52 protein-coding genes and 1 pseudogene (2 of these 53 running past the window's edge) are annotated in these 56,221 nt (G+C 69.0%); 10 read left to right on the top strand and 43 right to left on the bottom strand.

The window, feature by feature from the left end:
* Positions 1-484: the 5' portion of a 16S rRNA (adenine(1518)-N(6)/adenine(1519)-N(6))-dimethyltransferase RsmA gene (gene rsmA, locus RQG82_RS14405; RefSeq protein ID WP_311259737.1), read on the bottom strand. Its footprint begins 386 nt before the window's first position; 484 of the gene's 870 nt are visible here — the first part of the coding sequence; it begins with the start codon at positions 482-484; the stop codon falls past the left edge of the window.
* Positions 485-539: 55 nt separating this feature from the next.
* On the opposite strand from rsmA, the gene RQG82_RS14400 reads away from it, so the two are divergent.
* The gene (locus RQG82_RS14400) at positions 540-1,799 is read left to right on the top strand and encodes an MFS transporter (protein ID WP_311259736.1); all 1,260 of its coding nucleotides are present in this window, start codon (positions 540-542) and stop codon (positions 1,797-1,799) included.
* On the opposite strand, the gene RQG82_RS14395 is transcribed toward RQG82_RS14400, so the two are convergent.
* From RQG82_RS14395 to rsmI, 11 genes are all read right to left on the bottom strand, one after another.
* Positions 1,778-2,650, bottom strand: a complete 873-nt coding sequence (locus tag RQG82_RS14395) for a TatD family hydrolase (protein ID WP_311259735.1) — start codon at positions 2,648-2,650, stop codon at positions 1,778-1,780. The two genes, RQG82_RS14400 and RQG82_RS14395, sit on opposite strands and share 22 nt — an antisense overlap.
* 2 nt (positions 2,651-2,652) lie before the next feature.
* Complete coding sequence (gene metG / locus RQG82_RS14390; RefSeq protein WP_311259734.1) at positions 2,653-4,245, bottom strand: methionine--tRNA ligase; 1,593 nt, start codon at positions 4,243-4,245, stop codon at positions 2,653-2,655.
* Between the two features lie 38 nt (positions 4,246-4,283).
* Positions 4,284-5,825, bottom strand: a complete 1,542-nt coding sequence (locus tag RQG82_RS14385; RefSeq protein ID WP_311259733.1) for a molybdopterin-dependent oxidoreductase — start codon at positions 5,823-5,825, stop codon at positions 4,284-4,286.
* Positions 5,826-5,868: 43 nt separating this feature from the next.
* Positions 5,869-7,038 (bottom strand): family 1 glycosylhydrolase, encoded by a 1,170-nt coding sequence (locus RQG82_RS14380; RefSeq protein WP_311259732.1) that lies wholly within the window; start codon positions 7,036-7,038, stop codon positions 5,869-5,871.
* A 32-nt stretch (positions 7,039-7,070) separates the two neighbouring features.
* Positions 7,071-8,789 carry an ABC transporter ATP-binding protein gene (locus RQG82_RS14375; RefSeq protein ID WP_311259731.1) on the bottom strand — a complete coding sequence of 573 codons (1,719 nt, stop codon included), beginning with the start codon at positions 8,787-8,789 and terminating at the stop codon, positions 7,071-7,073.
* A 5-nt stretch (positions 8,790-8,794) separates the two neighbouring features.
* Positions 8,795-9,709, bottom strand: a complete 915-nt coding sequence (locus RQG82_RS14370; protein WP_311259730.1) for an ABC transporter permease — start codon at positions 9,707-9,709, stop codon at positions 8,795-8,797.
* Positions 9,706-10,686 carry an ABC transporter permease gene (locus RQG82_RS14365; RefSeq protein WP_311259729.1) on the bottom strand — a complete coding sequence of 327 codons (981 nt, stop codon included), beginning with the start codon at positions 10,684-10,686 and terminating at the stop codon, positions 9,706-9,708. Before RQG82_RS14365 ends, RQG82_RS14370 begins: the two co-directional genes overlap by 4 nt.
* Complete coding sequence (locus tag RQG82_RS14360) at positions 10,683-12,353, bottom strand: ABC transporter substrate-binding protein (RefSeq protein WP_311259728.1); 1,671 nt, start codon at positions 12,351-12,353, stop codon at positions 10,683-10,685. The genes RQG82_RS14365 and RQG82_RS14360 overlap by 4 nt, the downstream gene beginning before the upstream one ends.
* A gap of 178 nt (positions 12,354-12,531) precedes the next feature.
* Entirely contained in the window at positions 12,532-13,638 is a 1,107-nt protein-coding gene (locus RQG82_RS14355; protein ID WP_311259727.1) for a LacI family DNA-binding transcriptional regulator, read from the bottom strand.
* On the bottom strand, positions 13,635-14,297 hold the full coding sequence (locus RQG82_RS14350; protein ID WP_311259726.1) for a class I SAM-dependent methyltransferase: 663 nt from the start codon (positions 14,295-14,297) through the stop codon (positions 13,635-13,637). The genes RQG82_RS14355 and RQG82_RS14350 overlap by 4 nt, the downstream gene beginning before the upstream one ends.
* Positions 14,297-15,115, bottom strand: a complete 819-nt coding sequence (gene rsmI, locus RQG82_RS14345) for a 16S rRNA (cytidine(1402)-2'-O)-methyltransferase (RefSeq protein WP_311259725.1) — start codon at positions 15,113-15,115, stop codon at positions 14,297-14,299. Before rsmI ends, RQG82_RS14350 begins: the two co-directional genes overlap by 1 nt.
* 48 nt (positions 15,116-15,163) lie before the next feature.
* Here rsmI and RQG82_RS14340 point away from each other — a divergent pair, with 48 nt between their 5' ends.
* Complete coding sequence (locus tag RQG82_RS14340; protein ID WP_311259724.1) at positions 15,164-16,717, top strand: phospholipid carrier-dependent glycosyltransferase; 1,554 nt, start codon at positions 15,164-15,166, stop codon at positions 16,715-16,717.
* A gap of 4 nt (positions 16,718-16,721) precedes the next feature.
* Here RQG82_RS14340 and RQG82_RS14335 read toward each other — a convergent pair whose 3' ends face one another.
* From RQG82_RS14335 to hisC, 3 genes are read right to left on the bottom strand one after another with little or no spacing between them, the layout of a single operon-like run.
* Positions 16,722-17,201 carry an Lrp/AsnC family transcriptional regulator gene (locus tag RQG82_RS14335; RefSeq protein ID WP_311259723.1) on the bottom strand — a complete coding sequence of 160 codons (480 nt, stop codon included), beginning with the start codon at positions 17,199-17,201 and terminating at the stop codon, positions 16,722-16,724.
* A 2-nt stretch (positions 17,202-17,203) separates the two neighbouring features.
* Positions 17,204-18,613, bottom strand: coding sequence for an amino acid permease (locus RQG82_RS14330; RefSeq protein ID WP_311259722.1), 1,410 nt, complete (start codon positions 18,611-18,613; stop codon positions 17,204-17,206).
* Positions 18,610-19,665 carry a histidinol-phosphate transaminase gene (gene hisC / locus RQG82_RS14325; RefSeq protein WP_311259721.1) on the bottom strand — a complete coding sequence of 352 codons (1,056 nt, stop codon included), beginning with the start codon at positions 19,663-19,665 and terminating at the stop codon, positions 18,610-18,612. The genes RQG82_RS14330 and hisC overlap by 4 nt, the downstream gene beginning before the upstream one ends.
* A gap of 196 nt (positions 19,666-19,861) precedes the next feature.
* Here hisC and RQG82_RS14320 point away from each other — a divergent pair, with 196 nt between their 5' ends.
* A complete protein-coding gene (locus RQG82_RS14320; RefSeq protein WP_311259720.1) occupies positions 19,862-20,080 on the top strand; it encodes a hypothetical protein in 219 nt (72 codons plus the stop codon).
* A gap of 4 nt (positions 20,081-20,084) precedes the next feature.
* Here the strand turns inward: RQG82_RS14320 and RQG82_RS14315 are convergent, their stop codons facing one another.
* The 4 genes from RQG82_RS14315 to RQG82_RS14300 form a co-directional block, all read right to left on the bottom strand.
* Positions 20,085-21,884, bottom strand: coding sequence for a DUF255 domain-containing protein (locus tag RQG82_RS14315; protein ID WP_311259719.1), 1,800 nt, complete (start codon positions 21,882-21,884; stop codon positions 20,085-20,087).
* Positions 21,885-21,921: 37 nt separating this feature from the next.
* Positions 21,922-22,491: an FMN reductase gene (msuE, locus tag RQG82_RS14310; protein WP_311259718.1), complete on the bottom strand. Its 570-nt coding sequence runs from the start codon at positions 22,489-22,491 to the stop codon at positions 21,922-21,924.
* Between the two features lie 76 nt (positions 22,492-22,567).
* On the bottom strand, positions 22,568-23,404 hold the full coding sequence (locus RQG82_RS14305) for an aldo/keto reductase (RefSeq protein WP_311259717.1): 837 nt from the start codon (positions 23,402-23,404) through the stop codon (positions 22,568-22,570).
* Positions 23,401-24,588, bottom strand: a complete 1,188-nt coding sequence (locus RQG82_RS14300; RefSeq protein WP_311259716.1) for a heparan-alpha-glucosaminide N-acetyltransferase domain-containing protein — start codon at positions 24,586-24,588, stop codon at positions 23,401-23,403. Before RQG82_RS14300 ends, RQG82_RS14305 begins: the two co-directional genes overlap by 4 nt.
* Positions 24,589-24,613: 25 nt before the next feature.
* Here RQG82_RS14300 and hrpA point away from each other — a divergent pair, with 25 nt between their 5' ends.
* Entirely contained in the window at positions 24,614-28,510 is a 3,897-nt protein-coding gene (gene hrpA / locus RQG82_RS14295) for an ATP-dependent RNA helicase HrpA (RefSeq protein ID WP_311259715.1), read from the top strand.
* A gap of 9 nt (positions 28,511-28,519) precedes the next feature.
* A complete protein-coding gene (locus tag RQG82_RS14290) occupies positions 28,520-29,464 on the top strand; it encodes an NADP-dependent oxidoreductase (RefSeq protein WP_311259714.1) in 945 nt (314 codons plus the stop codon).
* Between the two features lie 4 nt (positions 29,465-29,468).
* On the opposite strand, the gene RQG82_RS14285 is transcribed toward RQG82_RS14290, so the two are convergent.
* From RQG82_RS14285 to RQG82_RS14220, 14 genes and pseudogenes are all read right to left on the bottom strand, one after another.
* A complete protein-coding gene (locus RQG82_RS14285; RefSeq protein WP_311259713.1) occupies positions 29,469-29,753 on the bottom strand; it encodes a WXG100 family type VII secretion target in 285 nt (94 codons plus the stop codon).
* Entirely contained in the window at positions 29,750-30,007 is a 258-nt protein-coding gene (locus RQG82_RS14280; RefSeq protein ID WP_311259712.1) for a hypothetical protein, read from the bottom strand. The genes RQG82_RS14285 and RQG82_RS14280 overlap by 4 nt, the downstream gene beginning before the upstream one ends.
* Positions 30,004-30,234 carry a hypothetical protein gene (locus tag RQG82_RS14275; RefSeq protein WP_311259711.1) on the bottom strand — a complete coding sequence of 77 codons (231 nt, stop codon included), beginning with the start codon at positions 30,232-30,234 and terminating at the stop codon, positions 30,004-30,006. Before RQG82_RS14275 ends, RQG82_RS14280 begins: the two co-directional genes overlap by 4 nt.
* A complete protein-coding gene (locus tag RQG82_RS14270) occupies positions 30,231-30,716 on the bottom strand; it encodes a hypothetical protein (RefSeq protein WP_311259710.1) in 486 nt (161 codons plus the stop codon). The genes RQG82_RS14275 and RQG82_RS14270 overlap by 4 nt, the downstream gene beginning before the upstream one ends.
* Positions 30,713-31,885 (bottom strand): annotated as a pseudogene (locus RQG82_RS14265) (putative T7SS-secreted protein); the annotation flags it as partial. The pseudogene RQG82_RS14265 and the gene RQG82_RS14270, both read right to left, overlap by 4 nt.
* 116 nt (positions 31,886-32,001) lie before the next feature.
* Positions 32,002-32,310: a hypothetical protein gene (locus RQG82_RS14260; protein WP_311259708.1), complete on the bottom strand. Its 309-nt coding sequence runs from the start codon at positions 32,308-32,310 to the stop codon at positions 32,002-32,004.
* Between the two features lie 132 nt (positions 32,311-32,442).
* A complete protein-coding gene (locus tag RQG82_RS14255) occupies positions 32,443-33,039 on the bottom strand; it encodes an alkylhydroperoxidase domain protein (protein ID WP_311259707.1) in 597 nt (198 codons plus the stop codon).
* The gene (locus tag RQG82_RS14250) at positions 33,036-33,656 is read right to left on the bottom strand and encodes a CMD domain protein (protein WP_311259706.1); all 621 of its coding nucleotides are present in this window, start codon (positions 33,654-33,656) and stop codon (positions 33,036-33,038) included. The genes RQG82_RS14255 and RQG82_RS14250 overlap by 4 nt, the downstream gene beginning before the upstream one ends.
* Complete coding sequence (locus RQG82_RS14245) at positions 33,653-34,672, bottom strand: putative FMN-dependent luciferase-like monooxygenase (RefSeq protein WP_311259705.1); 1,020 nt, start codon at positions 34,670-34,672, stop codon at positions 33,653-33,655. Before RQG82_RS14245 ends, RQG82_RS14250 begins: the two co-directional genes overlap by 4 nt.
* The gene (locus RQG82_RS14240) at positions 34,669-36,297 is read right to left on the bottom strand and encodes an ABC transporter ATP-binding protein (protein ID WP_311259704.1); all 1,629 of its coding nucleotides are present in this window, start codon (positions 36,295-36,297) and stop codon (positions 34,669-34,671) included. The genes RQG82_RS14245 and RQG82_RS14240 overlap by 4 nt, the downstream gene beginning before the upstream one ends.
* Positions 36,294-37,187 (bottom strand): ABC transporter permease, encoded by an 894-nt coding sequence (locus RQG82_RS14235; RefSeq protein WP_311259703.1) that lies wholly within the window; start codon positions 37,185-37,187, stop codon positions 36,294-36,296. The genes RQG82_RS14240 and RQG82_RS14235 overlap by 4 nt, the downstream gene beginning before the upstream one ends.
* Positions 37,184-38,131, bottom strand: a complete 948-nt coding sequence (locus tag RQG82_RS14230) for an ABC transporter permease (RefSeq protein WP_311259702.1) — start codon at positions 38,129-38,131, stop codon at positions 37,184-37,186. Before RQG82_RS14230 ends, RQG82_RS14235 begins: the two co-directional genes overlap by 4 nt.
* Positions 38,132-38,153: 22 nt before the next feature.
* Positions 38,154-39,788 (bottom strand): TIGR04028 family ABC transporter substrate-binding protein, encoded by a 1,635-nt coding sequence (locus RQG82_RS14225; RefSeq protein WP_311259701.1) that lies wholly within the window; start codon positions 39,786-39,788, stop codon positions 38,154-38,156.
* Between the two features lie 166 nt (positions 39,789-39,954).
* Entirely contained in the window at positions 39,955-41,367 is a 1,413-nt protein-coding gene (locus RQG82_RS14220) for an NtaA/DmoA family FMN-dependent monooxygenase (protein WP_311259700.1), read from the bottom strand.
* Between the two features lie 125 nt (positions 41,368-41,492).
* Here RQG82_RS14220 and RQG82_RS14215 point away from each other — a divergent pair, with 125 nt between their 5' ends.
* Together RQG82_RS14215 and RQG82_RS14210 are read left to right on the top strand one after the other, a co-directional pair.
* On the top strand, positions 41,493-42,488 hold the full coding sequence (locus tag RQG82_RS14215) for a Gfo/Idh/MocA family oxidoreductase (protein WP_311259699.1): 996 nt from the start codon (positions 41,493-41,495) through the stop codon (positions 42,486-42,488).
* Positions 42,481-43,488, top strand: a complete 1,008-nt coding sequence (locus RQG82_RS14210) for an NYN domain-containing protein (RefSeq protein WP_311259698.1) — start codon at positions 42,481-42,483, stop codon at positions 43,486-43,488. The genes RQG82_RS14215 and RQG82_RS14210 overlap by 8 nt, the downstream gene beginning before the upstream one ends.
* Positions 43,489-43,506: 18 nt before the next feature.
* Here the strand turns inward: RQG82_RS14210 and RQG82_RS14205 are convergent, their stop codons facing one another.
* The 8 genes from RQG82_RS14205 to RQG82_RS14170 form a co-directional block, all read right to left on the bottom strand.
* On the bottom strand, positions 43,507-43,800 hold the full coding sequence (locus RQG82_RS14205) for a Dabb family protein (RefSeq protein ID WP_311259697.1): 294 nt from the start codon (positions 43,798-43,800) through the stop codon (positions 43,507-43,509).
* Entirely contained in the window at positions 43,797-44,822 is a 1,026-nt protein-coding gene (locus tag RQG82_RS14200; RefSeq protein WP_311259696.1) for a sugar phosphate isomerase/epimerase family protein, read from the bottom strand. The genes RQG82_RS14205 and RQG82_RS14200 overlap by 4 nt, the downstream gene beginning before the upstream one ends.
* 27 nt (positions 44,823-44,849) lie before the next feature.
* Positions 44,850-45,701 (bottom strand): sugar phosphate isomerase/epimerase family protein, encoded by an 852-nt coding sequence (locus tag RQG82_RS14195; protein ID WP_311259695.1) that lies wholly within the window; start codon positions 45,699-45,701, stop codon positions 44,850-44,852.
* Positions 45,702-45,783: 82 nt separating this feature from the next.
* Positions 45,784-46,980 carry a substrate-binding domain-containing protein gene (locus RQG82_RS14190; protein ID WP_396653627.1) on the bottom strand — a complete coding sequence of 399 codons (1,197 nt, stop codon included), beginning with the start codon at positions 46,978-46,980 and terminating at the stop codon, positions 45,784-45,786.
* Between the two features lie 14 nt (positions 46,981-46,994).
* Positions 46,995-48,035: an ABC transporter permease gene (locus RQG82_RS14185; protein WP_311259693.1), complete on the bottom strand. Its 1,041-nt coding sequence runs from the start codon at positions 48,033-48,035 to the stop codon at positions 46,995-46,997.
* Positions 48,032-49,114 (bottom strand): ABC transporter permease, encoded by a 1,083-nt coding sequence (locus RQG82_RS14180; RefSeq protein ID WP_311259692.1) that lies wholly within the window; start codon positions 49,112-49,114, stop codon positions 48,032-48,034. Before RQG82_RS14180 ends, RQG82_RS14185 begins: the two co-directional genes overlap by 4 nt.
* Positions 49,111-50,619 carry a sugar ABC transporter ATP-binding protein gene (locus tag RQG82_RS14175; protein WP_311259691.1) on the bottom strand — a complete coding sequence of 503 codons (1,509 nt, stop codon included), beginning with the start codon at positions 50,617-50,619 and terminating at the stop codon, positions 49,111-49,113. Before RQG82_RS14175 ends, RQG82_RS14180 begins: the two co-directional genes overlap by 4 nt.
* Complete coding sequence (locus tag RQG82_RS14170) at positions 50,616-51,725, bottom strand: Gfo/Idh/MocA family oxidoreductase (RefSeq protein WP_311259690.1); 1,110 nt, start codon at positions 51,723-51,725, stop codon at positions 50,616-50,618. The genes RQG82_RS14175 and RQG82_RS14170 overlap by 4 nt, the downstream gene beginning before the upstream one ends.
* Before the next feature lie 113 nt (positions 51,726-51,838).
* Between RQG82_RS14170 and RQG82_RS14165 the strand changes: the two genes are divergently transcribed.
* Entirely contained in the window at positions 51,839-53,035 is a 1,197-nt protein-coding gene (locus tag RQG82_RS14165; protein ID WP_311259689.1) for an ROK family transcriptional regulator, read from the top strand.
* A gap of 29 nt (positions 53,036-53,064) precedes the next feature.
* Here RQG82_RS14165 and RQG82_RS14160 read toward each other — a convergent pair whose 3' ends face one another.
* A complete protein-coding gene (locus RQG82_RS14160; protein WP_311259688.1) occupies positions 53,065-54,204 on the bottom strand; it encodes a Gfo/Idh/MocA family oxidoreductase in 1,140 nt (379 codons plus the stop codon).
* Complete coding sequence (locus RQG82_RS14155) at positions 54,204-55,010, bottom strand: sugar phosphate isomerase/epimerase (RefSeq protein WP_311259687.1); 807 nt, start codon at positions 55,008-55,010, stop codon at positions 54,204-54,206. Before RQG82_RS14155 ends, RQG82_RS14160 begins: the two co-directional genes overlap by 1 nt.
* 110 nt (positions 55,011-55,120) lie before the next feature.
* On the opposite strand from RQG82_RS14155, the gene RQG82_RS14150 reads away from it, so the two are divergent.
* Entirely contained in the window at positions 55,121-55,732 is a 612-nt protein-coding gene (locus RQG82_RS14150) for a helix-turn-helix domain-containing protein (protein ID WP_311259686.1), read from the top strand.
* Between the two features lie 9 nt (positions 55,733-55,741).
* Positions 55,742-56,221, top strand: partial view of a DUF4166 domain-containing protein gene (locus RQG82_RS14145; RefSeq protein ID WP_311259685.1) — the 5' portion only. It continues 150 nt past the right edge of the window; 480 of the gene's 630 nt are visible here — the first part of the coding sequence; the start codon lies at positions 55,742-55,744; the stop codon falls past the right edge of the window.

Below are 56,221 nucleotides of genomic sequence, written 5' to 3'. Positions count from 1 at the left end.
GCTTGGCCGCGATGCGCTCGGCGACCTCGGCCTGCACCATCACGACACCGCGCTTGAGGTACGCGAAGTTCTCGAGGAAGTGCAGCAGCACGGGGACGGAGACGTTGTAGGGAAGATTCGCGACCAGCACGGTGGGCTCGCCGGGCAGCTCGGTGATGCGCAGGGCGTCGGCATCGACGACCGTGAGCCTCTCGGCCGGAACGCCGTGCTCGACCACCGTCTGAGCGAGTCGGGCTGCGAGTCGGTGGTCGATCTCGACGGCGGTGACGGATGCCCCGGTCTCGAGGATCGCGAGGGTGAGCGAACCGAGCCCGGGCCCCACCTCGACGACCCGCTCCCCTGGCTGCACGCGGGCGGCGTGCACGATCTTGCGCACGGTATTCGCGTCGACGACGAAGTTCTGTCCGAGCTTCTTGGTCGGGGTGACGTCGAGCTCGGCGGCGAGCCGGCGGATCTCGGTGGCGCCGAGCAGGGTGACTGTCATTGCTCCATTGTCCCCCACCTCCGCCAGTGTCCGAACCGGCCAGTAGTCTTCTGTGGTGCCCTCCCTCGGTGAACTGATCGCGCCACGTCGGATGGGCAGGGATTTCCGCTGGCTGCTCGCATCATCGTGGACGAGCAACGTCGGAGACGGCGTCGCACTGGCGGCCGCTCCCCTGCTCATCGCCTCGATGACGTCATCGCCGATCCTCGTCGCCGCCGGTGCGATCATGCAGTTCCTTCCGTGGCTGCTGTTCGGTCTGCACGCGGGAGCCATCGCCGACCGGTTCGACCGCCGACGCCTGGTGATGTTCGCCAACGCGGCGCGGGCCGTGGTGCTCGCGGGCCTCTGCGCCTTCCTACTCACAGGCACGGCGAACATCTGGATCGTGCTCGCCGTGGCCTTCCTCTACGGCACGGCAGAGGTGTTCGTCGACACCGCGGGCAGCACGCTGCTGCCGATGCTCGTGAAGCCGGCAGACCTCGGCATCGGCAACGCGCGCCTGCAGGCCGGGTACCTCGTGGCCAACCAGTTCGCCGGTCCCCCGCTGGGAGCTTTCCTCTTCGCGGCGGGCACCGCGTGGCCCTTCCTGCTCGAGATCCTCTGCGTGCTCCTCGCGGTCGTGCTGATCTCGCGCATGGCCCGCACGCCGGTGCCGCCCCGGGCGACGGGCGACGCCGAGAAGACGCACGTGCACACCGACATCGCCGAGGGTCTGCGGTGGCTCTGGCAGAACCCGCCGGTGCGGATGCTGGTGCTCATCATCCTTGTCTTCAACGTGACCTGGGCGGCCCCCTGGGGCGTGCTCGTGCTCTACGCCACCGAGCACCTGAACATGGGCGCCGTCGGCTATGGGGCGCTGACCACGGCATCCGCCGCCGGTGGCATCCTCGCCACGCTGTGCTTCGGGTGGCTCGAACGCCGAGTGTCCTTCGCCACGCTCATGCGCGTCGTGCTGTCTCTCGAAGTGCTGATGCACCTCGCCTTCGCACTCACCAGCACCGGGTGGGTCGCGCTCGTGATCATGTTCGTCTTCGGCGCCTACGCGTTCATCTGGGGCACGATCTCGACCACCGTGCGTCAGCGCCTCGTACCGCCCGAGCTGCAGGGCCGGGTCGCCTCGGTCAACATGGTCGGCGTGTTCGGCGGCATGGTGATCGGGCAGGCACTGGGCGGCGTGATCGCGCAGTTCTGGGGTCTCACCGCTCCATGGTGGTTCGCGTTCGTCGGCGCTGCGCTCACACTGCTGTTCGTGTGGAAGCCGATCTCGCAGATCGTCAGCGCCGCGCCGGTGGATCAGTCGGTGAACGAGCCGTAGACCCGCAGGGTGTTCGCGGCGAGCTGGGCAGACAGCTCGTCGACCTCGATGCCGAGCTCGGCGGCCATGAAGCGCACCGTGATCGGCACGAGATACGGGGCGTTCGGGCGGCCGCGCAGCGGCGTCGGAGTGAGGAACGGCGCATCGGTCTCGACCAGGATGCGATCGAGCGGTGTCACCTTCAGCGCGTCGCGCAGGTTCTGTGCGTTCTTGAACGTGACGTTGCCCGCGAAGGACAGGTGATATCCGGCATCCGCGCAGATCCGGGCCATCGCGTCGTCACCCGAGAAGCAGTGGAACACGGTCCTGTCGGGAGCACCCACGCGGGTCAGCGTCTCGAGCACGGCGTCATGCGCGTCGCGGTCGTGGATCTGCATCGCGATGCCGTGCTTCTTGGCGAGGGCGATGTGCGCCTCGAACGACTCGAACTGCGGCGCTCGGCGCCCGGGCTCGGTCCGGAAGAAGTCGAGCCCCGTCTCACCGATCGCGCGTGTGCGCGGGTGGCCGGCGAGCTCGTCGATGACGGCGATCGCCTCATCGAGGCGGCCCTCTTCGGCGTACGCAGGAGCGTCGTTCGGGTGGATCGCGACCGCAGCGAGCACGCGGGAGTCGGACTCGGCCGCCTCGACCGCCCACCGAGAAGACTCGATGTCACCCGATGCCTGCACCACACCGGCGATGCCGACAGCCTGGGCGCGGTCGAGCTGCTCGGTCAGCGACAGAGGCTCATCGCCGTCGAGGATCTCGAGGTGCGCGTGGTTGTCGTAGACGGGCACGGCCAGCGGCTCTGGTGCCGCCGGGTATCGCAGATTCTTGCGTCCATCGCCGTCTCGCTGCTGCACGTAGGTCATGCTCAGGCGGCGGACTCCACCCGCGGGAACAGCGGGGTGAGGCCGTTGACGCTGGTTCCGGGGCGCAGCACGCCCCAGGCTCCGGCCTCGCGGATCGGCTGGTCCTGCAGACGCCCGAGGGTCTCGGCGGCGCCGAGGGCGACCCAGAGCTTCTCCGTCGACTGCGGCATCACCGGCGAGAGCAGCACGGCAAGCGCACGAAGGCCCTCGGCACACGTGTAGAGCACGGTGCCCAGTCGGCCGCGCTGGGCCTCGTCTCCGCTGTTCGACTGCTTGGCCAGGGCCCACGGCTCGTTCGCGGTGATGTAGCCGTTGAGCGCATCGACGATCGTCCAGATCGACGAGATGGCCTCGTCGATGCGGAACTGCTCGATCGCGGCATCCGCGTTCGAGGCGGCATCCGCGACGATCTTCTGGATCTCGAGATCCTTCTCGGTGTATTCGGCGGGGGGCGGCACGACGCCCTCGAAGTACTTCTCGATCATCGCCGTGGTGCGCGAGGCGAGGTTGCCGAAGCCGTTGGCGAGCTCGGCCTGGTAGCGGGCCGACAGGTCTTCCCACGAGAACGAGCCGTCCTGGCCGAACGCGATCGCCGAGAGGAAGTAGTAGCGGTAGGCGTCGGATCCGAAGACGTCGGTGATCTCGGTCGGCGCGATGCCGGTGAGCTTCGACTTCGACATCTTCTCGCCGCCGACCAGCAGCCAGCCGTGCGCGAACACGCCCCTGGGCACGTCGAGACCGGCGGCCATCAGCAGCGCGGGCCAGATCACCGCGTGGAAGCGCAGGATGTCTTTTCCGACGACGTGATAGGCGGGCCAGCGACGGTCGAACGTCTCCTGGTCGGAGCCGTAGCCGACGGCGGTGGCGTAGTTGAGCAGTGCGTCGACCCACACGTAGATGACGTGCGACTCGTCCCACGGCAGCGGGATGCCCCAGTCGAAGGTCGACCGCGAGATCGAGAGGTCCTTGAGACCCTGGCTGACGAATGAGACGACCTCGTTGCGGGCCGAATCGGGGCGCACGAAGTCGGGCTGGGTCTTGTAGAGCTCGAGCAGGCGGTCCTGGAACTCGCTGAGCTTGAAGAAGTAGTTCTTCTCCTGCAGCAGCTCGAGGGGCTTCGAGTGGATCGCGCAGACCTTGAGGCCTTCGAAGGGCCCGGTGCCGTCGACGATCTCGGACTCGGGCTTGAACTCCTCGCAGCCGACGCAGTACAGAGCCTCGTACTCGCCCGCGTAGATGTAGCCGCGGTCGTACAGACGCTGGAAGAACGTCTGCACGTTGGTCTCGTGGCGCTCCTGCGTCGTGCGGATGAAGTCGTCGTTCGCCACGTCGAGGGTCTCGAGAAGCGGGAACCACGCCTCGGTGACGAGCTTGTCGACCCACTCCTGCGGGGTGACGTTGTTCGCCGCCGCCGCGCGAAGCATCTTCTGGCCGTGCTCGTCGGTGCCCGTGAGCATCCACGTGTCATCGCCGCCCTGACGGTGCCAGCGCGCGAGCGCGTCGACCGCCACCGAGGTGTACCCGTGACCGATGTGAGGCACATCGGAGGGGTAGTAGATGGGCGTGGTGATGTAGAACGATTCGCCTGCGGGCATGGGGACAATTCTAGGTGGGATGCAGGGGGTCGTTACGCTCAGGCGACCGAGACCTCGATGCGATGCCACCCCTGAGCGCCGTCGGGCACGACGTCGGCCGGATCCGAGGTCTGCGTCTCGCCGTCGGCGCCGATCGCCCGGCACTCGATCGTGTGCGCTCCGCTCTCGGCCGACCAGTCGAGACGCCACTGCACCCAGGTGTCGTCGGAGATCGCGGTGGCGAGCTCGGCCCGACGCCATGCGCCGTCGTCGATCCGCACCTCGACACCCTCGACGCCCACATGCTGCTGCCAGGCCATGCCGGCGATGACGGCCCCACCCGCCTCGATCCGAGTCCCGCGACGGGGCACGTCGATGCGCGACTGCAGCTTGATCGGTCCACGTTCCGACCATCCGCGATCGGTCCAGTAGGCGGTAGCTCGGTCGAACCGCGTGACCTCGAGATCGGTCACCCACTTGGTCGCCGAGACATAGCCGTAGAGCCCCGGCACCACCATGCGCACCGGGAAACCGTGCTCGATGGGCAGCGGATCGCCGTTCATGCCGACCGCGAGCAGGGCGTCGCGGTCGTCGGTGAGAGCCTCGAGCGGTGTCGAGGCCGTGAATCCGTCGGACGAGGTCGACAGCACCATGTCGGCGTCCGGGTCGACGCCCGCCCGCGCGAGGAGCTCGCGGACCGGATGCCCGAGCCACAGGGCGTTGCCGATCAGGTCTCCACCCACCTCGTTCGACACGCACGCGAGCGTCACATGCGACTCCTGCATCGGCAGGGCGAGCAGTTCGTCCCACGTGACCACGATCTCTCGGTCGACCATCCCATGGATGCGGATCGACCAATCGGCCGGGTCGATCCGCGGCACGATCAGAGCGGTGTCGATGCGGTAGAACTGCGTATTCGGGGTGACGACCGCCGCGAGCCCGGGGATGTCGAGTTCGGCGCCGGCCGCGACCGCCGGTGCGGGGCTGGCCGCCTTCGGCAGGCGCAGCGCACCGCGTACCGCCTCGATCGACCGGGTCACGCCGCGTGCCGCATTGCCGATGGCGAGTGCCACGATGCCGGTGGCCGCGACACCGACGGTCCACAACAGGAACTGCCGACGTTCTTCGTGCTCGGCGCGGAGATACGGCACCGGATGCACCCTGCGCATCAGCAGCCGCAGCGCGACGACCGCCGTCACTCCCGCGACGAGGCCGGGGAGCCATGCGAACGGCCCCGCACCAGGACGGATCATCGCGGCCACCAGAGCGAGCACGCCGAGAGCAGCGAGGATCGTCGAGCCTACTCCCGCCCGGCGGGACTCCAGGATGCCGGCGAGCGCCGCCACTCCTGCCAGCACGATGGCGATCCCGGTGAGGAGCGCGACCTTGTCGCCGGTGCCGAACAGCGCGATCGCTGTGTCTTTCGCCCAGCTGGGCGCGAGGTCGATGAGCCCGCTGCCGATCACCGCGAACGGGCTCGCACTGGGTTCGACGATCGCGGCCACCAGCTCCGCCAGGCCGACCGCGACGATCGCCGCGCTCAGCCCGGCGGCCGCCGATCGGAGCCTGTCACCGCGCTTCGCACGGACCGCGTGGGTCATGATCCGAGCGTAGCCCCGGGGCGTGGCCCCGGGGCCGTTCGAATCAGAGGCCGTTGCGGCGTGCGACCTCGCCGAGCCAGGCGAGCGACGGCTTCGGGAAGCGCTCGAACGTCTCGTGGTCGAAGCCGATCAGACCGAAGGTCGGGCGGAATCCGCTGGCCCACTCGTAGTTGTCGAGAGCGCTCCAGTGCTGGTACGCCTTCACCTCGATGCCGTCGGAGATCGCCCGGTGCAGTCCCTCGAGCGCGCCCTGTGTGTAGGCGATGCGTCGGGTGTCGTCTCCGGTCGCGATGCCGTTCTCGGTCACGAGCACCGGCACGCCGCCGCTGCGCTCCCAGGCGCTGCGCACACCCATCTCGAGCGCCTCGGGGAAGAACTCCCAGCCGGTGAGCGTGGTCTCGACGTCGTCCGCGACGGGGCGGGGGCCCTCAGGACCGATGAACGTGCGCGTGTAGGCCTGCACGCCGACGAAGTCGTCGCCGGCCGACTGGTCGAGGTACCAGTGGTCGCGGGGGTCGCCGTACTCGGCGAGCATCTCGTCTGCGCCGGGTTCTCCGGTGGAGTGGAAGGCCTGCGTGGCGATCGTCCAGCCGGCCTGCACGCCCGAGACGGAGTGCAGGATCTCGGACGCACGGTGGTGCGCGTCGAGCAGCGTGTCGGCGACCGCGAGGTCGGGGTTCGGCAGCCCGAAGGCGACGAGGTTCGCCGCATCCTCTCCCCCGGCGAGCATGGCCGCGATGTTCGGCTCGTTGATCGTGCAGACGTATTTCACGCCCTCGAGGATCGGGAGCACCGTCTCGACGTAGCGCGAGAACAGGTCGACAGCGTCGTCGGCGCGCCAGAAGCCGTCCTTCTGGAACCACTGCGGCACCGTGAAGTGCATCAGCGTCACCGTGGGGTCGAGCCCGTTCTCACGGGCAGTGTCGATCATTCGACGGTAGTGGTCGAGCATCGCCCGCGAGACGAACCCGCGCTCGGGTTCGATGCGAGCCCACTCCATCGAGAACCGGTACGAGTTCAGACCGGCATCCGCCAGCAGGCGCATGTCCTCCGGGTACCGGTGGAAGTGGTCGGCGGCGTCGCCCGAGGGCTCGACCATCGACGAGCCGGGAGCATGCTCCATGGCCCACCAGTTGCTGGTCGTGTTGTTCCCCTCCACCTGATGGGCTGCGGTCGCAGCGCCCCAGAGAAAGCCGTCAGGGAATGTGAGCACGAGTGCTCCTTTCGTCTTGCGATGGTCTTCGGTCAGCGTTCGGCCCGGGCCGGGTTCGGCACGGCATCCAGCAGCTGGACCGTGTACGGGTCCTCCGGATGCTGAAGGACCTGAGATGTCTCGCCGCGTTCGACGACGCGACCGCTGTTGAGCACGAGGATGTTCTCGGTCACGAGTCGGGCGCTGAGCAGGTCGTGCGTGATGTAGAGCATGCTGATGCCCCACCGTTCGCGCAGGTCTTCGAGCAGCGCGAGCACGCCGGCACGCAGCGACACGTCGAGCATCGACACGGGCTCGTCGGCGATCAGCACCTGCGGATCGCTGGCCAGTGCCCGGGCGATGACCACACGCTGACGCTGACCGCCCGAGAGCTGGTGCGGCAGCTTCGCCGCGAACTGCTCGACCGGCGTCAGCCCCACGGTCTCGAGGAGCTCGAGCACGCGCGCTCTCGCCTCCTGGCCACGCAGCGGAGTGTAGTTGCGGATCGGCCGGCTGAGCGCGTACTCGACCGTGTGCAGCGGGTTCAGCGCGGCATAGGGGTCTTGGAACACCATCTGCACGTCCTTGCGCAGATCGCGGAGTCCCTTGCGGCCCAGCGTCGCGACGTCGACATCGCCGAAGCGCACGGTGCCCTCGGTCTGCTTCTCTACGCCGGTGATGAGCTTCGCGATCGTCGACTTGCCCGAGCCCGAGGCGCCGACGAGGGCGAGCGCCTCACCCGGCTCAAGACGGAACGAGACGTCATCGACCGCCGTCACGGGCTTCTCCCCACGACGAGGTGCCGGGTAGCGCTTCGACACGCCCTCGACCACGATCGCGGCATCCGCCCTGCGGGTGTCTCGCTGCGACACCGTGGGCAGGGTCTCGGTGAGGTCGGTGCGAGAGTGGCCCTCACGGCGCCGGGTGCCGAGGTCGACGAACCCGGGGATCGAGATCGACTCGGCCCGGGGATCGGCATAGTGGCTCAGCAGCATCCGCGTGTACTCGTCCTGAGGACGATGCAGGATGTCGAGGCTCGGTGCGTCTTCGACGATCCGGCCCTCGTGCATGACCATCACGCGATCGGTGGCCTCGAGCACGATGCCGAGGTCGTGGCTGATGAGGATCGCGGTGAAGTGCTCGGAACGCTGCAGATCGCGGATCGTATCCATGACCGCGTGCTGCACCAGCACGTCGAGAGCCGTGGTCGGCTCGTCGAAGACCATGAGCTGCGGCTCGAGCGAGAGGGCGAGCGCGATCGAAGCGCGCTGGCGCATTCCTCCCGACAGCTCCCCCGGATACCGGGAGAGCACGAGGGGGTCGAGTCCGACCTTGCCGACCAGCTCGCGCGCCCTGGCATCCCGGCTCTCGCGGGCGACGTGCCCGTGAGCGGCGAAGATGTCGCGGAAATGGTTGCCGATCGTGCGCACCGGGTTCAGCGCGTTCATGCCCGACTGCAGCACCATCGCGAATCCGCCCTGGCGCTGGCGCCGCAGCTCTTCGGCGTCGAGCTCGCGGATGTCGCGTCCGTCGAACAGGATGCGCCCGCCGCTGATGCGCGCCGGCGGCTTCTGCAGACGTGTCAGCGCGAAGCCGAGCGTCGACTTGCCCGAACCCGACTCGCCGACGAGGCCGACGAACTCGCCGCGTCGCAGCGTGAACGAGACGTTCTCGACGGCGGTGACCGGCGTGGTGCCCGGCGAGGCGTATTCGACGGACAGACCCTGGACGTCGAGCAGGACGTCGTTCGTGGCGGGAGTGTTCGCTTCCATAGCGCTCATCGGCCCTTCCCCTCTCGCAGGCGCGGATTGGAGATTCCGTCCACGCCGAAGTTGATCAGTGTCAGGCTCAGAGCGAGCAGGGCGATGCAGAGACCGGGGGCGAACAGCAGCAGCCACTGCCCGGTGAGCAGGGAGTTGGAGTTCTGCGCCCAGTAGAGCATCGTTCCCCAGCTGACGATGCTGGAGTCGCCGAGACCGAGGAACTCGAGTCCGGCTTCGGCGAGGATCGCCGCGGTCGCCGCCCCGAAGAGCGTGCCGGCGATGATCGAGGTCATGTTCGGCAGGATCTCGCGGAACACGATGCGCGCCCGGCTGTCGCCGGAGAACTGCGCCGAGGTGACGAAGTCGTTGCCCCGCAGCGACTGCGTCTGGCTGCGCAGCACGCGCGCACCCCAGGCCCACCCGGTGATGACGATCACCGCGATGATCATCAGGATGCCGCCGTTCTGCAGATACGCGGCGATCACGATCATGAGCGGAAGCCCGGGGATCACGAGGAAGAGGTTGACGATGAAGCCGACCACCTCGCCCAGGAAGCCGCGCATGTAGCCCCAGCTGAGACCGATCAGCACGGCGACGATCGTGGAGAGGATGCCGGCGGCCATGCCGACCAGCAGACTGATCTGCGAACCGTAGATCAGCTGGCTCAGGACGTCTTCACCCGCGGCGGTCGTGCCGAGCCAGTGCGCGGCCGAGGCGTCGGCGTTGCGCTCGAACGAGTTGTCCTTCGGTCCGTACGGAGCGAGCAGCGGAGCGAACACCGCGACCAGCACGAACAGGCCGAGGATGATGAGGCCCAGTCGGGCCTTGCCGTTGGACCAGAGGGTGCCCACCATCCGGGCGAACGAACGCCACGGGCTGGGAGCCGCGATCCGGTCGGAGGGAACCTTGACATTCATGGTGGAGGTCATCGGCGGGTCCTTGGATCCAGCACGCCGTACAGGATGTCGACGAGGAAGTTGGCGATGAGCACGCTGACGGTGATCATCAGGAAGAGCGCCTGCATGAGCGGGTAGTCCTGCCCGATCACGGCGTTGAAGAGCAGATATCCGATGCCCGGGTATCCGAACACCTGCTCCACGAGGATGGATCCGCCGACCACACCGCCGAGCGTGAGCCCGAAGCCGGTGAGGTTCGGCAGGATCGCGTTGCGCGCGGCGTAACGCACTGCGATGGTGCGTCCGTGCAGTCCGTTCGCCTCGGCGAAGGTCACGTAGTCCTCACCCAGCGTGTTGATCATCGCGTTGCGCATGCCGATGATCCAGCCGCCGAGGGAGGTCAGCAGGATCGTCACTGCCGGCAGCACCGCATGCTGCGCGAGGTCAACGATGAACTCCCAGCTGAACGCCGGTGTCGTGGTCGCCGAGTAGGCGCCCGTCGTCGGGAACCAGTGCAGCACGTAGCCGAAGAAGAACAGCAGCAGCAGTGCCGTCCAGAAGTACGGGAAGGTGCTGAGGAACGATCCGGTCAGCGTCGGCAGGCTGTCGAGCCAGGTGCCCCGGCGCCAGGCGGCGGCGGTGCCGATCAGCGTGCCGATCACGAACGCGAGGATCGTGACGATGCCGACCAGGCCGATCGTGTAGGGCAGGGCGGTCGAGACCATGCTCGACACCGTCTGGGGGTAGAACGTGTACGAGACCCCGAAGTCGAGTCGGGCGACCTGACCGAGGTAGGTCACATACTGCTCCCAGATCGACCCCGTCGGCACCCCGAGCTGGGCCTCGATCGCGGCCCGCGTCGCATCGGACACCGGGCCGTTCTGCGAGAGCTTGGCGATGGCGGCGTCGGCGGGCGAACCCGGCATCAGCCGCGGCAGGAAGAAGTTCAGGGTGATGGCCGCCCACAGTGTGAGGACGAACAGTCCGACCTTCTGGAGGACGTACTTCATCGGTCATCCTCCTTGACGCGCTCGAGCCGGGTGAAGATGCCCAGCGGTGCCGAGTCGTAGTTCTGCGGAATCATGTACGGGTCGTCCTCTGTGGGCCAGCCGGTGAACTTGGAGTCGTTGAACAGGCCCCAGATGCCGCCGTAGTAGAGGCCGATGACCGGCATCTCTTCGTAGACGATGCCCTGCAGCTCCTGCACGATCTCGGTCTGACGGGCGGGATCGACCGTCTCGCGGTACTCCTTGAGCAGCGCGTCGGCTTCGTCCGAGCGGTACCGCTCGAAGTTGTTGGCGGTGGGTTCGCCGGACCCTGACGGCACGTAGAACTCGCTCGAGAGCAGGTTGTTGAACGCCTGGTAGACGTCGCCGTTGCCCATGCCGCCGATGGCCATCTCGAAATCGCCGTTGCTGATGGCGCTCTGGTATCCGGCCGGCTGCGGGAGCTTGAGCGTCACCTTGACGCCGACCTTCGCGAGCTGACTCTGCACGGTCTGCGCCGCGCGGGTCCAGTCCGAGAAGCCGTTGGCCGTGGTCAGCGCGAACTCGAGCTGCTCTCCGTCGGCGCCGACCAGCCGATCGCCGTCGAGGGTGTACCCCGCCTCGGCGAAGGCGGCGAGTGCGGCATCCGTGTCCTGCGTGATCATGCCCTGATCGGGGATGCTCGGGTCGAGGAACTCCTCCTGGTTCGGGAGGGTGAGCCCGGTCTGCCCCGCGGGCTCCATGTAGCCCTCGGATGCGGTCTCGGCGATCTCCTCGCGGTCGAGCGAGAGCGCGATCCCCCGGCGCACGTTCACGTCGTCGAACGGTGCGACCTCGAGGTTCGGCATCAGGGAGATAACGCCGCCCGGCGGGAACCACCAGGCGTTGTGCTCGCTGGCCGCACCCCAGGTGCCCTCGACATCGGAGATGAACGAATAGGCCCAGTCGTACCCGCGGGTGACGGTGTCGAGCTGCGAGTTCGTGGACGGCAGGATGATGTGCTCGATCTCGATCTTGTCGGCCTGCCAGTAGTCGGGGTTCCTGTCGACCGAGTACTGCTGGTCGTTGTAGTTGCCGAGCACGAACGGGCCTGTTCCGACCGGGTTCTCGTTGCGGTAGGTGCCGGGGTCCTTCACGTCGGCCCAGAGGTGCTCGGGCACGATCATGGTCTGACCGAGGATCGGCAGTGACGGGGCATCATCGGTCTGCAGGTGCATGATCACGTCGTCGCCGTCGACCTCGACGGTCTCGAGGTGCTGCCACGCGCCTTTGATGTCGAGCGACGGATTGTCCTTGAGCAGCTGGAAGGTGAATGCCACGTCATCGGGCGTCAGCTTCTCACCGTCGCTCCACTCGACGTCGTCGCGGATCGTCATCACGACCGTGCGGGCGTCGGGCTGCGACCACTCGCTCGCAAGCCACGCGTTCTGGGTTCCGTCGAGCGGGTTCACCAGGATCAGAGGCTCATAGATCCACCTCGACGCGGTGCGCGTGTTGGTGAGATACGGGTTGAAGTTCCGCGTGAAGAACGGGTTCCCCTTGTCCGCATTGATGAGCATCGTGTCGTCGCCGATCGATGGATCGGGCTGCGAACTGATCTGGATGCTGCAACCGCTGAGCACGACGGCTGCTGCCGCCAGTCCCACGATCGCGGCTCTCCGCCAGCGCCGGAGCATGTGCGTCTTCGCCACACTGCCACCTCATGTCGTCTGTGTCATGAAGGGGGTCCCGGGGGTCGGGGCGCCCCGCGGCCAAAGCCGCATGAGTGATTGTAAGCGCATACATTTTGCGAGCGCAACCCCTTGAACGCGGCCACAGCAGCGACTTCTCCGCTCGGTCACAGGGATGGGAGCGGTGCCAGATCGGCGACTATTCCGGGCGCTGCGAGCTCTCGCGGACGAGGATCTGCAGCGGCAGGCGCACCGTCATCGGCTCGGCATCCGGCTGCTCGAGGCGTCTGGCGAGAAGCTGCACGGCGGCGCGGCCGAGGTCGATCATCGGCTGGCGCACCGTGGTCAGGGTCGGCCGTGAGAGCGCGGCCGCTTCGATGCCGTCGAACCCCGTGACCCGCACGTCGTCGGGAACCCGGATGCCGGCCGAGCGGAAAGCATCGATCGCCCCCAGCGCCATCTGGTCGTTCGCCGCGACCAGCGCGGCCGGTGCGCCGCGGGCGATCAGCTCCTCGGCGGCGCGGTGTCCTGATGCGCGCGTGAAGTCACCGCGCAGCACCATCACATCATCCGTCGCGATGCCCGCCTCGGCTATGGCGGCAGCGAAGCCCTCCCAGCGCTGCGCACCGTCGGGCGAGTCCTCCGGGCCTGCGAGGAAAGCGAGGCCTCCCGGATCGGCCTGAGCAAGAACCAGACGCGTGAGCTCCGACATCGCCTCGGCGTTGCTGACGGTCACGTGGTCGTAGCTGTCGCCCCGCGCCGGACCCGAGAGCACGACCACGGGGATTCGCTGGGCGAGACGCGCGAGCACTTCGTCCGGCACGCTCTGCGCCAGCACCATCAGGCCATCGACCCGGCCGGCGATGTCGCGCACCGTCTCCCGGGCCGGATCGCCCCGTCCGACACCGATCATCAGCACGAACCCCTGCTTCCACGCCTCCAGCTCGGCGCCGCGCAGCACCTCGTCGAGGAAGAGCATGGTCGGATGCGGCGCACCCGTGTCGGCAGACGCCTGCTCGACCGTGAACGGGGGCGCCTCGGCCTGATCATCGGCGACCATATCGAACACGGGGGCATCCTCCGAGGCATCGAAACCCGGGAAGTACAGACCGAGCACCCCGGTGCGGCGTTCGGCGAGTCCCCGCGCGCTGCCGCTGGGCACGTAGCCGAGGGCTGCCACCGAGTCGAGCACCCGCTCGCGGGTGACCGGACGCACCGCATCCGGCTGCCGCAGCACGCGTGAGACCGTCGCGATCGACACTCCTGCCCGCTCCGCGACGTCGTAGACGGTCGCCTTCCTGGTCACGCTCGGTCCTCCTCGGGTCGCGTGTGCACCAGGGTACCGGGCTGTGTGCGGGCCACCAGGGAGCCGTGGGGCCGGGCGCTGATCTCGCCGGTCTCCCGGCCGCGGGTCTCGGTCGACACGACCTCGAAGCCTGCATCCGCGAGCATCTCGGCGAGCGCGTCGGCAGACCAGAAGAATGCCGGAGCGACGGCGTGCGCGAACGACTCGCGCGGCTCGCCGTCGAAGAATCCGATGAGGATGCTGCCGCCGGGGGCGAGCACGCGACCGAACTCCATGAAGATCTCGGGCAGGTCGGCCGGCGGGGTGTGGATCAGCGAGTACCAGGCGAGGATGCCGCCGACGGAACCGCTGTAGAGCGGCAGAGCGCGGAACGTCCCGACCTCGAAGGCGATACCGGGATGCCGTTTCTTCGCCGCCGTGATGAACTCCGCCGACAGGTCGATTCCCCGCACCTCGCGCCCGTCCTTGCCGAGGAACTCGGTCCAGTGCCCGGGTCCGCAGCCGGCATCCAGCAGCGGCCCCGGGGTCGCGTCACGCCAGGCCGCGATGACCGCCGCATCCCTGGCATCCATCTGCTCGATCGCACCGGCCAGCTCGACGTACTCCGCGGCCCTCGCGTCATAGGCGGAGCCGATGGCGGCGTCAGTGCCCTGCACCATCAGCTGCGGGCGGCGAGCGCTGCCTGATACAGGTCGCGCGACGACAGGCCCGTGGCCGCGGCGACCTCGGCGCAGGCCTCTTTCAGGCGCACACCGGATGCCACGAGTCGCTGCACCTGCGCGAGCCCGTCTTCCGCAGACGCCTCGCGATGCGGCGCGCCCTCGACGACGACGACGATCTCACCCTTGACGCCCGCCGTGGCCCACTCGACGAGCTCGGCGGAGGTGCCCCGGCGCACCTCTTCATAGAACTTGGTCAGTTCGCGGCACACGGCGATGCGACGATCGTCACCGAACGCGCCACCCATGTCGGCGAGCGAGGATGCCAGCCGGGCGGGCGACTCGAAGAAGACCATGGTGCGGGGCTCGGCGGCGAGCGCCCGCAGGGTCGACCGCCGCTCCCCCGGTTTGCGCGGCAGGAACCCCTCGAATGTGAAGCGATCGGTCGGCAGCCCGGAGATCGAGAGGGCCATCAGCACCGCGCTGGGTCCGGGGATGGCCGTGACCGTCACGCCCTGCGCGACGGCTTCGGCGACGAGACCGTAGCCGGGGTCGCTGATGGCCGGCATCCCCGCGTCGCTCACCACGACGACGTCGGTCTCGATGGCGAGGGTCGCGAGCTCCGCCGCCTTCTGCTTCTCGTTGTGATCGTGCAGCGCGATCAGCCGCGGACGGTTCGAGATCTGCAGAGCCTGCATCAGCTTCTGCGTGGTGCGGGTGTCCTCAGCGACGATGACCTCCGCGTTCTCGAGCACTTCGACGAGGCGACGCGAGACATCCCCCAGGTTTCCGATCGGCGTTGCGGCGAGGATGATCACCCGCCCAGCTTAGGCGGGACCCATCGGCGGAGTGTCTAGGCTGGTGCGGTGACCGCGCCCCTGCCCCTGCTGCCTCCGCCCGCGCAGCGACTGACGCGCTACGAGCTGCTGCGTGACCGTGTGCTGCAGGACCCCGACTGGGGCCGCATGATGCGCTGGTTCGCCCCGCTCGTCGTGACCGCCTTCGCCGCGGTGTTGCGCCTGGTCAACCTCGGACACCCGCACCAGCTCGCCTTCGACGAGACCTATTACGTCAAGGACGCCTGGTCGCTGTGGACTCTCGGATACGAGGGCACCTGGGGCAAAGATGCGAATGAGGCGTTCATCACGCTGCAGGAGCTGCCGCTGTCGGACGCAGGGGCGTTCATCGTGCATCCGCCCCTCGGCAAATGGCTGATCGCCCTGGGGATGGCCGTCGGCGGCCCGGACAACACGGTGGGCTGGCGCATCGCAACGGCTCTCCTCGGCGCCGCCACCGTGCTGCTGGTCTACCTGGTCGCCCGCAGACTGACCGGCTCGATCGTGGTGGCGACCGTCGCCGGCTCTCTGCTCGCCATCGACGGCCTCAGCATCGTGATGAGCCGCACCGCGCTGCTCGACGGCCCGCTGACGTTCTTCCTGATGCTCGGCGCGCTGTTCATCCTGATCGACCGCGACCGGTCGATACCTCTGCTCGAACGCACCGCCCCCGACTCCCCCGAGCCGATGTGGGGGCCCGTGCTCTGGCGACGCCCCTGGCTGATCGCCGCGGGTGTCGCGCTCGGCGCGGCCTGCGCCGTGAAGTGGTCCGGGCTGTACGCGCTGGCCGCCTTCGGCCTGTATGTGGTGGTGGCAGATGCTCTGGCGAGACGCCGCGCCGGTGTGGTCCTCTGGCCCACCGCGGCAGCATTCCGCCAGGGCCCGGTCTCCTTCGTCCTGCTGGTGCTGCCGGCGCTCGCCACCTACCTCGTGAGCTGGACGGGGTGGCTCGTCACGGCCGGCGGCTACGCCCGTCAGAGCGATCCGAATCCGCTGATCGCGCTGTGGAACTATCACGAGGCGATCCTGAACTTCCACGTCGGTCTCAGCAAGGGGCACCCCTACGCGAGCCCTGCCTGGGAGTGGCCGTTGCTGCTGCGACCCACCGCGGTCTGGGTGGGCAGCGATCCCGGGCCCTGCGGCGTAGACCACTGCATCGCGGTGATCTCGACGATCCCCAATCCGGTCATCTGGTATGCCAGTGTCGCCGCTGCCCTGTACCTGATGTACCGACTCGTGCGCGGATGGATCGAGCGCAAGCCGGTCGGCCCGGCATTCACGTTCCCCCTGGTCGGACTCGCGGCGACCTACGTGCCCTGGCTGCTGTTCCCCGAGCGCACGATCTTCCAGTTCTACACGGTCGCCATGGCGCCGTTCCTCGTGATCGCGCTCGCAGTCGCTCTGCGTCAGATCGCCGGGCGACGGGAGGACCCACTGCACCGCCGCCAGTCAGGAGAGCGCACGGTGATGGTCTTCCTCGCCATCGTGGCACTCGTCTCCGCGTTCTTCTACCCGGTGTGGACGGGCATGAGCGTGCCCTACGACTTCTGGCTGCTGCACAACTGGCTGCCCGGCTGGATCTGACCCGTCAGCCGGCGTCGCCGGCGACGTGCTCGACCAGCGGCAGCACGCGCCCCGACAGGTGCGTGCGCATCGCGATCGACGACGCCGTGCGCGAGACCCCTGGCACGAGAGCCACCCGGTCGAGCACCTCCTGCAGCTGGGTCGCATCGCGCGCGACGAGTCGCAGCTGCATGTCGCTCGCTCCGGTCACGGTGTGCATGTCGACGATCTCGGGCACCGCATCGGCGAGCGCGGTGGCGACATCGTCGTGGCCGACCTTCTGATCGATCTCGACCAGACAGAACGCCACGACACCGTAGCCGAAGCCGGCGGGGTCGACGCGTGGCACGATCGCCTCGATCACCCCTCCCTCGTGCAGGCGCGCGAGACGGCTGGTGGCGGTGCCCCTCGCCACTCCCAGCCGCCGCGCGCATTCCAGGATCGGCAGCTGCGGAGACTCGGTGAGCAAACGGATGAGCTCGGCGTCGAGACGATCGATGCGCATCGTCAGTCCCCGACCGCACCCACACGCTCGCTGGAGACACCCGGGCGGGAGGCCCCGCGTGTGAGGCGGGCGACGACCAGCAGCACGACGGTCAGCCCGATGGTCAGAAGCAGCTGCACGCGGGCGGCCGGGTCGATCATCGTCAGCGCGATAACGCCGGCGAGCAGCGCCAGACACAGCCACGACAGCCAGGGGAAGCCCCACATGCGCATCGGCATCTCCTCTCCTGCGCGATCGGCACGGCGACGCAGGATGATCTGCGACACCGCGGTCGCCGTCCAGATGATCAGCAGCGTCGACCCGACCACGTTGAGGAGAGCCGGCAGCACGACATCGGGGAAGGCCCAGTTCAGACCGACCGTGATGAAGCCGAACGAGACCGAGGCGAGCACGGCCACGACCGGCACACCCTTGAGCGTCGTGCGGGTCGCGGCCAGGGGTGCGAGCCCGCGCTCACCGAGCGAGTAGGCCATGCGCGACGCCCCGTAGATGTTCGCGTTCATCGCCGAGAGCAGCGCGATCACGACGATGAGGTCCATCACGAGCCCGACGCCCGGCACCCGCAGCGTGTCGAGCACGGCAGAGAAGGGTCCGTCCTTGACGGCCGGGTCGTTCCACGGCAGCACGGACACGATCACGAAGATCGAGCCGACGTAGAAGATCAGGATGCGCACGAGCACCTCACGCACGATCCGGCGGATGTTGCGCGAGGGGTTGTCGGACTCCGCCGCCGCGATCGCGACGACCTCGGTGCCGCCGAACGCGAAGACCACGATGAGGAGAGCGGCGGCGATGCCGGTGAGCCCGTTCGGGGCGAAGCCGCCGTTGTCGACCAGGTTGCCGATGCCGGTGGCCGGAACCCCCGGGATGAAACCCAGGATCGCGCACACGCCGACGACGAGGAAGACGATGATCGCCGCGACCTTGATCGCCGCGAACCAGAACTCGAACGTGCCGTAGTTGCGCACCCCGAAGAGGTTCACCGCGGTCAACGCCACGACGAAGACGAGCACCCATACCCAGGCCGGGATACCCGGGATCCACGCCGAGACGATGCCGCCCGCGCCCGTGGCCTCGGCCGCGATCACCACGACGAGCTGGATCCAGTAGAGCCAGCCCACGGCGCTGCCGGCACTGCGGCCCATCGCCTTCTGCGCGTATGAGCTGAAGGCCCCCGAACTCGGACGGGCGGCGACCATCTCGGCGAGCATCGCCATGATCAGCACCACGATGGCGCCGGCGACGAGATAGGAGATCAGCACGGCGGGGCCGGCGATGCTGATCGCCTGCCCTGAGCCGACGAAGAGCCCGGCGCCGATCGCGCCGCCGAGTCCCATCATCGAGATCTGTCGACGGGTCAGCCCGGGCTGCAGCCCTTTGGTCGTGGTCGTGGTGAGGGGAACCTCGGTCATGCGCGTGCCTCCTGAAGTACGGTCTCGACCCTATCGATGTCCTCGGCGGAACCCGACGAGATGCGGAGGCCCTCGCCCGGGAACGCCCGGGTGATCACGCCGCCCTCTCGGAGCAGGGATTCGAGTTCGTCGGTTCGGTCACCCGCGGGCACCCAGACGAAGTTCGCCTGCGAGGTCACGGCGGGCCACCCCGCGGCGGTGAGCAGCGTGCACAGGCGATCCCGCTGAGCGACGACCTCGTCGATGCGTGAGGCGAGCTCGACTTCGGCGTCGAGCGACGCGAGAGCGGCCGTCTGCGCGAGATCGGTCACGCCGAACGGCACGGCGACCTTGCGCTGGCTCTCGGCGACCTCGACGGGCGCGAGTGCGTAGCCGATGCGCAGACCGGCGAGGCCGTACGCCTTCGAGAACGTGTGCAGCACGGCCACGTGCGGATGCCGGTGGAACAGCTCGACGCCCGCTCCGTACGACCCCGTGCGGTCGAAGTGCACGTAGGCCTCGTCGATCACGACCAGCACATCGCGCGGCACGGCCGCGACGAAGGCCTCGAGCTCTTCCGCTCCGACGACAGTGCCTGTCGGGTTGTTCGGGTTGCATACGAAGATCAGCCGCGTGCGCGGGGTGATCGCGGCGAGCATGGCATCGAGGTCGTGCGCGTGGTCGGCGTTCAGCGGCACCGCGACGGGAGTCGCGCCGGCGATGCGCACCAACGACGGGTAGGCCTCGAACGACCGCCAGGCGAAGATGACCTCGTCGCCCTCACCGGCGACAGCGTGGATCAACTGGGACGCGAGTTCGACGGACCCGGCGCCCACGGTGACGGCCGCCGGCTCGACCCCGTAGCGCTCCGCCAGGCGCTCGCGCAGAGCGGCGGCGCTCATGTCGGGATAGCGGTGGACGGTCGCGAGGCGCTGCTGGACCGCCTCGACGACGGACGGGAGCGGCGGGTGCGGAGACTCGTTGGAGGAGAGCTTCGAGGCACCGGCCGGGGCGGAGCGCCCCTGGCGGTAGGCAGGCACGGCGTCGAGTCCGGCACGGGTGGGGAGAGTCATCGTCTGAGCGTCCTTGCTGAGATGCGGTGGCGGCCGAGCGGCGCCTGCTGTCGCGCAACACTAGACCGGATGATGAGAGGTGGGCAATCGGTGCAGCATCCGGTACGCAACGCGCGCAACTGGCGGGGTGGAATCGCGGAACAGGCGAGCAGACTGCACAGTCTTACACGTGCGGCGGGCGGTCTACGATCGCAGCATGGGCAGCCCCTCAGGTTTCGAGTTCACGGTGCGTGGCGACGACGTCGTGATCCGTCACCACGGGGTCACAGCGGCGGTGCTGCGCGGAGTCAAGGCGAGCGAGTTCCTCGCTCAAGTGGATCAGGGCGATGCGCAACTGCTGATGGCACGGCTGACCGGCAACTACCGCCGCGGCAACGAGCGCACCGCGCGGGAGCACCCGCGCAACGCTCGCTGAGTGCTCACCGCGCGAGGGGAAGCTCGGCGGGATCGCTCACGGGGAGCCGGCACACGAACGAGCGGCAGTCGAACGCCTGCTCGCCCGCACTCCCCTTGCCCTCGAACAGCTCGAAGCCGGCGTCCGCGAATGCCACCGCCTGCGCGGCGGTGACGATCGCGACGACATCGGCATCTGCCCGACGAGCAGCAGACGCGAGGGCACCCTGCGGCGCCTCGGTGACGACGACGACCTGCCTGGGGGCATCGACGAGCCCTGCAGCGACCCGCAGCAGGCTGCCGTGCGCGAACGGCTGGCCGATCGCCGATCCCGCGTGCTCGCGAACTCGCACAGCCGCGGCTTCGCGATAACGATCCCCTGCGCCGAGACGCCAGGCGGTGAGCGATGCGGCGGCGACGGCGGCCGCATCCGAGGGCAGGTCGCCATCGGTCTGATCGGGCGCGGCCGCGATGCCGTGCTCAGCGAGCAGCGGATCGCCCTCGATGCCAGCGAGAACCACATCGAGCACGCCGCGGCCCTCGACGGCCCAACGCGGATCGCCGGTCGCGACAGCGAGTGCGAAGAGCCCGTCGGCGAGAAGCGCGACGTCGGAGGCGGTCGCGACGGCCTGCGACGCGATGCCGTCGAGAGAGGCGCGCACCAGAGCGCCCGCCCTGTCACGGTTGACCCGCAGCACGTATGCCGCGGCATCCTGCGCCTTCGCGATCCACGCGGGCTCGCCGAGCCTCGCCCCGGCGCGTGCCAGCGCAGCGATCGCCAGGCCGTTCCAGCCGGTGATGACCTTGCCGTCGACGGCCGGGGGCTCGAGTCCAGCCCGCTCCGACACCGGTCGAAGGTAGTACCCGCCCTCGTTGCGCTCGCCGTCGATCCACGACTCCGAGTCCTGGGCCGCGCCGAACCCGCCGCCCTCGCGGCGCAGCGTGTCCACGAGGAAGTCGGCGACGCCTCGCGCCGTCGTCTCATCCCCCGCGTCGAGCGCGATGACGAGCAGCTGCGCGTTGTCGGTCAGCATCCGCTCGTAGTGCGGCACGGTCCAGTCGCGCTGGGTCGCGTAGCGGAAGAAGCCGCCATCGGCGTCGTGCAGAGCCGATGCCGACATCGCAGCGAGCGCACGGTAGGCGGAGGCCGCGGCATCCGGAGCCTCTCGTCGCACCAGCGGTGTCTGCAGCAGGCTCAGCGTCGTCGCGACGGGGAACTTCGGGGCACCGCCGAACCCGCCGAACTGACGGTCCTCGCGCGCCGCGATCGTCTCGGCCGCCCCGGCGAGCGCCGCGGCGTCCGGTAGATCGGAGGGCACTGCCGCCCCCGCCCTCGCGAGCGCATCGGTCACGGCATCCGCCGACTCCTCGGCCTGCACCCGGCGCAGGGTCCAGGCCTCGTGCACCGCGGCGAGGACGTCGCGGAACGCAGGCATCGGCTGCCGCGCCTCGGGTGGCCAGTAGGTGCCGGCGTAGAACGTGCGACCCCGCGGCGTCGTGAACACGGTCAGCGGCCACCCCAGGTTCTGCGTGAACGCCGACGCCGCGGCCATATAGGCGCCGTCGACGTCAGGGTGCTCCTCACGGTCGACCTTGATCGCCACGAAGTCACGGTTGATCAGCGCGGCCGTGTCAGGGTCGGCGAACGACTCCCTCGCCATCACGTGACACCAGTGGCACGTCGAGTAGCCGATCGAGATCAGCAGCGGCACATCACGGCGCTGCGCCTCGGCGAACGCCTCCGGCCCCCAGGGATACCAGTCGACGGGGTTTTCCGCGTGCGCGCGGAGGTAGGGGCTGAGCGTGTCGGCGAGCCGGTTCGTCATACGCCCACGCTACGCCGATCGGCCGCCGACGAGGCGGTCAGGAGACGAGCAGCTCCGCCGGCCGGGAGGCGGCGTAGCCGACGAGCGGCAGCGCGCGATCGGCGGCGAGGTCGATGCGCGCTCGGAGCACGTCAGAACCGATCACGTAGCCGTCGAAGTCGGTGTCGCTGGCGTAGACGCCGAGCGGCAGCGTCAGCGCCTGGAAGAAGGCGAACAGCGGCCGCAGCTGGTGCTCGATGATCAGCGCGTGGCGCTCGCCACCTCCGGTCGCCGCGAGCAGCACCGGCTTGCCGACGAGCTCGTACTGGCCGACGAAGTCGAACAGATGCTTGAAGAGGCCGGTGAAGGACGCCCGGTAGACGGGGCTGCCCACGATCAGCAGGTCGGACGCCTCGATGGCCACGAGCTTCTCCTCGACACTCGCCGGCAGCTGGTCGCGACGAAGCGCCCCCGCGAGCGACGGACCGATGTCGGTGAGCTCGATGACCTCGATCTCGACCTCTGCGCGCTCGGCGATCGCCCCGGCGATCGCACGGACGAGAGCCGTGGTCTTGCTGGGCTCGTGCAGCGAACCGGAGACGGCGACGACGCGGTAGGGAGCAGTCATGCCGTTGACGCTACTCACGACGACGCCCCGTGTCGCGGAAAGCGACACGGGGCGTCATCTGTCGACACAGGGTGTATCAGTTCACGTCGTCGGGGTGCGAGCCGACGCGGCCGGAGCCGTCGAGCGGGTCGAGCGCGTCGATCACCGCGATCTCCGCATCCGTCAACTCGAATCCGAACACGTCGAGGTTCTCGCGCAGGCGCTCCGCCCGCACCGACTTCGGGAAGACGATGAAGCCCTTCTGCAGGTGCCAGCGCAGCACCGCCTGAGCGGGGGTGACGCCGTGCGCCGCTGCGGCCTCGGCGATCGCGGGCGTGCCGAACAGGTCGTACTTGCCCTGTCCGAGCGGGCCCCACGACTCGATGCGGATGCCGTGCTCGGTGGCCCAGTCGACCACGTCGCGCTGCTGGTAGGCCGGGTGAAGCTCGATCTGGTTGACCGCCGGGGTCACGCCGGTCTCGGCCACGACGCGCTCGAGGTGCGGCACGAGGAAGTTCGAGACGCCGATGCTGCGCGTGAGGCCGGCGTCGCGCAGCTCGATGAGCTTGGCGAACGCATGCACGTAGTCGTCCTTGGCCGGGGTGGGCCAGTGCACGAGGTAGAGGTCGACCGCATCGAGGCCGAGCTTGTCGAGGCTCTCTCCGATCGCCGCACGCGGCTCCTCGCCGTGGTGGCGGTCGTTCCAGAGCTTGGTGGTGATGAACAGCTCGTCGCGGGCGATGCCGGAGGCGGCGATGGCCGCGCCGACGCCCTCTTCGTTGCCGTAGATGGCGGCAGTGTCGATGTGGCGGTAGCCGATCTCGAGCGCCTCGCTCACGGCGCGCTCGGTCTCATCGGCCGGAACCTTGAACACCCCGTAGCCGAGCTGCGGGATGGAATGGCCGTCGTTCAGTTCGAGTGCAGGAATCGTCATGGTCCCACCCTACGACCTGTGATGACAGGTGGCCCAGGGGGAACCGCGGCCATCCTCGTCGCAACCCACCCGACGAGTCGCTCGAGGGGCCCTCGCCCGAACAGGATCGACCACAGCGTCGTGACGAGAAGGAGCGCGATGGCCGTCGCCGCCCAGAACGCGTTGCTCGAGAAGAACCCACCGGGTCCTGCGATCAGCGCGACCGACACGACGTGCACGCTGTAGGCCGACAGCGGCATCGACCCCAACGCCCCCAGCGGAAGCAGCACCGCGCGCAACGGCCCGCTGAGCAGCACGCACAGCGCGATGACCGACAGCGCGAAGCCTCCGGAGCCCAAGATCTCGGCCGTCCCGCCCGAGTGCGGGTCGACGGCGAAGATCGCTCGGACGACGGCCCCTCCCGGGTCCGCCGCAGCGAGCGCATCGGGGTAGGTGCTCCATCCCGAGGCGCCCTCTCCGCCCGTCAGCGACGAGGAGGACGTGATGCGAGCGACGCCCCCGACGAGGCCGAGTCCGTAGCCGACGACCATGAGCCCGACGCCGACGCCGAACGTGATCACCGCGGTCTCGAGCTTCTCGACGCGGAGGCGCCCGAGAGCCATGCCCGCGAAGACGAAGGCGAGCCACGCCGTGATCGGATAAGAGCCGTAGAGCACGAAGCCGATGCCCGCTCCGTGCGGATTCAGCGTGAGGGCGGCCAGCAGCGCGAGCACGGCCGGGGCCGCGAGCGCCAGGATGCCGGCGGCGATCAGCAGCTTCCAGGGCTGCCACCGGAGGAACGGGATGACGGCCACGTAGAGAAGGCCGTAAAGGGTGAGGATCACCGCGATCGGCGTGTTCAGCATCTCGAGGGCCAGACCGATCATGAAGATCACCGCTCCGCGACCGACGAGCTGCAGGCGGATGCTCGGCATCCGCTCGGGGTCGGGCAGCGCGCTGCGCCCGGTCATCAGGGCGATCGAGACGCCCGCGAGCACGGCGAACAGGATCGATGAGCGTCCGTGCACCAGGTCGGTCCAGGTCGACAGGTCGAACGGATCGAATGCCTCGGTCTCACCGATGTGCGCGCCGACCATGCCGAGGATCGCGAGGCCTCGGGCGATATCGAGGCCGAGGATGCGCGGAGGCCGTCCGAACTCGCGGAACCACCGCGTTGCGGGAAGGGGCTTCGACACAGTGCTCACGGATGAATCGTACGATGGGAGTTCTATGCCTTCCCCCGTGATCTTCTATCCTCCCGAGCTGCCGGTCAGCGCTGCGCGGGGCGAGATCGCCGACGCCATCCGCGACAACCAGGTGGTCATCGTCGCCGGCGCCACGGGTTCAGGCAAGACGACTCAGCTGCCGAAGATCTGCCTCGACCTCGGGCGCGAGCGCATCGCGCACACGCAGCCCCGTCGACTCGCGGCCCGCACGATCGCCGAGCGCGTCGCCGAAGAGCTGCAGGTCGAGCTCGGCACCCTCGTCGGCTACAAGGTGCGCTTCACCGACAAGGTGTCGGACGAGACGCGTGTCGCTCTGATGACCGACGGCATCCTGCTCAACGAGATCCACCGTGACCGCCTGCTCACGCGCTACGACACGATCATCATCGACGAGGCGCACGAGCGCTCGCTCAACGTCGACTTCCTGCTCGGCTACCTCGTGCGGATCCTTCCTGAGCGCCCCGACCTCAAGGTGATCATCACCTCGGCGACGATCGACCCTGAGAGCTTCGCCCGGCACTTCGCGTCGCCCGACGGCGCGCCGGCACCGGTCATCGAGGTCTCAGGGCGCACCTTCCCCGTCGAGATCCGCTATCGGGCCCAGACGGAGGAGACCGAGGAGTCTGACGAGGTGACCGCGATCGTCGCTGCCCTGCGCGAGCTCGACCGCGAGGAACCGGGCGACGTGCTCGTGTTCCTGCCGGGCGAGGCCGAGATCAGGGACGCGGCGGATGCCGTGCGCGGCGCATACTCGAAGGATCGCTCCCCCACCGAGGTGCTGCCGCTGTACGGCCGGCTGTCGGCCGCCGAACAGCACCGGGTGTTCGAGAAGAGCCGCGTAGCCGGGGTGCGCCGCCGCGTCGTGCTCGCCACCAACGTCGCCGAGACCAGCCTCACTGTTCCCGGCATCCGCTATGTGATCGACACCGGCACCGCCCGCATCTCGCGATACAGCAACCGCTCGAAGGTGCAGCGGCTGCCGATCGAGGCGATCTCGCAGGCGTCGGCGAACCAGCGCTCCGGCCGCGCCGGTCGCACGAGCGACGGCATCGCGATCCGGCTGTACAGCGAAGAGGACTTCGAGAGCCGGGCGGAGTTCACCGAGCCCGAGATCCTGCGCACCTCGCTCGCCTCGGTCATCCTTCAGATGCTGTCGCTCGGGTTCGGCGACATCACGGCCTTCCCGTTCCTGACGCCTCCGGACTCCCGCGGCGTGAAGGCGGCGGTCGATCTGCTCGCCGAGCTCGGCGCCGTGACCGGAAGCGGCGACACCCCTCGCCTCACCCGCATCGGGCGCGACATCTCGCGGATCCCGATCGACCCCCGCTTCGCCCGCATGCTCATCGAGGCCGGCCGCCCCGGCGGGGCCGACGTCACGCGCGACGTGCTCGCGATCGTCGCCGGCATGTCGATCCAGGACGTGCGCGAGCGGCCGTCGCAGGAGGCGCCGCAGAGCGTGCGCGACGAGGCCGACCGCATGCACGCGCGGTTCGCCGACCCGACGAGCGACTTCCTCTCGATCCTGAACCTCTGGAACCACCTCAGAGAGCAGCAGCGCGAACTCGGCTCGAGCGCGTTCCGTCGGCTCTGCCGGTCGGAGCATCTGAACTACGTGCGGGTGCGCGAATGGTTCGACGTGCACCGCCAGCTGCGGTCGCTGGTGAAGGACAAGGACTCAGGACGCTCGGGCAGCGCGGATCCGGAGGCGATCCACCGCGCCCTGCTCGCGGGTCTGCTCTCGCAGATCGGCATCCTCGACGAGCGCAACACGCCCAGTCGGGGCCAGAGCAAGACTCCTCCGAAGGATGCGAAGCGCCGTCAAGCCGAGTACCGGGGCGCCCGCGGCATCCGCTTCTCGATCTTCCCCGGCTCGGCGCTCCGCAAGAAGGCTCCGCAGGCCGTCATGGCCGCCGAGATCGTCGAGACCTCGCGCACCTACGCGCGCACCGTCGCCGCGATCGATCCGGCCTGGGCCGAGGCGCTCGCCGGTGACCTCGCGAAGCGCCAGGTCACCGAGCCGCACTGGTCGAAGGATGCGGGGGCCGCCGTCGCCTACGAGAAGGTGACGCTGTTCGGGGTCGAGATCATCCCCCGCCGCCGCGTGCAGTTCGCCCGCATCGACCGCGCCGCCTCTCGTGAGATGTTCGTGCGGCATGCGCTCGTCGAAGGCGAATGGGACCCGACCCGCATCGACAAGCGGGTCAGCGCGTTCTGGCGCAGCAACGCCGAACTGCGCAAGCGCCTCGAGAAGCTCGAGGAGCGCGAGCGCCGCCGCGACATCCTCGCGGGCGACGAGGCCGTCTTCCGTTTCTACGACGAGCGCATCCCGGCCGACGTCTTCGACGTGCGCTCGTTCGAGAAGTGGTGGCGCGAGACACTGGCCGCCACGCCGAAGCTCCTCGTGATGCGCGAGGCCGACCTGCTCGACGACGAAAGCCGGGCGGATCAGAGCGAGTTCCCGACGCGATGGACCCAGGGCGATCAGGTGCTCGGGCTCGCCTATCGGTTCGAGCCTGGAGCCGCCGACGACGGCGTGAGCGTTGTGATCCCGCTCCCCCTGCTCGCGCAGATCGAGGACAGAGGCTTCGACTGGCAGGTACCAGGCCTCCGCGCCGAGCTCGTCACGGGTCTGCTCCGTGCGCTGCCCAAGGCCATCAGGCGGCACGTGGTTCCCGCGGCCGACTGGGCCGACAAGTTCGGCGCCGAACTGGCCGGAGACGGGCCCGAGTCGCACGGCGGCCTCCCGAACCGCACGCTCAAGGAGGCGCTCGCGCGCCTCATCCAGCCTCTTGCCAACCAGCTCGTGTCTGCGGGGGACTTCGAGGACGACCGGGTGCCGGCGCACCTGCGCATGAACTTCCGCGCCGTCGACGAGCGCGGGCGCGTGGTCGGATCGAACCGCGATCTGAGCACGCTGCAGGCAGAGCTCGCCGACCGCGCCCGCAGCAGTGTCGCCCGCTCGATCGCGGCACCGCCGCGACAGCCGGGGCCCTCGAAAGGACCGCAGCCCGCGGCCGTCGCGACCTCGATCGAGAAGGACGGTCTCACGACCTGGACCTTCGGAGAGCTCCCCGAGGTGCTCGACACCCGGGTCGCCGGCGGTGTGGTGCGCGGATACCCCGCGGTCGTCGACCAGGGCAAGACCGTCTCCGTGCGTGTGGAATCGACAGCGGATGCCGCGAGCGCGGCCACTCGCGCCGGCGTGCTGCGACTCGTGCTGCTCGGCGTGCCCTCGCCCTCGTCGTATGTGCAGCAGCACCTCACCAGCCAGGAGAAGCTCGCACTCGCCGCGTCGCCGTATCAGTCCGCAGCGGCACTCATCGAGGACTGCCGCGCCGCCGTGGTACAGAACCTGATCGACCGGGCGGCTCCCGGGGGCATCGTGCGTAGCCAGGCCGAGTTCGAGCGCGTGCGCGACGCCGTCTCTGCATCGCTCGTCGACGAGCTCTTCGCCTGCGTCTCGCTCGTCGCCCGCATCCTCACGAAGACGCGTGACGTCGAGCGCGGCATCAGGTCGCAGAACTCGCTCGCTCTGCTCGGGCCGCTCAACGACATCCGCACCCAGCTCTCGGGTCTGCTGCACCCCGGGTTCGTCTCCGCGGCGGGCGTCGACCGCCTCGCGTACTTCCCCCGCTACCTCGACGGCATGCTCGACCGGCTGAAGACCCTGGCGAACGAGCCGGGCAAGGACCGCACCCGCATGAGCGAGTTCGAGCGCATGGCGAAGGTGTTCGAGGATGCCGGAGGGACGATCCCGCTCGCACCCGGTGCACCTGCTGCGCTCGTCGAGACCCGCTGGCTGCTCGAGGAGTATCGCGTGAGCGTGTTCGCCCAGCGGCTCGGCACCGCCCAGCCCGTCTCACCGCAGCGCATCATGAAAGTGCTGGCATCGCGGGGGTAGCCTGAGGGCATGGCTCGCGCGATCGTCTACACAGAGTTCGGTTCCCCTGATGTGCTGCACCTCATCGAGATCCCCGATCCGATCGCGCTCAACGGCGAAGCCGTGGTGCGCATCGAGGCGGCAGGGGCCAACCCGATCGATGCCAAGCTGCGCAGCGCGAAACGGCCCTCGCCGCCGATCACCGAGCCGCGCGCAGTCGGCTTCGACGGCGCCGGGGTGATCGAGTCGCTCGGCGACGACGTCGACGGCTTCGCCGTGGGCGACCGCGTCGCGATCCGAGACACCGTCGGCACCTACTCGAGCGTGCTCGCCGTGCCGGTCGAGAAGCTCGTCGCCCTGCCCGATGCGGTGACCGCCGCGGAGGGCGCCGGCATCGGCATCCCCGCCGGCACCGCCTACCAGGCGCTCCGCTCGCTCGGGCTCGTGGAGGGCGACGTGCTGCTCGTGCACGGCGGCTCGGGCTCGGTCGGCCAGGCAGCCGTGCAGTTCGCCATCGCCTGGGGCGCCACTGTGATCGCCACAGCCAGCCCCGCCAGACACGATCAGCTGCGCGAGCTCGGCGCGGTTCCGGTCGCCTACGGCGACGGGCTGCTCGATCGCGTGCGCGAGGCCGCACCGGGCGGCGTGACCGTCGCCCTCGACTGCGCAGGCACCGACGAGGCCATCGAGGCGTCGCTGGAGCTCGTCGCCGACCGCGACCGCATCGCGACGATCGTGCGCGGACCGGATGCCGCATCGTTCGGCATCCGCGCCTTCTCGGGCGGCTCCCCCACCCCGCTCACCGAGCAGGAGCTCGCGTGGCGAGCCGAGGCGCTGGGCGCGACCGTCGAGTTGCTGGCGACCGGAGACTTCACCATCGAGCTCGGCCCCGAGCTGCCGCTCGCCGAGGCGGCGCAGGCCCATGAGCTCATGGAGTCCGGTGCCGCTTCGGGCAAGATCGTGTTGATTCCGTAGAGCCTCAGGTCCAGACGCGGGCGGCCGTGGAGGCTGTGGCCATGGAGATGGAGTTCGCGGTGATCAGTCGGCGCGTGGCTTCCGCCAGCAACGCTTTCATACTCGCGATCGCGGCGGACCACTCGCGCTGGTCACGATCATAGGATCGCTGCGATTCCCCGTTCCACGAGGATTTCAGCCGTTCAACCTCGGAATCGAGGAGGTCGAGTTCGTGTTCGAACGCTGTGACGGTGAGCGCGAGCTCGGCGACCGTATGCGCGACGGCGTCGTGACGAACGGAGACCTTCACCGCAGCTCCGAGAGTTCTTGTGCGAGGTCGAGCTCACGCAGGACGTAGGGCTGCGAGACAGCCTCGGTGCGGTAGAACATGTAAAAAATAGCCGCAGCCTCGTCGGCGGTGAAGATCTCGTTCGAGAACACTCGAATCGCGCGGTCGTCGCTCATGGGGATGAGGGTGGTCGTGCCGTCTGCGGGTTCGGGCCTGCCGACTGTGTACAGATGGCCTTCGCCGTCGGGGCCGGGGAACCGCACCTCCACGGTCATCGCGTCAGCGACCCTGCGGCCTGAATGAACGAATCGTTCGCGGGGTCGCGGAAGCCGTCGATGTCGGTCGGGTCAGCGCCACGCCAGATCTCGTATGTGTAGTCCTTGCGTGCGTCCAACCACTCCAGCGTGCGTCGGAGTTGCTCGGGGATCGGTCGAGATTCGTCCGTCAACCAGCCGATTCGGCCGTCGTTCGCAGCCTGGACGAAGGGTCCATAGAGAGTCATCGTTCCTCCGAGAGTTCGTTCGAGAGATCCAGCTCGCGAAGCACGTATGGCTGCGAGACGGCGTCCGTCAGGTAGTACGTGTAGAAGATCACTGCGGCCTCGTCGGCGGTGAAGATCTCGTTCGAGAACACTCGAACCGCGCGGTCGTCGCTGATGGGGATGAGAGTGGTCGTGCCGTCTGCGGGATCCGGCCTGCCGACGGTGTACAGGTGACCCTCACCATCGGCAGCGGGGAGGCGCACCTCTACGGTCATCTGATCAGCAGAACCGGCTGCCTGCATGAAGGCGTCACCCATATCAGCGGGTGTGACGTAACCCTTTTCAGGGTGTGTTGCTCGCCAAATGACGTAGGTGCGCTTCCGCTTGCCATCAAGCTGTCGAAGCACGAACCTCAACTCGTCCGGAATCGGGCGGTAACCGTCGGTGACAAGACCATAAAGACCCAGCGACGATTTTTGACCATGGGTGGGTTGGAAGTTCACGGGACTATCTCCGTTTCCACTCGAGTGATGATGATGTTTTCGCCATTGAGTCTTGAATGTGCAGGTGTCCCTGTCCGGACGGCTTCATCGAACTGCCATTGCGTGCTGTGTGGACCGTACCGGTCGATCGCTCCGCCAGACTTTACTTCGATTCCGGTATACGTGTTGGGGCCATCGTTGTTCTTCACGAGTCCGTCATATATGCGTCCATTCTGCGGGGAGCCCTCGTAGTCGGCTCTGGCCTTGGTACGGATCACCTCGACTCCGCGCGCTTCGGCATGTCGATCGAGCCCGACCTTCTCTTTGTCGACCCACGGTGGCGGATTCTCGCCCTCCGCGAACGTTCCCCGATAGTCGCGCCGATCACCGCGGTCGAGACCGCGAACGCGGTCTCCAACCGCGTGACTCTCGTTGAACCAGCGGCCTGCCGCATCGCCCACCATCATCGCGCCCGCCCCTGCGGCCCCAACCCCTGCGACGACAAGCGCCGGAGAGCCAGCGAGAGCACCGACGCCCGTGACGGTAATCGCCCCTCCTCCGGCCGCCACGGCAGCACCGCCGACGACCATCGCCGCGCCTCCCAGCAGCTCGAGGATGATGTCGGGGTGCTCCCACAGCGTCTGGGCAGAGACGGCGAGCAGGTCCATCGTCGCCTGGAACGGCTGGACGACAGCGAGGTTGACGATCACCTCGGTCATCGCGTGCTGTGCCTGCGTCGCGGCTTCCGCGTCAGTCAGCGGCATTCGGGCCGCATCCGCAGCCTCGTCCAACCGGATCGCGCAATCGCGCGCATAGACCTCGAGCGTCGCCCGGGCATTGAACAAGACCTCGCGTGCCTCGTCGTGTGCAGGACCAGAAGGATCGACAAAAGGCACGTCGGCTTCGGGATGCCGCAGTCCCTGGCCGATGCGTAGCTCGCGCAGGTGAGCGCGGTGGGCGATCAACGCTGCGGCACCCTGCTGTTCCGCTTCGTTCCACAGGGTGATCGCACGGTCGGCTTCGTCCCGCGCCCACTGCAATGCGTCGGCCCAGGTGAACAATGCGCTCGCCCCCGCACGGAGCCACTCCCCGGCACGCTTCCAGTGCAGCAGCTGGCGCTCGAACCGTTCGAGGTATGCGTCGTAGGCGTCGCCCTTCCACGTGCCGTCGTCGTCCAACGTCGACAGATCATCGCGTACTCGGGTCGCTTCGACGCTGCGGGCCTTTCACGCTTCCGCCGTCGCCCGCACGTCGGACACAGACCCGGGCACGAGGTCGATGGCCGACTGGGTCTGCCCCAGCTCCATCAGTCGTCCCAGATCATCGCGTCGACTTCGGATCTCGCCGCGTCGGTGCCCTCGTCGAAGACGCGAGCGGTCGTGCCCAACCTGTCAGCGAAGTCTTCGGTGTCGGTCACGCGGGCAGAGAGCCCGTCGGACCAGGCGGTGCTGAAACCCGCCGCCGCCGCGACCACCCACTCGTGTCCGGCATCACCGGGCTTCGTCACCTCCGACGAGCCCAGATCCCCGACGGTTCGACGTGCCTTCGACGCCATCGCCCTGAGTACATCGGTGTCGACGTCGTAGAACGTTCCGCCATGCTCCCGAGTCGTCATGCGTCGACGTTAGCAAGCTATACGTCGTCATATGGAGACAGATAGGAGTATGCCAATACTCTCGCCAAGACGAACAGCCCACCCCCGCCGGAGATACGGCAGGGGTGGGCTGGTTCTGAGTTCTTGTCTGGTTCAGGCGGGAGCGACCGGGCGACCGATCGACAGCATCAGACGGTTCGCCCAGTTGAAGAACGCGGCCCCGTGAATGACGTCGGCGATCTCGAGATCGTCGAGTCCGGCCGCGCGCAGACGGGCGATCTCGTCGGCGCCGAATGCGCTCGGGGTGTCGGTCAGCGCGACGGATGCGGCGACCACCGCGTTCCACCGCTCGCCGAGGTCGGCATCCACGCCCTCGTCGAGCAGGCGATCGACGTCGTCGACGCGCTTGCTGTGGTGCGCCGCGAAGCGCGAGTGCACCGAGGCGCAGAATACGCAACCGTTGCGGCGGGACGCGGCCGTCGCCGAGAGCTCGCGTTCGGCGCGAGGCAGCCCTTCAGCGGCGTTGTAGAAGATGTCTTTATCGACGAGCGTGCGCGCCTTGAGCACCTCGGGGTCGCGTGCGAGCAGACGGAAATAGTCGTTCTTCGCGCGCGAGGCGTCGACGAGTCCGTCGTAGTGGCGCTCGGTCAGCTCCTCCTCGGCGAGCGGCGGGAGGTGAGGCGTCCAGCCGACCTCGGCCCGGGTGAATGCCTCGGGGTGCGGTGCGATGTCGTGCAGAAGCTCGGTCATGCTGCCTCCTCCTCGGAGTCGGATGCTGCGGCGATGCCGGCGGCGGAGAGAACTCTCAGTCCTGTGACCACGCGCTGCTGGAACGCGAGGAACGAGACCAGCTGCGACAGCGTCACGATGCCGTCGGCCGACCACCCCGCATCCACCAGCCGCTGGATGTCGGCTGCCCCGGACTCCCGCGGACGGAACACGAGCAGGTGCGTGTGCACGAGCGCGGCGGCGAGACGCTCGCCGAGCACCTCTGCGACCTCCGCCGGTGGCTCGTAGCGCTCGCCGTCGGTGTTCTCGGCCTGGAGCCCCGCCTCGTTGTACGAGCCGAACGGCCCCGTGACCGCGGCATCCGTCGCCTCGGCGATCACGATCGCTGCACGCTGCGGATCTGCCGTCAGCGCCAGGTCGGCGTAGAACGCACCAGTGGCATCGTCGTCGCCGGCGAGGCGGGTGGCGAACGCCGCGATCAGCTCGCGCTCGGCCTGCGACACGTGCGCGGTAGACACGGGCGTGAACAGCGCGTCGAAGCTCGCCTGCAGCTGCTCCCTGGTGACGGGGCGACGGCGCCGCAGCGCATCGAGCTCGGGCGTCACCCCCGCGATCTGATCGACGATGTCGGTGGTCATGCCTTCTCCTTGATGGTGTCGGTGCGGGTGTAGCCGAGAGCAGGGGCCACCTGCTCTGCGAACAACTCGATCGAACGAAGCACGTGCTCGTGCGGCGCATCGACCGAGTGGACCTGGAACGCCAGCTCGGTGGCCCTCGCCAGGGTCGCGTCGGAGGCGAGCGACTCGGCGACCTGCTCGGGGGTGCCGAGGTGGGTGTCGAGCGCGACGATCAGCTCGTCGAGGTCGTCGCCCGGGATCGTCTGCCCCTGACGACGGAAGCCCTCGGCGGCGCGGCGCAGGCCGACCTCCGCGAAACGCAGGGCGTCGGCGCGATCGTCCGCCACGAACACCGTGCGCGAGGCGGTGATGCGAGGAGCGACACCGTCGGGCAGAGCATCGAGGTACGCGTCGATCACCGGATCCTGCAGCGCCGAGAGCGGAGCGTGCAAGGCGTCGGCAGATCTCGGTTGGGTGCGCGACAGCAGGAGTCCGTGCCCGTGGATGCCCGCGCGGTGGCCACCCGGTGACGAGAACGTGGCCTGCCAGATGCGGTCGGCGAGTGTGCCGGCATCCGGATAGAGAGTGTTGTCCGCGCCGATGTCGCGCCCCGAGAGCGCGTCGAGGAGCAGGCCGAGCTTGCGGTCGTAGGTCGGCGCCTTGTCGCGCACGTCCTCGCCGAACGGAATGAACGACGACGGCGTCCCTCCGCTGCCCAGACCCAGATCGATGCGTCCACCCGAGAGCAGATCGGCGACGACGGCGTCCTCGGCGACGCGCACCGCATCCTCGAGCGGAAGGGTGACGACCCCGGTGCCCAGGCGGATGCGCGACGTCTGCGCGGCGACGTTCGCGAGGAACACGAGCGGTGAAGGGAGCCCGCCCTCCGCCGCGCGGAAGTGATGCTGCGCCACCCAGGCGCGCCCGACGCCGTGACGCTCGGCGTGCTGGATCTGCTCGGTGGCGAGCGCATACCGCTCGGCAGGGGCCGCGTCGTCGAGCAGACGTGTGAAGAAGGCGATCGTGGGGGCGGTCATGCGGGCTGCTCCGTTCGTCCGGGGACGGCTGCGAGCAGCTCCCTGGTGTACTCGTGCTGCGGGTCGTGGAAGAGGTCCTCGGTCTTGCCCTCCTCGACGATGCGGCCGCGGCGCATGACCGAGACCGTGTGGCTGATCCGGCGCACGACGGCGAGATCATGCGAGATGAACAGGTATGTCAGGCCGAGTTCCGACTGGAGTGAGGTGAGCAGTTCGAGGATGCGCGCCTGCACCGTGACGTCGAGGGCCGAGACCGCCTCGTCGAGCACGACGATCTCGGGGTCGATGGCGAGCGCCCTGGCGATCGCCACCCGCTGCCGCTGGCCGCCCGAGAGCTCACGCGGCGTGCGCCGGGCGACGTCGCTCGGCAGCGACACCCTGTCGAGCAGCACCAGCGCGCGCTCCGTGCGTTCGGCGCGCGAGCCGACGCCGAAGTTCTGCAGCGGCTCGGCGATGATGTCGACGATCTGCTGCCGCGGATCCAGCGACGCGAACGGGTTCTGGTAGACGAGCTGTATGCGGCGGCGCAGCGCGCGCAGGCGCTGCCCCGACAGGCCGGTCACGTCCTCGCCGTCGATCTCGATCGCACCGGCATCCGGCTGGTGGAAGCGCGTGATCAGGCGTGCGGTCGTGGTCTTGCCCGAACCCGACTCCCCGACCAGGGCGTGCGTCGTTCCCCGGCGCACCCGGAACGACACGTCGTCGACCGCGCGGAAGCGCTCACGCCTGGCGACCGTGAACTCCTTGACGAGTCCGGTCGCGGTGATCGCGAACGGGTTCTCGGCTGCGACCGCCGCGGCATCCCTCAGGAAGGGCGGCGCCTCGGGCCTGCGGAAGCCGGTGCTGAAGGCCGGCGCGTCGGCGAGCAGCTGCTTCGTGTACCCGTCTGCGGGGGCTGCGAGCACCTTCGCGCTCGCGCCCTGCTCGACGATCCGCCCGTCTTTGAGCACCACCAGGCGCTGCGCGCGGTCGGCGGCGACTCCGAGGTCGTGGGTGACGAGCAGGATGCTCGTGCCCTCCTCGCGGCGCAGCTCGTCGAGCAGATCGAGCACCCGACGCTGCACGGTGGCGTCCAGCGCGCTGGTCGGCTCGTCGGCGATCAGCAGGCGGGGCCGCAGGGCGATCGCGGATGCGATGAGCACGCGCTGCCGCATGCCGCCCGAGAGCTCATGCGGGTACTGACGCACCCGCAGATCCGGGTCGTCGATGCCGACCCGCTCGAGCAGCTCGATCACGCGCGCCTGGCGCGAACGACGATCGCGATGGCCATGCAGTCGCAGCACCTCCTCGACCTGCGCGCCGATCGTGCGCACGGGGTCGAGCGAGGTCACCGGGTCCTGCGGGACGAGACCGATCTCAGGACCGCGGATGCTGCGCAGGGCGCGATCCGTCCAGCCCGAGATGTCGAGATCGCCGAGGCGCACGGCACCGCCGTCGACCCTGCCGCCGGCCGGCAGCAGGCCGAGCAGGGCATGCGCGGTGGTGGACTTGCCAGACCCCGACTCCCCCACCAGCGCGAGCGCCTCCCCCTCGGCGATCTCGAACGAGACGCCGTGCACGACCTCGCGCCGGCCCTCTCTTGTGGCGTACGAGACTCTCAGGTCGTCGACGGCGAGAACGGTCATCGTGATCTCCTTCCGATGCGATGCGAGATGCGATTGGCGCTCAGCACGACCGCGACCACGACGAGACCGGGCAGGGCGGTCAGCCACCAGGCGGTGGCGGTGTAGTTGCGTCCCTCTGCGATGAGCAGCCCCCATTCGGGGGTGGGCGGCGGAGCACCGTACCCGAGGAACCCGAGTGTCGAGATCGCCAGGATCGCGGTGCCGAACTGCAGTGCGGCGAGCGCCACGATCGGGGTGAGCGAGTTGGGCAGCACATGCCGGCGGAGCACTGTGAAGAAGGTGCCGCCGCTGCCGTACGCCGCCTCGACGTATTCGCTGCGGCGCACCCGCGCGACCTCCGACCGCATCAGACGGGCGAACGCCGCGACGCTGCCGAGACCGACGGCGATCGCCGCGTTCACGGTGCCGAAGCCGAGCAGGATGATGACCGACAGCGACAGCAGCAGGCCGGGGATCGCCAGCAGCACGTCGACCACGCGCATCAGGATGTCGTCGACGACGCCGCCGACGGCCCCGGCGATCGCACCGAGGATCGTACCCAGCGCGAGGCCGAGCGTGACGGCGATGAGGGCGCCGGAGAGCGAGTGCACGGCGCCGTGCACGACACGGCCGAACAGGTCGCGCCCCAGGGTGTCGGTGCCGAACCAGTGCGCCGCGCTCGGCGGCAGCAGCTTGTCTGCTGGGGTGCCGGTGAGCGGGTCACCCGGAGCGAACACCGCGGGGATCACCGCCCAGAGCACTGCGAGAGCAATCACGGCGACCGCGAGGTACAGGTCCCACTGTCGAGCCCCGAGTCGCCGAGACGGCCTGCTCGGGGCGGATGCCGCGGCATCCTGCTGCGAAGGCTCGACGGCGGGGTCGGCTGATGCGGCGACGGCTGCGACGGTCATGCCGAGACTCCTGTCTTCGAGAGGGCGCGCTGGCGGGGATCGATCAGCGGGGTGACGACGTCGACCGCGAAGCTGATCAGCACGAAGCCGAGCGCCGACAGCAGCACGACGCCCTGCAGCACGGGGATGTCCTGGTTCGACACCGCCTGCTCGGTGAGCCTGCCGATGCCGGTGCGGCCGAACACGGTCTCGGTGACGACCGCGCCGCCGACCAGCTCGCCGAACAGCACGCCGGCGATCGTGAGCGTCGGCAGCGCCGCGTTGCGCGCCACCGAACGGGTGAGGACCCATGACGGCGGTGCGCCCTTGGCGCGCACCACGGTGATGAACGGCTGCGCCTGCACCTGGTCGATCGCCCGCACCAGCACCTGTGCGAGCGGCGCCGAGATCGGCACGGCGAGCGTGAGCACCGGCAGGATGAGCCCCGCGATCGGGTCGGCGCCGACGACCGGCACCCAGCCGAGGCCGAATGAGAAGACCTGAATGAGCAGGATGCCGAGCCAGAAGACCGGCACGGCGACGAACAGACCCGGCACCTGGCGGATGCCGTCGCGCAGCCACGCGAACGGTGCGAGCGACGAGAGTCCTGCGATGAGCACCGCGATCAGCAGCGCCACCACGAGTCCGAGCGACGCGAGCAGCAGGGTCGACGGCAGTGCCTCGGCGAGCATCGTCAGCACCGGGGTGCCGAACTGCGTCGAGAAGCCGAAGTCGCCGCCGAGGAACCCGAGCCCCGCGTGCAGGTACTGCTGCCACCACGGCAGGTCGGTGCCGTACGTGGCGCGGATCCCGTCGAGCTGCTCCGGCGACAGCCCGAGGCTGGGGTCGGAGAACTTGATCAGGATCGCGTCGCCCGGCAGCAGCTGCAGCAGGAAGAAGGTGGCCGTGAAGGCCGCGATCAGGACGATCGCGGCCTGCCCGGCCCGTCGGAGGACGAAGTTCATCGATGCACCGTGTCGCTCGGGCTCAGTGCTCGGCGAGCCAGACGCCCGAGAAGGTGGGGCGACCGACCGACTCGAAGTCCACACCGTGCACGTAGGTCGCGGTGCCGTAGACCTGCGGCTCCTCGAACAGCGGGATGACGTATGCCTGCTCGGCGACGTAGTCCTGCACGGCCTGCGAGGCTTCGGCGCGCTTCTCGGTGTCGGGCTCCGAGGCGACCGCCTCCAGCAGAGCGTCGAGCTCGGCGTCGTTCGAGATCAGCACGTCGCGGTTCTTCGTGTGGTACTGGCTCTTGATCACATCGAAGTCGGCGCGTCCGACCATCGAGTGGTAGAACCCCGTCTTGAGCGGGTCACGCGTGTCCTCAGCGTACGAACCGGCATCCGCCGGCTTGACCGTGAGCTCCACGCCGACCTTGGCGAGCTGCTGGGCGACGAGTTCGAGCGTCTGCTTCGAGAGCGGCTGCGGCGCGGCCTCGTAGACGGTGATCGACAGACGCTCGCCGTCCTTCTCGCGGATGCCGTCGGATCCTTCCGTCCATCCGGCCTCGTCGAGCAGCTCCTCGGCCCTCTTGGGGTCGTAGGCGTAGTACTCGGACTCGTCCTTGTAGCCGAGTGCCTCCTGCGACAGCACCGATGTCGCGACCGGGTAGTTCTCGGTGAACAGGGTGTCGACGACCTCCTGCGCGTCGACGGCGGCTACGAGAGCCTGCCTGACGCGGATGTCTGCGAGCAGCGGGTTCTCGGGGCGCAGCGAGATCGAGTTGTTCACTCCGCGGGTCTGCGGCGCGTAGAGCGTGAAGCCCGCGCTCTCGACGCGGTCCTCGTCGAAGGCCTGCACGTAGCGCACGTAGTCGGCTTGACCGGCGAGGAGCGAGCCGATGCGCACCGAGTCCTCGGGTGTCACGAGCACATGCACGGCGTCGACGTACGGCCGCCCCTGGTTCTCGGCGCTCTCGGGTGCCCACGCGTAGTCCTCGCGAGCGGTCAGAGTGAACTCGGTGCCGAGCTTCTCGTCGGTGACCGTGAAGGGCCCCGCGCCGACGATGGCCTCGGCGTTGCCCGCGCCGAAGTCCTCGATCGTGCCGTCGAGCGTGTCGGAGGAGAGGAGTCCTGAGTTGATGGTGGAGGTCGCCTGCAAGAAACCCGGGGCCGGGGCCGAGAAGCGGAACGTGACGGTGTCGTCGTCGACGACCTCGCTCGATGCGTAGTTGTTGATCGCCTCCGAGACGGTGAGTCCGCGCTCTGGATCGCCCAGACCGTAGGTGTCGAAGTTCTTCGCCACGGCTGCGGCATCCACCGGGGTGCCGTCGGAGAACGTGACATCCGGCTTCAGGTTGAACGTGTACTCGGTGGCGTCGGCGTTCACATTCCAGTCCGACGCGATCCACGGCTCGATCTCGAGCGAGTCCGGGTTCTGCCACGTGAGGCGCGCGGTGATGTTGTTGACCACGCCGCCGTTCGGATAGAACCCCGCCTGCGGCGGATACAGGTTCGTGAAGGTCTGGTGCTCGAGGTACGTGAGCGTGCCACCGGTGATCGGGTCACCGTCGGCATCCGATGCGCCAGAAGGGGCCGGAGACGAGGCGCACGCCGCGAGGCTCGCGGCGAGGACGAGCGGAAGCGCGACTGCTGCTGCGCGGATGAGACGGCGGGTCATGCGGTCCTCCTGGAAAGGGATGCTGTGGTTCGTGGTGGGCGGGTGTTGGTCACGCTAGGGACTCTCCGACCCCCGCCGCGAATGGAGTCGTCATGCACGGACGTGACCTGTCACGAGGCGTCATGACAGGTCACCGGGCGCAATCCGGCGTAATGATCCCGGGGGGTCACCGGGTCGCGAGCACGGACGAGGCTCGGTCTCGCCGACCGACGCCGAGACGGTCGCGCAGAGTGCTGGCCCCGCGGTCGTCGCCGCGCCCGAGGAGACCGCGGCGACGCAGCTCCGGGGCCGCGAGGCGCGTGAACGCCTCGAACTGAGCGGGCTGGAAGGCCGACAGCACGTTGAAGCCGTCTGCCGCGCCCTCGTCGCGCCAGGTCTCGAAATGATCGGCGATCGTGACGGCATCGCCGACCACGAAAGCGGCGGGCACGGCATGCGCCGCCACCAGATGGCGCCAGGTGAGCGCGTGTGAACCGCCCTGCCCCGCGACGCGCACGCCCGCGATGCGGGCGAGCCGGTCGATCAGCGCGGCGCCGGCGTCGCCCAGTCGCCGCGCATCGTCGGCAGACACCCGGTCGTCGAAGCCGGCCGTGCGCAGCCCGTCGTCCGGCGCCACCCCGAGCGCATCGGCCAGCGCCCCGACCGATCGGTTCGTCGGGAAGGCCGTGCGCGACGGCTGATGCCCTTCGGCGAGCGGCACGAGGGCGAGCAGCCGCTCGACGATGCGGTGGGCCTCGGCATCCGAATCCGCGACGACGGGCAGCACCGGGGCGATCACCGCGAGCGTCTCGGGCGAGCGCCCGGCAGCGGCCGCGATGTCGCGCAGGTCACGTCGGGTGGCGATCGCATCCGAGAGGTTCGGGGCGGCGATCAGGGCCAGGTCGGCCTCGATGGCCGCGAGCGCGCGCGACCGAGCAGAAGTCCCCGCGTGCACGATGGGGATCTGCCCCTGCGGCGGCCTGGCCACATTCAGCGGACCGGAGACCCGCACATGCTCTCCGTGCAGGTCGGCGCCGCGGAGGCCGTCCGGGTCGATCAGCACGCCGCGCTCGGCATCCGCGATCCAGGCGTCGTCACTCCACGAGTCCCACAGGCGTCGCAGCGCTGCGACGAACTCCTCGGCGCGGTCGTATCGGGTCTCGTTGTCGGCGTGCGCGTCTCGGCCGTGGTTGCCCGCGGCACGCGGCTCGGCGCCGGTGACGAGGTTGATGCCGGCGCGGCCGCGGGTCAGCACGTCGAGCGAGGCGAGTGAGCGAGCGGTCGCATACGGGTCGGCGTAGGTCGTGTTCACGGTGGCGATGAGGCCGATGCGCGACGTGACGCCTGCCAGGAACAGCACCGCGCTCACGGGATCGATACGGGCCAGAAGATACGGGTCGCGGAACTCGAGGTCGGGCCCGGTGGCCAGCCAATCGCCGAAGAACAGGTAGTCGAGCCCGGCGTCCTCACCCTCGCGCGCGATGTGACGGAGGATGTCGGCATCCGACGAGGGGTCCCGGTGCGCGCCGGGTTGACGCCAGCCTGACGGGTAGGCGCCGAGGGTGCGCACCATGGCGCCGATGATGAGGGGTTCGGTCATGCCCCGAAAGTACGAGCGCCCTGCGCGACCGCCAATCACCGCGGAAGTGCGGCGACACGCAGCGCAATACGCCGACACATCCTCGCGACGATCCGGCTGTCGGTGCGACCCTCTACGCTGAGACCATGACTGGTCTTCGTTGGGGAATCCTCGCGACCGGCGGCATCGCCGGCGCGTTCGCATCCGATCTGCGCACGGCAGGGCTCGATCTCGTCGCCGTCGGCTCGCGCTCGCAGGAGTCGGCCGACGCGTTCGCCGCCCGCTTCGACATCCCCCGCGCGCACTCCTCGTACGAGGCCCTCGTCGCCGACCCCGACGTCGACATCATCTACGTCTCCACCCCGCACCCCCTGCACCACGAGAACGCCCGCCTCGCGCTCGAGGCCGGCAAGCACGTGCTGGTCGAGAAGGCCTTCACCCTCAACCGGGGCGAGGCCGAAGACCTGCAGCGCCTTGCCTCCGAACGTGGGCTGCTGGCGATGGAGGCCATGTGGACGCGGTATCTGCCGCACATGGTGCGCATCCGCGAGATCATCGCTGACGGCACGCTGGGCGAGATCCGCGCCGTCAGCGCCGACCACACCCAGCTTCTCCCCGACGACCCCGCCCACCGCCTGAACGCTCTCGAGCTCGGCGGCGGTGCGCTGCTCGACCTCGGGATCTACCCGATCTCGTTCGTGTGGGACGTCCTGGGCGCCCCGACCAGCATCCACGCCGTCGCCCGGCTCATCGAGACCGGAGCGGATGCCGAGGTCGCCACCGTCATGACCCACGACGGCGGCGCGATCTCGACCACTCTCTCTTCGTCGCGAGCCGCGGGCCCGAACGCCGCGAGCATCATCGGCACGAAGGCGCGCATCGACATCGATCGCGTCTGGTACACCCCGACGACATTCCGTGTCGTGCTCCCCGACGGCACGGTCGTCGAAGAGTACGTGTCCGAGGTCGCAGGCCGCGGCATGCAGTACCAGGCCCACGCGGCCGAGCGCCTCGTCGCCGACGGCGTGCTCGAGGGCGACATCCTGCCGATCGCCGAGAGCGTCGCGATCATGGGCACACTCGACGACATCCGCGCCCAGATCGGGGTGCGCTACCCGCGCGAAGGAGTCAACCATGGCTGAAGCCAACGACGCCCGTGTCGCCGTCTACCTGGACTTCGACAACATCGTCATCTCCTGGTACGACCGCGTGCACGGCCGCAACGCCTACGGCAAAGACCGCCAGCGCATCACCGAGAACCCGACCGATCCCGAGGTCACGGAGCGGCTCTCCCGAGCCATGATCGAGGTCGGGGCGATCATCGACTACGCGGCGTCCTTCGGCACGCTCGTGCTCACGCGTGCATATGCCGACTGGTCGTCGCCCGTGAACGCCGTCTATCGCTCGCAGCTCGTGGCCCGCGCCGTCGATCTGGTGCAGCTCTTCCCGGCCGCCGCCTATGCGAAGAACGGGGCTGACATCCGCCTCGCCGTGGACGCGGTCGAAGACATGTTCCGCCTGCCCGACCTCACGCACGTCGTGATCGTCGCCGGCGACAGCGACTACGTCCCCCTCGCGCAGCGCTGCAAGCGCCTCGGCCGCTACGTCATCGGCGTCGGCGTCGCGGGGTCCACGGCGAAGTCGCTCGCCGCCGCGTGCGACGAGTTCGAGGCATACGACTCGCTGCCCGGTGTGGTGCGTCCGAGCAAGACCGCTCCGGCCACCGTCGTCGCGGTCCCGGAAGCCACTGTCGAACCCGCCGTCGAGCCGGCCGCAGAGCCCGCCGCGAAGACGAGGACGAGGCAGCCGGCCAAGACCTCGAAGGCCAAGGCCCAGGCGGCCGCCGCCACGGCTGCGACCACGACTGCGGCCAAGGTCGATGAGCATGCCGAGGGCACAGAGCAGGGTGAGGCGACAGAGCTGCTGCACCGCGCACTGCGCCTCGGGCACGACAAGGCCGACGCCGACGAGTGGCTGCACAGCTCGGCCGTGAAGACGCACATGCGTCGCATGGACCCGTCGTTCAGCGAGAAGGCCCTCGGCTACCGGTCGTTCTCGGACTTCCTCAAGTCGCGCGAGAGCATCGCAGAGCTCGAGGAGACCGGGCACGAGCGTCTGGTGAAGCTGCGCGACTCGGCCTGACCCGCGTCACTCGACCGGTCACTCCTCGAAGTCGTATTCCTGGAAGGCAGCGACCTCGGGCACCCAGCGCTCCGACACGAAAGCGGTGTGCGCCGGGTGCGCGTCGTAGGCGCGGTAGGCCGCCAGGTCGTGGAACATCATCGAGAACTGGTGCTCCAGATCGCTCTTCGGGCTCACTTGCCGACGGATCGCGAAGTCCTCGACCCCGGGGATCGACGCGAGCACGGCTCTGCCGGTCGCGAGGAACTCGCGCTCCTCTGCGCTGCCCGCCTCGTGCACGAGGCGGAAGACGACGGTGTGCTGGATGGTCATGCGGTGTCTCCGGTGGTCTGGTTGCTGAAGGCGGCGTCGAAGGATGCGGTGGGCACGGGCCACAGCAGCGACCGCACGTAGGCGAGCGCCTGCGGCGCCCCGTGCAGGCGGTCCATTCCCGCGTCCTCCCACTCGATCGAGATCGGGCCCTCGTATCCGATCGCGTCGAGCGCCCGGAACGAGTCCTCCCATGGCACGTCGCCGTGACCGGTCGAGACGAAGTCCCACCCGCGTCGGGGATCCCCCCAGGGCAGGTGCGAGCCGAGCACTCCCGCGCGCCCGTTGTGCGGCCGCATCCGGGTGTCCTTGCAGTCGACGTGATATATCCGGTCGGCGAAGTCGACGATGAACCCCACCGGGTCGATGTTCTGCCACATCATGTGCGACGGGTCCCAGTTGAACCCGAACGCATCGCGGTGGTCGATCGCGTCCAACGCCCGCACCGATGACCAGTAGTCGTAGGCGATCTCGCCGGGATGCACCTCGTGCGCGAAGCGCACGCCCTCGCTGTCGAACACGTCGAGGATCGGGTTCCAGCGGGTGGCGAAGTCCTCGAAGCCGGCCTCGATAACGGATGCGGGCACGGGCGGGAACATCGCCAGATACGGCCAGATCGACGAGCCGGTGAATCCCACGACGGTGTCGACGCCGAGCCTGCGGGCCACTCGAGCCGCTCGTCTCATGTCGTCTGCCGCACGGACGCGCACGCCCTCGGCCTCCCCGTCGCCCCACACGTAGTCACGGAGGATCGCCTGGTGACGGAAGTCGATGGGCGCGTCGCACACCGCCTGTCCTGCGAGGTGATTCGAGATCGCGAAGATCTGCAGTCCGTGCCGGTCGAGGATCTCGAGGCGCGAGGCGACGTACGCGTCATCCTCATCGGCCCGCCGCAGGTCGAGGTGATCGCCGGAGGCGGCGACCTCGAGGCCGTCGTACCCCCATTCGGCCGCGAGCCGGGCCACCTCCTCGAAGGGCAGATCGGCCCACTGACCGGTGAACAGGGTGACCGGGTGGGTGGTCATGGACACTCCTTCGTATCGCGAGACGGCTCAGGCGCCGAGCACTCTCAGCGCCCGGATGCTGCGTGCGGCGAGCTCGTCCTGACTCGCCGCGAGTGGTCGCCACACGGATGCGGCGACGGCGATCGTCGCGTTCTCACCCGTGAAGCTTTCGAGCCCGAGCGGCCCGCGATACCCCGCATCGTCGAGGGCTCGGAGGGTCTCGGGCCAATTCGTGTGGTCGTCGCCGACCGCTCCCCGATCGCTGCCGCACACCTGCATGTGCGCGATCGCCGACCCCGCCGCGCGGATCGCCTCGGCCGGCTTCTTCTCCTCGATGTTCAGGTGGTAGGTGTCGAGGGCGAGCCCCACCCCCGCACCGAGCAGCGGCGCGAGCGCGTCAAGGCTCTGCTCGACGGTGTTGAGAACGCTGGTCTCATAGCGGTTGAGCGGCTCGACAGCGAGGGTGACCCCGGCATCGGCGGCATCCGACGCCAGCGGCTCGAGGTTCGCGCGCAGCTCCCGCACCACCCGAGTGCGTTCGTCCGACGACATCCGCCAGGTCACGCCGGTGGGGGCGTAGAAGGGGCCGGCGACCACGGCGGAGCCGAGCGTCGAGGCCGCCGCGATGCACGATCGGAGGTAGTCCTGGGTCGCGCCGACGTCGCCCGCCTGAGCGAGCAGCGAGCGCCCCGGGCCCATGGCTCCGATGACGATCGCGCCGAGGCCGAGATCGTCGAGCACGTCGCGGGCCCGCGCCGGATCCCAGTCCCCGACGCTCTCGAGCGGCAGTTCGAGCGCCTGATATCCCATGTCGGCGGCCTTGCGCGCGAGCGGCCCGAGCGTCGCGTCGGTGAGCGGAGACGTCCACACCCACGTGTTGACGGCGATCGTGCGAGGCATCCTGCTCCTTCGGGAATGACGCGAGTGCTCCCACCCTCCCATCCGCGGGATGCGGAGGGAAGGGCGGGAGCATCACTGCGGGTTACGGGATCTGACGTTCCTGCCACACCGTCGGGTAGCCGGGAAGGTTCTCCCCGCCGAACTTCGCGTAGTGCCCGTCCGGCATGCCCTCGTTGGCGGTGAGGTAGTCGTCGAGCTCGCCCTCGGTGATCGGCTTCTGCGGCAGCACCCACTCCTTCGGAACCTCTTCACCGGCGAAGATCATCTGCGCCGCGAGCAGAGGCGTACGCCACTGGAAGTTCGAATAGACCGGTGCGAGCCCCGTGAGACCCGTGTCCTTCCACTTGCGGAGGAAGCTCATCTCGTCTTCACCGGTCATCACCGGATATTCGGCACCGGCGTCCTCGAAGGCCTCGATCGCGGCGACGGCGCCGTCACCGGCATCCATCCAGATGCCCTGCACATCGCCCTTGGCGAGCTCGTCGCTGATGATGCTCTTGATCTCTGCCGGGTCAGCGCCTGTGAAGTAGTCCACCGCCTCGATGCCCGCCTCGTCGAAGAGCTTCTCTGCCGCGGCCCACCGATGCTCGAGCACGTCCACACCGGGGAGGATGCGCAGCGCCACGACCTTGTCGCCCTCTTCGAGGTTGTCGATGAGGAACTCGGCGGTGTCGATGCCCCACGCGAATCCGCCGATCGGGTGGATGAACGTGACGGGGCAGTCGGTGTCGACACCGCGGTCGAACACGATCACCGGCTTGCCGGTGTCGCACGCCCGCTCGACGGCCGGGGTCATCGCCGCGGTGCTGTTGGGCGAGATGAGGAAGACGTCGCAATCGCCTTCCGAGATGAAGTAGTCGATGTCGGCGATCTGCGTGTCATCGGAGTCCTGCGCATCGCGGGTCTCCATCTCGCTGATCGCGCCGGCCTCCTGCAGAGACTTCAGCTGCTCGTTCATCGTGATCCAGCCGGTCTGCCGCCACGGGTTCGAGATCGAGGCGTTCGCGAAGCAGGCCTTCTTGGCGCCGTCGCTCGCGAACTCGGATGTGTCGACCATCTCGGCGTTGATGTGCTGGAGGTAGGGCTCGTCCGCCGGGCCCTGGGGCTCGACACCCCGCTCCTCCATCTGCTTGTCGAAGAGCTCCTGGTCGAACCACTCCGTCGTCTCCGCCGATTCCTCCGGGTTCTCCGACTCCGCCGGCGCCACGGACGGGTCTGTCGTACACCCGGCGAGCGCGATGAGGCCGAAGAGAGCCACCCCTGCGGTGGCGATCTTCATTGATCGTCGCATTGCTAATCTCCTCTGGTTTCTGTGTGGATGGTGCTGGTTGTTACGGGTTCTGCGGTCTCGATGGCCGGAGAAGTCTGGGGCCCTCGCTTGCGTCGCGCGCGGAATGCGACGGCGGAGTATGCGACGGCGGCGATGATGATGACGCCCTGTACGGCATCTCGCAGCGTCGACGGGACGCCTGCGATGTTCAGCAGCATGAAGAGGGCTTCGAGCGCGAACGCACCGGCCGCCGCGGCGACGATCCAGCCCCGCCCGCCGCCGAGCACGACCCCGCCGAGGACGACGGCCGTGATCGCGACGAACTCGTAGCCGCGGCCGACCGAGGGGTGCACTCCTGCGTATCCCACGAGCAGCACGGCCGAGAGGGTCGCCGAGAGCGACGAGATCATGAAGGCGCGGGTCGTGACCCAGGCGCTGCGCGCACCGGCGAAGTCGACCGCCGTGGCGTTGTCGCCCACCGCGATGAGCAGCTTGCCGAGTGGGCGTTTCGTGATCCAGATCCCGAGGGCGAGCCAGCCGATGAGGATGAACACCGCCCACGGGATGAACTCGAGCAACGGCACATCGCGGATGCCGCCGCGGCCGATCTCGCGGAAGCTGTCTGCCGGGTTTCCTGTGGCCGCTCCGCCCGTCCACCACATGACGCCGCCGAGAAGGGCGAGCATCATGCCGAGCGTGACGATGAAGGAGGGCACCTTGAGCAGTGTGGTGATGACGCCGTTGATGAGCCCGACGACCGCCCCGAAGACGATCATGAGCAGCAGCACGGGGATCGTGCGCGAGTCGTCCTGCCCGACGACGTTGCCGGCGATGATCACCTGCGCCGTGATCAGCGAGCCCTGCGACAGATCGAACTCACCCGCGATGATGACGAAGTACTGACCGATCGCGACGATCGCGATCGGGGCGACGCGCTGGATGAACCTCATGAACTGGCCCGGTTCGGCGAAGCTCGGGTTGAGGATCATGACCGCCACCAGCAGGATCACCAGCAGCAGGAACACCGCGCCGCGAGGGCTCACCAGTGTGCGCAGCACGTTCATGCGCGTCCTCCTTCCGCGGTGGGACCCGTATCGGCGAGTTCTGATGCGGCGGCCGCCATCTCGGACTCGGCCGCTTTGGCGGCGTCGTCTCCCCCGGTTCTCGTGCCGCCTGCTCCGAAGCGCGGGCGCCGACTGACGATCGAGCGACGGCTGTAGACAGCCACCGCCGCGACGATCACGACGCCGCGGACGACGTCCTTCAGGAACGGGTTGACCTGCATGACGCTCATGACGTTGTCGACGACCGCGAGGATCGCGACGCCGCCGATCGCGCCCCAGATCGAGCCGCGTCCGCCCAGCAGCAGCGTGCCGCCGAGCACGACCGCGGCGATCGACAGCAGCGCGTAGCCACCCTGCTGACCGACGGTGGGGCTGCCGACACCGAGACGGCTGGCGAGCAGCAGACCGGCGAGCCCTGCGAACACCGAGCACAGCACGTGCGCGGCGATCAGCGGCGGCTTCGTGCGCACACCCGACAGGCGGGCGATCTCTGGGTCGCCGCCGACCGCGTAGAGATGGGCGCCGGTGCGGGTGCGGTTCAGCAGGAACCAGACGAACACGGCGAGCGCGATCATGATGATGGTCGAGACGGGAACCGGCCCGACGCCGGTGGCACCGATGAGCTGGAACTCCCAGGGCACGCTGCCTGCCGAGCCCTCGAAGTTGGTGTTGAGGATGCCCTGCAGAATGAGCCCGACGCCGAGGGTGGCGATGAAGCCGTTGACCTTCAGCACGGTGACGATCAGGCCGTTGACCAGGCCGATGCCAGCGCAGACGAGCAGAGTGACGGCGACGGCCGCCGGGACGTTCGCGGGGTTCCCGTTCATGATCGTCGCAGCGAGCAGGCTCGAGAGACTCACGACATAGGTGACCGACAGATCGAGCGACGCTCCGAGCACCACGAGGGTCTGGCCGATCGCGACGAGTCCGAGCACGCTCATGCCGGTGAGGATGTCGCGGATGTTGCCGGGGCTGAAGAAGTTGCGCCCCACGGTGCCGACGAGGATCGCGCCGACGATGAGGGTCAGGATCAGGATGCCGAGGACGATGACCGTCGAGTCGATCCGGAGCCGCTTCATCGTGCACCTCCGTCGATGGTCGCGCCTGTGGCTGCGCCGAGGATCTCGTGCTCGGCCGACCCTGCAGGCAGCTCGGCGACGAGCTCGCCGTCGTGCATCACGAGGATCCGATCGCTCATGCCGATCACCTCGGGCAGCTCGCTCGACACCATCAGCACCGCCTTGCCCTGGGCCGCCAGCTCGCGCATGAGCTGATACACGGCGTACTTCGCCCCGACGTCGATGCCGCGGGTCGGCTCGTCGAAGAGCACGATCTGAGGCTGGGTGAGCAGCCACTTGGCGAGCACGACCTTCTGCTGATTCCCTCCGGAGAGGAACCGCACCTCCTGGTCGAGACCCCGCGAGCTGATCTCCAGCGAGCTGAGCACACCGGGCACCTCTCTTCGCGACGAGGCGGTTCGACCGGCGAAGACGCTGCGGATCACGAGCAGAGTGTTGTCGAGCACCGACTGCCCCAGTGCGAGACCCTGGGCCTTGCGGTCCTCCGAGGCGAGGGCGAATCCGGCACGGACAGCAGCCCTGGCGCTCGTGATGCGCGTCGGCGAGCCGTCGACCCGCATCGAGCCCCGCACGAACGGGTCGATTCCGAAGACCCCCTCGACCAGCTCGGTGCGCCCGGATCCCTGGAGTCCGGCGAGCCCGACGATCTCCCCCGCACGCAGAGTGAGCGACACCCCGTCGACGAAGGCGTTGCCGCAGCCGTCGAGCTCGAGACGCGGCTCGCCCACGACCGTGCCCGCAACGGCATCCGGGTAGTACGACTGGATCGAGCGGCCGACCATGCGGCGCACGAGCTCGTCGGTCGTCAGCGCGCCCGTCTCATCGGTCGACACGAGAGCGCCGTCCTTGAGGATCGTGATGCGGTCGCACAGGTCGAAGATCTCCTTGAGCCGGTGCGAGACGTAGATCACGGCCACCCCGCGAGAGGTCAGGCGACGGATGATGGCGTAGAGCAGCTCGACCTCGCGGTCGCTGAGCGCCGCGGTCGGCTCGTCCATCGAGATGACCTGCGCCTCGAACGACAGCGCCTTGACGATCTCGACGATCTGCTGCTCTGCGACCGTCAACGACCCGACCCGCGCCTGAGGGTCGATGAACGAGACACCGAGGTCGGCGAGCAGCTCGCCTGTGCGGCGGACCATCGCCTTCTGATCCACGAACCCGCCGCGGCGGGGCTCGCGTCCGAGGTAGACGTTCTGGGCGACCGTGCGCTCGGGAAGCAGGGTGAACTCCTGGAAGACGGTGACGATGCCGTCATCCATCGCCTGTCGGGGGTGCCCGTACCGCACCTCTCCGCCGCGGTACCGCACCACGCCCTCGTCGGCGGGCTGCACCCCGGCGATGATCTTCATGAGCGTCGACTTGCCGGCGCCGTTCTCGCCGACGAGGCCGTGCACCTCTCCCGGACGCACGTCGAAGTCGATGCCCTTCAGCACCTCGACGCCGAAGAACGACTTGCGGACGCCCGACACCTCGAGCACCGGCTGGGTGATCGTCGCGGTCATGCCGCCACCTCCGTCCATCGTCCGTCGGCGGCCGCGGAGGCGAGGACCGCCTCGGTCAGCACGGCAGAGCGGAATCCGTCTTCGAACGTCGGCAGCCCGTCGGGGGTCGCACCGCCGATCGCCGCGTACACGTCGGCGATGAAGCCGTTGAAGGCGTCCTGGTAGCCCATCGCGTGCCCCGAGGGCACCCGCTGCAGGCGGGCTGAGTCGGGCGCGGCCGTGGCGGGGTCGCGAAGCAGCAGTCGGGACTCGTCGCGCATGCCGATCCACAGCTCCTCCGGGCGCTCCTGCTCGAACCGGAGCGTCTGCCTGGATCCGTGCAGCTCGAGCGTCAGGGCGTTCTTGCGGCCTGCCGCCATCTGCGAGATGAGCAGCGTGCCGAGGGCGCCGGACTCCGTCTCGACGAGGATCGCGACGATGTCCTCGGTGTCCACCGCCTGGCCGGCCCGCTCGGCGAACACCGTGCGGGTGCGAGCGCTCAGGGAGCGGATGCGCTGGCCGATCACGAACTCGATGAGGTCGCACAGGTGCGAGCCGATGTCGGCGAACGCCCGCGACGCCCCACCGGATGCCGAGCGCACCCGCCAGTCGTCGTCGGTGGGCAGCAGCATCCAGTCCTGCAGATACGAGCAGTCGAGCGTGAGGAGCTCCCCGATGTCTCCCAGGGCGATGCGGGCACGCGCCTCCCGCACCATCGGGTGGTAGCGGTAGACGAAGGGGACCGCGCCGACCCGCCCTCGCGACGCCGCGGTCTCGGCGAGCCTGCGGGCGTCGGCGGCGTTCGTGGCCAGGGGCTTCTCGCAGATGACGTGCTTGCCCGACTCGAGCGCTCGGAGAGCCAGCTCGGCATGGGTGGCATTGGGGGTGCAGATGTGCACGACGTCGATGTCGTCGGCGTCGAGCAGCGCAGCGGCGTCGATCTCGGCACGCACGGCCCCGAGCTCGTCTGCGGCCTGGCGTCCGCCCGAGGCGGAGCGGGTGGCGACGGCGCGGAGCTCGCCGCCCGCATCTCGCGCCGCAGTGCGATGCACGCGGGCCATGAATCCTCCGCCGAGGATGCCGGCTCGGATCGTCCCGAGACCGGTGTCAGTGACATCCGTTGTCATGCCGGCGAGTCTGACACAGGCTCTCGGACTTTTGCTAGAGCTTTGTCAAAAGTTCTTTGTAACGAATCGGAAGTCGATCGAGGACTGTTTCAAGTCTGTGGTTTACTGACGCAATGGTCGACGCACTCCGCACCGCCGCGGCAGCAAACCCCGGCGCAGGCGAGATCTTCCAGATCCTCCGCGACGGCACCGCTCGCACCAAGGCCGAGCTCGCAGCCATCACGGGCCTCGCCCGCTCGACCGTGGCGCTGCGCGTCGATGCTCTGCTCGCCGCCGACCTCCTCCGCCCGGCGGGCGAGGCCGTCTCGACCGGCGGGCGCCCGCCCGCCCGACTGGCCTTCAACTCCCGCGCCGGAGTCGTGCTCGCCGTCGATCTCGGCGCCACCCACGCCACGATCGCCGTCGCGGACCTCGCCGGCGTGATCCTCGATTCACGCACACGCACGATCGACATCGCCGACGGGCCCGAGAATCTGCTCGACGTGATCCTCGCCGATGGGGCGACGCTGCTCGAGACCGCGGCGGCCGGTGGCATCCCGCTGCTCGGGATCGGGATCGGCGTTCCCGGGCCGGTCGAGCACTCGACGGGGCGACCCACCAATCCTCCGATCATGCCCGGCTGGGACCGCTTCGACGTCCCCGGCTACGTGCAGCGCACGTTCGACGTGCCGGTGCTGGTCGACAACGACGTGAACATCCTGGCCCTCGGCGAGCACGCGACGATGTGGCCGCACGTCGACGACCTGATCTTCGTCAAGGTCTCGACCGGCATCGGAGCCGGCATCATCGCCGGAGGGCAGCTGCAGCGGGGGGCGCAGGGCTCAGCCGGCGACATGGGCCACGTCCAGGTGCCGAGCGGGGCCGGCTCCACGAGGGAGCCCGGCGACGAGCGCGACCTCGAGGCTCTCGCGAGCGGGTCTGCACTGGCCGCGGCGCTGCGCGACGCGGGGCACGAAGCGCACAGCCCGGCGGACGTGATCGACCTGGTGCGCTCGGGCGATGCCGCAGCCATCGAGGCGACGCGTCAGGCCGGCCGCGATGTGGGCGAGGTCCTGGCGACGGTGGTCAACCTGCTCAACCCGTCGATCATCGTGCTCGGCGGCAGCATCGCCAGGGCGGGCGAGCATCTGCTCGCCGGGGTGCGCGAGGTCGTCTATCGACGCTCCATCCCCCTGGCGACCCAGCATCTCGCCATCGTGCAGTCGCAGGCAGGCGATAGGGCCGCCGTGCTCGGAGCCGCGATCATGGTCGCCCGCGAGGTGCTCTCACCCGCGAACGTCGACCGCTATGTGGCGACGAAGGCGCGCTGACCGCACCGTCGTCGCCACATCGGCGGATCTCAGAGAGTCGCCTCGAACGGGTCGAAGTCGGCGTCGAGTGAGCCGACCTCGTCGATCGTGCTCGCGACCGGCACGAAGCTGCGCGACTCGGCCGCCTCTTCGATCGACAGCAGGGTGTCGAGCACGTGATAGCCGAACTCCCCCGTGGCGACATGCGCCCGGCCTGCGGCGATCGATCGGGCCATGTCGAGCAGACCGACGCCGCGGCCCGAGAGCACGCCCTCCTGGACGACGTCGATGATCTCCTGCGTCATGGGCTCCGGCGGGACGAAGGCCTGCGTCAGCGGCCGGGTGATCGTGATCTCGCCACCGAAGGTGTTCGGGTCGGGGATCACGATCGTCCCGTCAGTGCCGGTGATCTCGACGACGCCCGTGCGCAGCAGCGGCGAGTCGGTGCTGTACAGGCTCTGCGCCTGTCCGCCCTGCTCGAAGTCCATCAGCACGCTCAGCGTCGACGGGATCTCGACGGGGAACTCCTGACCGGCGAGCTCGCCGACCTGCACGGTGCGGGTCGGAGTGCCCTGAAGCCCGAGGGCCGCGACGGCGGCGACCGGTCCGAACACGTGCACGAGAGCCGAGACGTAGTACGGCCCCATGTCGAGCAGCGGACCGCCGCCCTTGGCGTACAGGAACGCAGGGTTCGGGTGGAAGATCTCCGGCCCCTGCCACTGGAACGTGGTCTGGGCGAACAGCGGGCGACCGATGTCGCCTCGGGCGATCGCGCGCTTCGCCGTCTGCACGCCCGGCCCGAGGACGGTGTCGGGTGCGACGCCGACGCGCAGCCCCGCGGCATCCGCCTTCTGCAGCAGGCGCAGCGACTCGTCACGGCTGACGCCGATCGGCTTCTCGGTCCACACGTGCTTGCCTGCGGCGAGGATCGCCTCGGACACCTCGACATGCACCGCCGGGATCGTCAAATTCACGACGATGTCGATCTCGGGGTCGTTGAGCACGAGGTCGACGCCGCCGGCCCGCGGGACGCCGTACTTCTCGGCCTGCGCCTTCGCGCGCTCCTCGAGCAGGTCGCCGATGGCGATCACCCGCACGTCGGGGAAGGTCGTCAGGTTCGACAGGTACTGGTCACTGATGTTGCCCGCGCCGATGATGCCGACGCCGACGGGTCCTTTGCCGATCGCCATCAGACGGCCACCTTCTCGTCGAGGTAGACGCGGCTGCGCTCGATCGCGTCCCAGAGGTCGCCCTCGAAGTGGTCGAACTCCACGATCGCGAGCTCGAGCGCCGGGGCTGCGGCGATGGCCTCGACCAGCGGAACCGCACCCTCTCCCGCTGCGACCTGGTCGGCGGGCGGGTAGGCGCTCAGCAGCGCGGGGTCGAGCGTGCCGTCCTTGGCGTGCACCGCGATGACCCGGTCGCCCAGACGCTGCAGCAGTGCGACAGGGTCGACGCCGCCGCGGGCGACCCAGTACAGGTCGACCTCGAGCACGACGCGCTCGTCGAGAAGGCCCGCGAGCACCTCGAGTCCGGTGACGCCGTCGAAGACGGCTTCGAGCTCATGGGCGTGGTTGTGATAGCCGACGCGCACATCGACGGCGGCGCCCACAGCGGCCGCCTCGTTGAGAAGACGCGCGGTCTCCTCGATCTGCTCGACCGTCTCCCACCGCGCGGGCTCGGTGTACGGGTCGATGACCGTGCCCATGCCGAGCACCTTCGCCGCGGCGAAGACCTCGGCGGGCGAAGGCACGGGAAGCGTGGTTCCACTGCCGTCGGGGTTCACGAACGACTCGGAGGCGAGGAAGGCGTGACCCGAGGGTGCCGTGAGACCCGCGCCGGCCAGCGCGTCGGCGAGCGGCTGAGCACGGCGCACGAAGTCGTAGGGCTCGACGGCCGTGAAGCCTCGGGCGGCGACCTCTTTCAGCGAGCCTTCGAGGTCGGTCTCGAGCTGATCCTTGATCGTGAACAGCTGGATGGAAGTCTGAATCGCCACGGGGTCTCCTTCGGTCGTCGGTGACGTGCGGGCTGTCTTCGCCCGTCTGTCCGAGCACGCTATCACCAAATACCTCCGCGCGGAAGTTTTCATGTCGCTACACTCTCACCATGACCGACGATCAGGATCGCCCGCGCCAGCGCGGTGCGTATGCGAAGGGCATCGCCCGGCGCCAGGAGATCCTCGATCGCGCGATCGAGGTCTTCGCCGCGCGCGGGGCCGACCGCACGAGCCTGCGCTCCATCGCGAGTGCCGTCGGCGTCACGCACGCAGCCCTCACGCACTACTTCGGGTCGCTCGAAGAGCTGCTCGTCGCGGTCTACCAGGAGAGCACGGCACCGGAGCGCCAGCACCCCGATGCACTCCAGCCGGATGCGACCCCGGTCGAGCGGATGATCGAGTCCGCACGCACCAACCGCGAGGTCCCCGGTCTCGTGCAGCTGTACTCGACGCTGGTCGCCGCCGCTCTCGAAGAAGGGCACCCGGCCGCCCGCGAGTTCGCGACGACCCGCTTCGCGCGGTTGCGCGCCGACATGGCCGCGGTCGTGCGAGAGCAGCAGGACACCGGACGCATGCGCGAGGACGTGGATCCCGAGGCGGTCGCCGCCCTGGTGGTCGCCGCCTCCGACGGCCTGCAGACGCAGTGGCTGCTCGACGACACCGCCCCGCAGCACGAGGCACTCGCCCTGCTCGACCGACTGCTGCGCCCGGCCTCTCGCTAGGGTGAAGGTGTGACAGCACCCGGAACTGATCGACGTTCGCCCTACGAGCGCGCGCTCGGCGAGCGGATCTCGGAACTCCACCCGAAGACCGCCTGGTACTTCCGCACGATCCCCGACGGCCACGTGGGTGTCGGCACCGGGGTCTTCACGACCGCAGGGTCGCGTCATCGCTGGCTCTGGCCCGTGTTCCGCATCGCGGAGTCCCTCGGAGTCGCGTTCGCGGGCTGGGAGCACGACGTGCCGTTCCGCATCGAGAATCGCACGGTCGATGGCGAGGCACTGGCCGTGAGGCATTTCGACCTCCCCGGGCGCACGTGGGTCATGCCCGACATCGTCTCGCTCGGCGCGAATCGCATTCTGCGCAACGAGATCGGCCCGCATCGCACCGTCGTCACGACCTTCGACATCGATGTGCGCGACGGCGCCGTCGTGCTGACCATCCGCCGCGTCGGGATGCGGCTCGGACGGCTGCGCATCGCGGCACCGCGT

Source organism: Microbacterium sp. WCS2018Hpa-9, assembly GCF_031843745.1.
Taxonomy (GTDB): domain Bacteria; phylum Actinomycetota; class Actinomycetes; order Actinomycetales; family Microbacteriaceae; genus Microbacterium.
The sequence above is the reverse complement of the archived record's forward strand: the minus strand, read 5'-3'. Positions and strand labels throughout refer to the sequence as shown.

Excerpts from the sequence above, each read along its gene's own strand:
- RQG82_RS14395 (WP_311259735.1), bottom strand. The coding sequence starts at position 2,650 with ATGACCTACGTGCAGCAGCGAGACGGCGATGGACGCAAGAATCTGCGA.
- metG (WP_311259734.1), bottom strand. The coding sequence starts at position 4,245 with ATGCCCGCAGGCGAATCGTTCTACATCACCACGCCCATCTACTACCCC.
- RQG82_RS14385 (WP_311259733.1), bottom strand. The coding sequence starts at position 5,825 with ATGACCCACGCGGTCCGTGCGAAGCGCGGTGACAGGCTCCGATCGGCG.
- RQG82_RS14375 (WP_311259731.1), bottom strand. The coding sequence starts at position 8,789 with ATGGAAGCGAACACTCCCGCCACGAACGACGTCCTGCTCGACGTCCAG.
- RQG82_RS14370 (WP_311259730.1), bottom strand. The coding sequence starts at position 9,709 with ATGACCTCCACCATGAATGTCAAGGTTCCCTCCGACCGGATCGCGGCT.
- RQG82_RS14365 (WP_311259729.1), bottom strand. The coding sequence starts at position 10,686 with ATGAAGTACGTCCTCCAGAAGGTCGGACTGTTCGTCCTCACACTGTGG.
- RQG82_RS14350 (WP_311259726.1), bottom strand. The coding sequence starts at position 14,297 with ATGGTGCAGGGCACTGACGCCGCCATCGGCTCCGCCTATGACGCGAGG.
- RQG82_RS14335 (WP_311259723.1), bottom strand. The coding sequence starts at position 17,201 with ATGCGCATCGATCGTCTCGACGCCGAGCTCATCCGTTTGCTCACCGAG.
- RQG82_RS14330 (WP_311259722.1), bottom strand. The coding sequence starts at position 18,613 with ATGACCGAGGTTCCCCTCACCACGACCACGACCAAAGGGCTGCAGCCC.
- hisC (WP_311259721.1), bottom strand. The coding sequence starts at position 19,665 with ATGACTCTCCCCACCCGTGCCGGACTCGACGCCGTGCCTGCCTACCGC.
- RQG82_RS14320 (WP_311259720.1), top strand. The coding sequence starts at position 19,862 with ATGGGCAGCCCCTCAGGTTTCGAGTTCACGGTGCGTGGCGACGACGTC.
- RQG82_RS14315 (WP_311259719.1), bottom strand. The coding sequence starts at position 21,884 with ATGACGAACCGGCTCGCCGACACGCTCAGCCCCTACCTCCGCGCGCAC.
- msuE (WP_311259718.1), bottom strand. The coding sequence starts at position 22,491 with ATGACTGCTCCCTACCGCGTCGTCGCCGTCTCCGGTTCGCTGCACGAG.
- RQG82_RS14305 (WP_311259717.1), bottom strand. The coding sequence starts at position 23,404 with ATGACGATTCCTGCACTCGAACTGAACGACGGCCATTCCATCCCGCAG.
- hrpA (WP_311259715.1), top strand. The coding sequence starts at position 24,614 with ATGCCTTCCCCCGTGATCTTCTATCCTCCCGAGCTGCCGGTCAGCGCT.
- RQG82_RS14290 (WP_311259714.1), top strand. The coding sequence starts at position 28,520 with ATGGCTCGCGCGATCGTCTACACAGAGTTCGGTTCCCCTGATGTGCTG.
- RQG82_RS14280 (WP_311259712.1), bottom strand. The coding sequence starts at position 30,007 with ATGACCGTGGAGGTGCGGTTCCCCGGCCCCGACGGCGAAGGCCATCTG.
- RQG82_RS14275 (WP_311259711.1), bottom strand. The coding sequence starts at position 30,234 with ATGACTCTCTATGGACCCTTCGTCCAGGCTGCGAACGACGGCCGAATC.
- RQG82_RS14260 (WP_311259708.1), bottom strand. The coding sequence starts at position 32,310 with ATGACGACTCGGGAGCATGGCGGAACGTTCTACGACGTCGACACCGAT.
- RQG82_RS14255 (WP_311259707.1), bottom strand. The coding sequence starts at position 33,039 with ATGACCGAGCTTCTGCACGACATCGCACCGCACCCCGAGGCATTCACC.
- RQG82_RS14250 (WP_311259706.1), bottom strand. The coding sequence starts at position 33,656 with ATGACCACCGACATCGTCGATCAGATCGCGGGGGTGACGCCCGAGCTC.
- RQG82_RS14245 (WP_311259705.1), bottom strand. The coding sequence starts at position 34,672 with ATGACCGCCCCCACGATCGCCTTCTTCACACGTCTGCTCGACGACGCG.
- RQG82_RS14240 (WP_311259704.1), bottom strand. The coding sequence starts at position 36,297 with ATGACCGTTCTCGCCGTCGACGACCTGAGAGTCTCGTACGCCACAAGA.
- RQG82_RS14235 (WP_311259703.1), bottom strand. The coding sequence starts at position 37,187 with ATGACCGTCGCAGCCGTCGCCGCATCAGCCGACCCCGCCGTCGAGCCT.
- RQG82_RS14230 (WP_311259702.1), bottom strand. The coding sequence starts at position 38,131 with ATGAACTTCGTCCTCCGACGGGCCGGGCAGGCCGCGATCGTCCTGATC.
- RQG82_RS14225 (WP_311259701.1), bottom strand. The coding sequence starts at position 39,788 with ATGACCCGCCGTCTCATCCGCGCAGCAGCAGTCGCGCTTCCGCTCGTC.
- RQG82_RS14220 (WP_311259700.1), bottom strand. The coding sequence starts at position 41,367 with ATGACCGAACCCCTCATCATCGGCGCCATGGTGCGCACCCTCGGCGCC.
- RQG82_RS14215 (WP_311259699.1), top strand. The coding sequence starts at position 41,493 with ATGACTGGTCTTCGTTGGGGAATCCTCGCGACCGGCGGCATCGCCGGC.
- RQG82_RS14210 (WP_311259698.1), top strand. The coding sequence starts at position 42,481 with ATGGCTGAAGCCAACGACGCCCGTGTCGCCGTCTACCTGGACTTCGAC.
- RQG82_RS14205 (WP_311259697.1), bottom strand. The coding sequence starts at position 43,800 with ATGACCATCCAGCACACCGTCGTCTTCCGCCTCGTGCACGAGGCGGGC.
- RQG82_RS14200 (WP_311259696.1), bottom strand. The coding sequence starts at position 44,822 with ATGACCACCCACCCGGTCACCCTGTTCACCGGTCAGTGGGCCGATCTG.
- RQG82_RS14195 (WP_311259695.1), bottom strand. The coding sequence starts at position 45,701 with ATGCCTCGCACGATCGCCGTCAACACGTGGGTGTGGACGTCTCCGCTC.
- RQG82_RS14190 (WP_396653627.1), bottom strand. The coding sequence starts at position 46,980 with ATGAAGATCGCCACCGCAGGGGTGGCTCTCTTCGGCCTCATCGCGCTC.
- RQG82_RS14185 (WP_311259693.1), bottom strand. The coding sequence starts at position 48,035 with ATGAACGTGCTGCGCACACTGGTGAGCCCTCGCGGCGCGGTGTTCCTG.
- RQG82_RS14180 (WP_311259692.1), bottom strand. The coding sequence starts at position 49,114 with ATGAAGCGGCTCCGGATCGACTCGACGGTCATCGTCCTCGGCATCCTG.
- RQG82_RS14175 (WP_311259691.1), bottom strand. The coding sequence starts at position 50,619 with ATGACCGCGACGATCACCCAGCCGGTGCTCGAGGTGTCGGGCGTCCGC.
- RQG82_RS14170 (WP_311259690.1), bottom strand. The coding sequence starts at position 51,725 with ATGACAACGGATGTCACTGACACCGGTCTCGGGACGATCCGAGCCGGC.
- RQG82_RS14165 (WP_311259689.1), top strand. The coding sequence starts at position 51,839 with ATGGTCGACGCACTCCGCACCGCCGCGGCAGCAAACCCCGGCGCAGGC.
- RQG82_RS14160 (WP_311259688.1), bottom strand. The coding sequence starts at position 54,204 with ATGGCGATCGGCAAAGGACCCGTCGGCGTCGGCATCATCGGCGCGGGC.
- RQG82_RS14150 (WP_311259686.1), top strand. The coding sequence starts at position 55,121 with ATGACCGACGATCAGGATCGCCCGCGCCAGCGCGGTGCGTATGCGAAG.